The sequence below is a fragment of the Marinobacter shunpengi genome (genome assembly GCF_045449695.1).
In the GTDB taxonomy this organism is placed as follows: Bacteria; Pseudomonadota; Gammaproteobacteria; order Pseudomonadales; family Oleiphilaceae; genus Marinobacter.
Genome location: NZ_JBJJKZ010000011.1, coordinates 1 through 51,923, shown reverse-complemented (window position 1 = coordinate 51,923; position 51,923 = coordinate 1). Strand labels below are relative to the sequence as shown.

Below are 51,923 nucleotides of genomic sequence, written 5' to 3'. Positions count from 1 at the left end.
CTTCACCCTCTCCCCAACCCTCTCCCGTCAAGGGAGAGGGGGCTACATAGAGTCACTGGCGGACCTCCCCTCACCCCTACGAGTGTGAGGGAGCTGCCTCAGCCCTACCCTGAAACTGAAGGAACAGAAGTCCCGCAGACGGCTTTAACATCCTGATTGGTTCTGCAATCATCAACCACTTAACGCACACTGACCTGGTAACGGGAGTCATCCGGATGAAGAACATCGCATTTATCGGCCTTGGCATCATGGGCTATCCGATGGCCGGCCACCTGGCAAAGGCCGGACTGGCCGTGAAAGTCTGGAATCGCAGCCCGGGAAAGGCGGGGCAGTGGGCCAGCGACTATGATGGCGAGGCCTGCACCACCATAGCGGAAGCGGTTGGACAGGCGGACCTGGTACTGACCTGTGTGGGCGCTGACCCGGATCTGAGGGAGGTTTATTACGGACCCGGGGGCATTACTGAAAACGCGCCCCGGGGCGCCGTACTGGTGGATCACACCACCGCATCCGCGGGCGTTGCCGAAGAGCTGTATGAAGCAGCCGCTGCGGCAGGACAGCAATTCATCGATGCGCCTGTCTCCGGCGGCCAGCAAGGGGCCGAGAACGGCCAACTCACGATTATGTGCGGCGGTGATGAACAGGCCTTTAACAGCGTCAGGGAAACTCTGAGCCTCTACTCGAAAGCCCTGAACCTGATGGGCCCGGCCGGCAGTGGCCAGAAGACGAAAATGGTCAACCAGATCGCCATAGCAGGCCTGGTACAGGGACTGTCGGAGGCCATCCATTTCGCGGAGCAGGCGGATCTGGATGTCAGCCGGGTGATTGATGTTATCTCCAAGGGCGCCGCCCAGTCCTGGCAGATGGAGAACCGCTCAGCCACCATGATCGCAGGCGAGTTCGACCATGGCTTTGCGGTGGATTGGATGCGCAAGGATCTGGCGATCTGCCTGGAGGAGGCGCGCAGAAACGGCTCCAAACTACCTGTAGCCGCCCTGGTGGATCAGTTCTATGGGGATGTGCAGGAGATGGGCGGACGACGCTGGGATACGTCATCGCTGGTACAGCGGCTGAGGAAACGGTGAAAGTCTGCCGCCGAGTCTGCGGCAAACAGCCCCTCTCCCCCTGAGAGAGGGGCCTTTAACTACTTCTTCTTGTCCCGCGGCACCCAGCGCCCGTTCTCGTACCAGGCGGACCAGCCCGTCGCCTTGCCATCCTTCTCGGACATGACGTACTGCTCCTTGGACTTGCGGCTGTAGCGGATCACCGTGGGATTGCCCTCTGGGTCCTTCTCAGGCGCCTCCATCAGATAATCGTACTTGGGATCGATTTCCTTGCGATGCGGCTTGATCTCCATGACCAGCGGCGGCCGGGTTTCCCGGTTCTTGGGGAACTTGCTGGCCGCCAGGAACAGGCCGGAGGCGCCATCCCGCAGGACGTAGGTGTCGTCCACCTTCTGGCACGGAAGCTCTGGCATGGGCACCGGGTCCATCTTGGGCGGTGCCGGCTCGCCGTTCTTCAGCAGCTTGCGGGTGTTCTTGCACTCGGTGTTGGTGCAGCCGAAATACTTGCCGAAACGCCCGGTCTTGAGCTGCATTTCAGAGCCACACTTGTCGCACTCCAGGGTCGGACCGTCATAGCCCTTGATGCGGAAGGTGCCCTCCTCCACTTCAAACCCGGGGCAGTCCGGATTGTTACCGCAGATGTGAAGTTTGCGCTTCTCGTCGATCAGGTAGCTGTCCATGGCGGTGCCACACTTGGAGCAGCGGCGCTTCTTGCGGAGCAGCAGGCTCTCGCCCTCGCCTTCCACGTCATCTTCGGCGCTGACCACCTCGTCACCGGAAACCAGGTTCATGGTGGTCTTGCAGCGCTCCTTGGGCGGCAGTGAATAGCCGGAGCACCCCAGGAAGACACCGGTACTGGCCACGCGGATCTGCATATTGCGACCGCAGGAAGGGCATGGAATATCCGTCTCCGTGGGCGTGTTGCTGCGCATGCCGCCCTCGGGCTTCTCCGCCTCCTCGAGCTGGTGGCGGAAACGGGCGTAGAAGTCGTTCAGAACCTTCTTCCAGTCCTCATCACCCTCGGCAATCTCGTCCAGCTCGTCTTCCATGCGGGCGGTGAAATCATAGTCCATCAGGTTCGGGAAGGACTCCGACAGGCGTTCGGTGACGATATCACCCATCTTCTCCGCGTAGAACCGGCGGTTCTGCAGACGGACATAACCCCGGTCCTGGATGGTGGAGATGATGGAGGCGTAGGTGGAGGGCCGGCCGATGCCCTGTTTCTCCAGCTCCTTGACCAGGCTGGCCTCTGTGTACCGGGGCGCCGGCTTGGTGAAGTGCTGGCTCGGGTCGAGCTTGACCAGGTCCAGCACCTCGTCCACCTGGATGTCCGGCAGGGCCACATCCTCGTCTTTCTTGGCGGACTGGGGCGCGGCCTTCAGGAAACCGTCAAACTTGATGATACGGCCACGGGTGCGTAGCTCGTAGTCGCCATTGGCCACCAGGATGGAGGTGCTGAGAAACTCCGCATCGGCCATCTGGCAGGCGATAAACTGGCGCCAGATCAGCTCATACAGCTTCTCAGCATCCTTTTCCAATCCACTGATATCAGAGGCTTTCCTGGTCACCTCAGTTGGGCGGATCGCCTCGTGGGCTTCCTGCGCCCCCTCTTTGCTTCCATAGACACGGGGCTTCTCCGGCAGGTAGCGGTCACCGAACTGTTTGCCAATGTAACCCCGTACACTGGTGACGGCGTCCTGGCTCAGGTTAGTGGAATCCGTCCGCATATAGGTGATGAAGCCCGCCTCATAGAGGCGCTGGGCGAGCATCATGGTCTTCTTGACGCTGAAGCCCATGCGGTTGCTGGCTGCCTGCTGGAGCGTGGAGGTGATGAACGGCGCCGACGGACGGGAGCGGGTGGGCTTGTCTTCCCGCTTGGCGACGCGGAACTCGCCCTGTTTCAGGCGCTCAACATGTTCGGTGCTCTGTTTCTCGTTGACCGGGCGGTAGGCCTTGTCCTGGTAGCGGGTCACCTCGAAGCGGACCGGAGAGGCCTGTTGCTTGAGGTCTGCATGGAGCTGCCAGTATTCCTCCGGCACGAAGCGGCGGATTTCCTTCTCCCGCTCGACGATCAGACGGACCGCTACCGACTGCACACGGCCGGCGGAGAGCCCCCGGGCGATCTTGGACCACAGCAGCGGCGACACCATATAGCCGACCACCCGGTCCAGGAAACGACGGGCCTGCTGGGCGTTGACCCGATTGGTATCCACACTACCCGGATCCTCGAAGGCCGCCTGGATAGCGCGCTTGGTGATTTCGTTGAACACCACACGGCGATACTTGTCGGACTCGCCGCCAATGGTTTCCCGCAGGTGCCAGGCGATGGCCTCCCCTTCACGGTCCAGATCCGTCGCGAGATAGACATGGTCGGCGGACTTGGCCAGGCGCTTGAGTTCACTGACCACCTTTTCCTTGCCGGGCAGGATCTCATAGCGGGCCTGCCAGTCCTGGTCCGGATCCACGCCCATCCGGGCAATCAGCTGATCCCGGGCCTTGCGCTTCTTGTAGGCGGCCTTTTCCTCCGGATTCATCTTCCGGGTCTGGGCCGCCTGCCGGGCACGCTCCTTGGGGTCGGAGGTAGAACCACTGCCACTGACGGGAAGATCGCGAATATGACCAACACTGGATTTTACGATGTAGTCGTTACCCAGATACTTGTTGATGGTCTTCGCTTTGGCTGGCGACTCGACGATAACGAGACTTTTACCCATATCAGAGACATTACCCCTGGAAACAGTTCAATAAACAGCCTTCCCCAAACCGCAAGAAAAATCAGCCAACTGGAACAGTACGGGGGCAGGCCGGATCGCATAGGTGCACTGTTTTACAGTGTCAGCTATTTCAAGACAACCCATTCTTTGATTTTTGGTATAGCTATAGCACAACCGTCAACAGGACAAGGCAATCTTTTATTACCTATCCATGTTCAGCATTCGTGGATTCCCGTGACGGCAATGAAAAGGCCCGGCACAAGGCCGGGCCTGATCACCTGGACTCCCCGGCCGGCAGAAGAATCCGCCGGCCATCAGGGTATCGGTCTGTCAGGTGGGCATCAGACCCGTTCCCAGACCGTTGCAATGCCCTGGCCGAGTCCGATACACATGGTGGATACTCCCAGATCTCCACCACGAGCCTGCATGATGTTCAGCAGGGTGGTGGAAATCCGGGCGCCGGAGCAGCCCAGGGGATGCCCCAGGGCAATGGCGCCACCATTGAGGTTGACCTTCTTGTCCATCACGTCCAGCAGCTTCAGATCCTTCAGTACCGGCAGGGACTGCCCAGCGAAGGCTTCGTTCAGCTCCCAGAAGTCGATGTCGTCGATGGTCAGACCGGCGCGCTTCAGCGCCTTCTTGGTGGCCGGAACCGGGCCATAGCCCATGATGGCAGGATCCACACCGGCGACCGCCATACCACGGATTTTGGCGATCGGCGTCAGGCCCAGCTCCTCGGCCTTCTCGGCGGACATCATCAGCATGGCGGAAGCGCCGTCGGTCAGCTGTGAGGACGTACCAGCAGTTACCGTACCCTGCTTCGGGTCAAAGGCCGGCTTGAGCTGGCCCAGTGACTCAGCCGTGGTCTCGGGACGGATGGTCTCGTCTTCCTCGATCAGCTTCACGAAGCCGTTCTCGTCATGACCTTCGATGGGCACGATCTCGTTCCTGAAACGGCCTTCCAGGGTCGCCTCGTGGGCCAGACGGTGGGACCGGGCCCCGAACTCGTCCTGCTGCTCACGGCTGATACCGTGCATCTTGGCCAGCATTTCCGCGGTCAGGCCCATCATGTTGGACGCCTTGGCAGAATACTTGGAGGAGGCCGGGTTATGGTCGAAGCCCTCAGTCATGGGTACATGCCCCATGTGCTCCACCCCGCCGATCACAAACACGTCGCCATTGCCAGTCTGGATCGCCTGGGCCGCGGTATGGATGGCGGTCATGGATGAGCCGCAGAGGCGGTTCACGGTCTGCGCGCCCGCCTCGTGAGGCACCCGGGTCAGCAGGGAGATGTGGCGTGCCACGTTAAAACCCTGCTCCTTGGTCTGGTTCACCGCGCCCCAGATGACGTCTTCCACGTCTTTCGGATTCAGCTTGGGGTTGCGGTCCAGCAGCGCATCAATCAACGCGGCGGACAGGTTCTCTGCGCGAACGTTGCGGAAGCAGCCGTTCTTGGCACGACCCATCGGAGTCCGCACGCAATCCACTACGACAACGTCTCTCGGATTAAGGCTCATAGATCTTTCTCCGTTCGGAAATCTCGTTCAGATACCCCTGAAACCGCGCCAGCCAAAGACTGGCGCTCAGAGGCCTCCATGGGTTCAGCCGAAGAACGTCTCGCCGTTCTTCGCCATTTCACGCAGCTTGTCGGTCGGGTGGTACAACGGACCCAGGTCTGCATACTTGTCTGCCAGCTCGACGAACTTGTCGACGCCCATGTCATCGATGTAGCGCAGTGCGCCACCGCGGAACGGAGGGAAGCCGATACCGTAGATCAGGCCCATATCGGCATCCGCCGGCTCCTCGACAATGCCATCTTCCAGGCAGCGAACGGTTTCCATGCACAGGGGAATCATCATGCGGGCGATGATGTCCTCGTCGGTCAGGTCTTTCTTGTCCTTGACCACAGGTTCAAGCAGTTTATAGGTTTCTTCGTCTACCACCTTCTTCTGCTTGCCTTTCTTGTCTTCCTCGTAGGCATAAAAGCCCTTGCCGTTCTTCTGGCCGTAGCGGTCGTTCTCGTACATCACATCAATGCCGGACTTCCAGTCGGTCTTCATGCGATCCGGGAAACCATCCGCCATAACTTCATTGGCGTGCTTGCCGGTGTCCATGCCAACCACGTCCAGCAGGTAGGCCGGACCCATGGGCCAGCCGAAGCTCTCCATCACCTTGTCCACGCGCTGGAAATCGGCACCGTCGCGCACCAGGCCGGCAAAGCCGCCAAAGTACGGGAACAGCACACGGTTCACCAGGAAGCCCGGGCAATTGTTGACCACGATCGGGGTCTTGCCCATGGCCTTGGCGTAGGCCACGGTGGTGGCGATGGCGCGGTCGCTGGTCTTTTCACCACGGATCACCTCAACCAGCGGCATCATCGGTACCGGGTTGAAGAAGTGCATGCCGCAGAAGTTCTCGGGACGCTTGAGGTTGGTCGCCAGGGTGTCAATGGAAATCGTGGAGGTGTTGGAAGTGATGATCGTGTCTTCGGAGACCTGATCTTCCACTTCCCGCAGCACGGAGTCCTTCACCTTCACGTTTTCGACCACGGCTTCAACCACGATATCCACGTTGCCGAAGTCGCCATAGGTCAGGGTCGGACGGATATTGTTGAGGGCGTCGGCCATCTGCTCGGGCTTCATCTTGCCCTTGGCGACACGCTTGCTCAGCAGCTTCTTGGCCTCTTTCAGACCCAGGGCAATGCCATCCTCGTTGATGTCCTTCATCAGGATCGGGGTGCCCTTGTACGCGGACTGGTAGGCAATACCGCCGCCCATGATCCCGGCACCGAGAACCGCGGCCTGTTTGACGTCAGCGGCTTCCTTCTCCCACTGCTTGGCCTTGGCCTTGAGCTTCTGGTCGTTCAGGAACAGTCCCACCAGGCAGGCCGCCACGTTGGTCTTGGCCATCTTGGCGAAGCCCTTGGCCTCCACTTCGATCGCCTTGTCGCGGGTCAGGCTGGCGTGTTTCTGCATGACCTTGATGGCTTCCACCGGGGCCGGATAGTTCTTGCCCGCCTGGCCGGCGACGAAACCCTTGGAGGTTTCGAAGGCCATCATGCTTTCCATGTTGTTGAGCTGGATCTTGCCCTTCTTCTCTTCACGACGGGCCTGGTAGTCGAGCTTGCCGTCGTTGCACTGCTCGATAATGGCCAGGGCGGCATCCATCAGCCTGTCGGCTTCCACTACGGCATCCACCGCGCCGGTCTTCAGGGCCTTGTCCGCACGGTTCTCGGAGCCCATGCAGATCCATTCGATGGCGTAGTCAACACCGATCAGGCGTGACAGGCGAACCGTACCGCCAAAGCCCGGAAAGATACCCAGTTTGACTTCCGGCAGGCCAACTTTCGCCTTGCTGTCCATTACCCGGTAATCGGTGGCCAGGCCCATTTCAAAGCCGCCACCCAGGGCCATGCCGTTAATGCAGGTCACGGTCGGGAAAGGCAGGTCTTCAATATCGTTGAATACAGCGTTGGCAGTGAGGTTGTTGTTGATCAGGTCTTCCTCAGGCCCGGCAAACAGGTCGGTAAACTCAGTGATGTCCGCGCCGACAATAAAACTGTCCTTGCCGCTGGTTACCACCAGCCCCCTGAGGTTGGTCTGTGCCTTCAGTTTGTCGGTGGCGGCCCTCAGTTCCTCGATGGTGAGGCGGTTGAACTTGTTCACTGACTCGCCCTGCAAGTCAAAGTTCAACTGGGCAATTCCGCCTTCGATCTCTTTTACCGTGATGGCTTTACCTTCGTAAATCATCAACTGATCTCCAGTCTGTGTTGATTGCTGTGCCCTGCTCCGACGACGCCGGGGCCGGCATTACAGCGGATTCTCGGTCACTGCCTCAAGCGCACCGTCTGGCTCGCTCGCTGACCGACTGCGTGACGATGCCCTTGCGCTCGGATCAAAATTCATACGGTCGTTTGAATCCAGAGGGGCACACCTTGTGAAAAAACATCGATCTTGTCAACGAATTTGTGACATCAGGTTAATAACGACTGCAAACTGCGCGTTAAAATGGCCGCCTAAGCTCACGGCGGAACTGCAAAATCGGGTAAAATCTCGGAACCGGGTCGCAATCTGTAACAAAGCGCTTGATTGGCTGTAGCGCTTAATTTAGCTTTGTGAACCGAGTCCCGTCCATTCGAATAAGAAAGCGCATCGCTTATGGAGTACCGCCCCAATGAATGACTCTCGCCTCCGAATCCATACTGTACTGGCAGCGATGGCTCTGTTGCTGGTCAGCTCTCTCTCGGCCCGGGCTGATGAAGGGGCTGCATTCCTGCGTGAACTTCATGAGTTCCGTCTCAACAACTTCATGGCGCTCTCTACCTATTATCGATATAGCGCCACCAGCGACACCGCCGCGGAAGGCAGTATCAAGGAGTTGATGGGTGAAGCCACCCGTAACCTGCAGGCGGTTTCCGAGAGCGGCGCCAACGTCCTTACCAGTGACCAGCTTGCCTCCCTGCGCACTGAGTTCAACACCTTCAGCCAACTGATGGCCCAGAACGTCAGCGACGTTACCGAAATCGGCTACCCGGACCTGCGCCTGGTGGGCGAAATGGCTAACCAGGCGGTCAAGCTGAGCAACGTCGCCCAGGAACTCTACACCCAGGCACGGGAAAGCTCCCAGACCGCCATCAAGCCGCAAGTGGAAACCGCACGCTCTGCCTCGGTGCTGATGGCCCAGATGCTGTCCCGCTATGCTGCCCGCTCCTACAGCCCGGTTACCCAGACCTTCCAGGGCGCCTCGGGCCTTGCACCGCTGGATGAGCAGGCCAGGGAGCTGGATGCCCTGATCACCGAATTCGTAACCGCTGCCGGCGATGGCTCACTGCAGGACACTGCGGTTGAAATCCAGACCAAGTGGGGCTTCATCCGGGACTCTTACATCAACTATAACAAGCAGAACGTGGTCTTTGTGATCGAACGCTACTCCCGCGCTATCCTTGAGGAGCTGAACCTGGCGGTAGACTCCCTCCAGAATGCCTGATTTTCCGGGCGTCCGACCTTTTTAAGGGCCACCTCCTGGTGGCCCTTTTCCGTTTATTTGACCACCGTCAGTTTACAGCACTGCGAATTGACCTAAAGTAAGGATTAAGGAGCCTCTGAATAACTCCTTGATGCCCTGTCCCACTTTGGAAAGGAGTGGCGTATCCATGTCTGTATACAACAAGATTCTGGTGGCTATCGATCTTACGGAAGAAGCCCCGCAAGTTCTCAAGAAAGCAATCGATATTGGTCGGCAACACAATGCCCGGGTGCTGCTGGCCCATGTGGTGGAGCCCGTGGGCTACGCCTACGGAGGTGACATCCCCATGGACCTGAGCGAACTCCAGGACCAGCTGGACAAGGCCGCCCGGGAGCAACTGACGGCCTATGGCAAGGAATACGATATTCCGGAGGAAGACCAGATCGTGACCGTGGGGCGGCCGGAATCGGAAATCCACCACCTCTGCGAAGACAAGGCCGTTGACCTGGTGGTGGTCGGCAGCCATGGCCGTAGCGGTATCCAGCTCCTGCTGGGCTCCACCGCCAACGGCGTACTCCATGGCTCCAAGTGTGATGTGCTGGCGGTCAGAATCCACTAATCGGGGCAGGACCGGGGGGCCTCAGCCCTGGCCTCCCGCCTGCTCCTCCAGCTCCAGCCACCGGTCCATGGCGGACTCCAGACGACCTTCGGTTTGCGACAGTTCCTGCAGGACACGATTAACCGTTTCCGTATCCTGCTGATAGAAATCCGGTGCCGACACCTGTTCATTCAGTGCCGCCACCTCTGTCTCCAGCTCCTCGATCTGCCCGGGAAGCTGTTCCAGTTCCCGCTTCAGCTTGTAGCTCAGTTTGACCGGACGGTCCGGACTGGCCTTGTCAGCCTTCGTCCCCGTATCAGCCGGACTGGACCTGGCAATGTCCGCTACCTGCTTCCTGCTGCCTCCCCGGGGGCGTTCCGCATCCAGCTCCGAGGGGAACCGGCCACCCTGGCGACGCCAGTCGGAATAGCCGCCCACGTACTGCCTGACCTGGCCGGAACCATCCAGGAACAGGGTATCCGTCGCGATGTTGTCCAGGAACTCCCGGTCGTGACTGATCACGATCACGGTACCGGCGAACTCCACCAGCCGGGCCTCCAGCAGCTCCAGGGTTTCCACATCCAGGTCGTTGGTGGGTTCGTCCAGAACCAGGATATTCGCGGGCTTGCTGAACAGTTTGGCCAGCAACAGCCGCGCCCGTTCACCGCCGGAAAACACCCGGACCGGAGACCGGGCCCGTTCCGGGGTGAACAGGAATTCCTGCAGGTACCCCAGGACATGCTTCTGCTGGCCGTTGATCTCGATGAACTCACGGCCTTCGGACAGGTTATCCAGGGCGTTCCGCTCCAGGTCCAGTTCGCCCCTGAGCTGGTCGAAATAGGCCACCTGCCGGTTGGTGCCCAGGCGGATGCGACCATCGGAGGGCTCCAGGTCGCCCAGGAGCAGGCGCACCAGGGTGGTCTTGCCGGTGCCGTTCTCCCCCACCAGACCAATCTTGTCGCCGCGGAGAACCGTCAGCGTGAGGTCCCGGATCACTTCTTTGCCGTCGGGATAGTGGAAGCCGGCGTCCAGCGCATCCACCACCAGCTTGCCGGACCGTGACGCATCCTCCACCGAGAAGCTGGCGGTTCCGACCCGCTCCCGCCGCTGCCGGTGCTCTTCCCTCATGGCCTTGAGCGCTCTGACCCGGCCCATGTTACGGGTACGCCGGGCCTTGATACCCTGTCGTATCCAGGCCTCTTCCTGCTTCAATCTCTTGTCGAACAGGGCGTTCTGACGCTCTTCCTCTTCCAGCGCCTTTTCCTTGAGCTCCAGATAGCGGTCGTAGGTGGCAGCGAAGCTCACCAGGTGCCCGCGGTCCAGCTCCACCACCCGGGTCGCCATACGGCGGATGAATGCCCGGTCATGGGAGACGAAGATAATGGCTCCACGGAACTGGGCCAGGGCGTCCTCCAGCCAGGCGATGGCCGGCACATCCAGGTGGTTGGTGGGCTCATCCAGCAACAGGATATCGGGGTCCGCCACCAGGGCCCTGGCGAGCAGGACGCGGCGCTGCCAGCCGCCGGACAGGGTATTCAGGGTCTGATCCGGGTCGATCCGGTACTGTTCCAGGATGGCATTCACCCGCTGGTCCAGACGCCAGCCATCCAGGGCTTCCAGGCGCTCCTGCACCTTCATCATACGATCAAGACTGGCCTCGTCGGCCTGATGGGACAGGCGGTGGAACTCCGCCAGCAACTGCCCGGTCTCCGGGAAGGCATCGGAAACCACCTCGTAGGCGGTACGGGCATCATCGGAGGGAAGCATCTGTGGCAGCACGGCCAGCTTCGCCCCGGAATCCAGCCGGACGATTCCGCCGTCGGGAACCACTTCCCCCGCAATGATCTTCAGCAATGTCGACTTGCCCTCGCCGTTGCGACCCAGCAGGCATACCCTCTCACCTGGTTCCACCACGAGGGAGGCATGGTCCAGCAAGGGCTGCATACCATAGGCCAGGGAAATATCTTCAAGGGTCAGCAGTGGCATGTAGGAAACGACTCCTTTGTCTTCTGAACAGTTACCGGATCCCCGACGCGCAGGGTTCCGGCCTCAAGATGTACGCCGTTGGCGCCGAAGATGACGCCTTTGTCAGTACGGCGGAAGGTGGCCAGGGTTTTCAGCGGATTGCCATCTGACGAACGCTCGCCGGTGTCCGGATCCACAGTCGTCATGATGCAACGGCTGCAGGGCTTGACCAGCCGTACCGGCACGGCGCCAAGCATGACCTGTTCCCACAGGTCTTCTTCCCAGGGCTGTGCCGCCCCCTCCACCACCACATTGGGGCGGAACCGCCGCATCTCGGCGTCCCAGGGCATCCGCCGATTCAGGTCATCCAGGGAGGCCTGGCTGGTGACCAGGAACGGGAAGCCATCGGCAAAACTGACCGGGTAAACCGAGGCCAGGTTCTCATGACGTGCCGGGCGGGTGACCGACTCCGGCATATGGACCAGGGAAACCCGTTTCCCGAGGAATCCGGACAGGGCCTCGGAGGCCTCCGGGGTGGCATTGAGGACACCCTCGATCTCATCCCTCCAGACGCTGACCCGTCTGGACTGGTCACTGACATCGACCTGAATCCTGTCCTGGCCGGGAATATCCAGGAACAGCCCGCCATCAACCAGGTGCGGCTGGATCCTGGCCAATGCCGGATGTTTCCGCTGGGTAACGAACCGACCGTCCCCATCCACCAGCATCCAGCGACGGTCTCCGGCGGGGCCGAAGCGGTCCAGACGCAGTTCATCCAGGGCGACACCGGCCAGGGACTTGACCGGATAGTAGTAGAGCGATTTGATCTTCATGGCACATCCCGGGCCTTTGCATGGGAACCGCGCCAGTATACTGAAGTTCAAGGGTCCTGAGGCCCCGGAGACGAAAAAAACCAGCCCTTGGGCTGGTTTGGATCATCCCCTCCCTGCCGGGGGGCTGTGACTGGATACCGCCCGGCTCAGGTCTCCATGGACGCCTGGTACTCTCCCTGCATGGCCACGCAGTTGAGCCTCGCCCGTTCCAGGAATGCCCCCTGGGCCACCGGCACCATGGCCGGATCACCACGCCAGGCCGACATGGCGGGCTCCTGAAGCGCACGGGCGAAGGAGAACCCCAGCTGCCAGGGCGCCTTGTCGCGGACCTGGTTGAGGGCGTTGAGGTTGGCGGTGGCCTCTTCGGGGCTCTGCCCCCCGGACAGGAAGTTAATGCCGGGAACCGCAGCGGGGACCGTCCGCCGAAGGGTCTTCAGGGTCATTTCCGCCACCTGCGCCGGTGTCGCCCTGGCGGCCGACTTCCCCGGAGTCACCATGCTCGGCTTGAGGATCATGTGCTCAAGCAGGACACCGTGCTGATGGAGCGCATGGAACACCGAGTGCCAGACCTGTTCATTGACCGTGGCACTGCGCTCCATGCTGTGGTCGCCATCAATCAGTACCTCAGGCTCGACAATGGGCACCACCCCCACGGACTGGCACACCGCCGCATACCGGGCCAGCATCTCGGCATTGGCGTCCAGACCGAGCCGGGTCGGGTTGTGGTCGGTAATCGGATAGACTTCCCGCCACTTGGTGAAGCGCGCGCCCCGGGCCTTGTAGGTCTCCAGCCGTTCCGCAAGCCCGTCCAGCCCATAGGTGATCATGTCGCCGGGTGCGCCCGGTAAAGGCCCTTTCCCCTTGTCGACCTTGATGCCAGGTATAATGCCCCGGGCCGCGGCCAGTTCCGGCAGCGGGGTGCCATCATCCGTGGCCTGGCCGAGGGTTTCCTCATAGAGGATGACCCCGGCAATGGCGTCGCCGGCCCCTTCCGCTGACAGCAACAGCGTCCGATAGGCCCGGCGATTCTCCTCCGTGGACTCAATGCCAGCGTCGGCAAAACGCTTGGCGATCGTACCCGTGCTCTCATCAGCCGCCAGGATGCCACGGCGGTAATCGATGAGCTGGTCAATGGTATCTTGCATCTCTGTGATGACAGACATTGTCTCCTCCTCCTGCGCTTCCCTGATCTAGTGACCTTAGCATTTACCGATAACCCTACAACATGCCGCCAAAGGTCCCTGAAGCAGTCCAGCGTGGTGCCCCCTCGGTCATGGGCAATAGATGTAGTGGCACTCCCGGAATAATAGGACATCCCCCGGGGTCAGGCTGGACATGGGAGAACAAATGGGAAAGCAGAGCCGGGTGAGGACACCGGCGGCGGAAACCAGGGGAGCAAAAACGAAAAAACCCGGCCTTTCGGGCCGGGTTTTCTGGAATCTGGAGCGGGAAACGAGATTCGAACTCGCGACCCCAACCTTGGCAAGGTTGTGCTCTACCAACTGAGCTATTCCCGCTGGTTGCTGAGGGGCGTTGCCCTTCAACGGCTGCGTATTCTACCGATAGGGCCGACGCCGTCAACCGTTTTTATGAAATTTTCTTTGCATGGCCAACAACCGAATACGTCGCCTGCCAAGCCATGCGATGTGTCGCTCATGCCTGCCCATAGGTACTGGCTCCGGCCCCCAGGTAATCCCGCTCCTCCGGTGTCGATGGCCGCTTTAGTGCCCCATTTCGATGGGGAAAGCGACCAAACCGCTCGATCACAGCGCGATGCTCTCGGGCGGACTCCAGGAAGCTGCCGAGGAACGTACCCAGCGGTCCATCCGTGGAAGCGGCCAACTGGTCATACAGCGCCACCGAGCGATCCTGGTGGGTCAGCTTTTCGGAATGCTGTAACGGCATGTACAGGAACGCCCGCTGGATGGGTACCAGCCGGACATCGGCCCCTGCCTCCAGCCCTTCCAGACACAGGCGAATGGCCTGAGCATCGTTGGAGAACGCCATGGCGCCGCCACGGTGGATGTTCCGGGTAAACTGATCCAGCAGGATGATCTCCGCCAGCCGTCCCCCGGGCTCGGTCCGCCACTGTTCCAGGCCATTCTCGGAGGCAAACAGGACCATGGACAGGAAACGCCGGCGGATTTCCTGATCAAAGGCCCGTGACGAACGGAACCAGCGCTCCCGATGCTCCCGGTCCGGCAGCCCATGTTCATCCAATGGGCCAAACCAGAAATCCAGAAGTTCATGCCATGCGAACATAACTCCTCCGGTTACTGTTGAAATTCGCAGTCGTAATCCCGCAGTTATACACTGGTTGAGGTCGTATCCAAAGGAGCAGATCACCTATGACGGCACCCACACGGATCCTGTTACTGGCCCATGGCAGCAGCGACCAGCGCTGGTGCGAGACATTTGAAGCCCTGGCCGCCCCCACCCTGGCGTCCCTGCCCGAGGCCCGCGTGGCCTATATGGAACTGGCGGAGCCATCGCTGGAGACCGAAATCCGAGAGGCCGTGGCCGACGGCGTCACCAGCGTCCGGGTGGTTCCCCTGTTCCTGGCGGCCGGTCGTCATCTGCGCAAGGATGTGCCCGCCATGCTGGAGGACTACCGCCAGCGTTACGGCGTGGACGTCACCCTGCTCCCCCCCATCGGAGAAGATCCCCGCCTCGGCCTTGCCCTGAGGGACATCGTCCAGGGGACCCTGGAGGAAGCCAATGCCTGACAGACACATACTGGTCACCGGCGGCACAGGCTTTATCGGTCGTGTGCTCTGCCCCGAACTGCTCAATGCCGGCTACCAGGTGGATGTACTGAGCCGACAGTCGCCGGAGAACGTGCGAGCGATCTGCGGCCAGGTAACCCCGATAGGGAACCTGACGGATATTGGCGAAGGATCCGGCTATGACGCCGTCGTCAACCTGGCGGGCGAGGGCATTGCCGAAAAACGCTGGACCGAGCATCGCAAACAGGTGCTGCGGGACAGCCGGATCGCCCTGACCCGGGAACTGGTTTCCGCCCTGCTACGCTGCGACCGGCTGCCTGAGGTCATGGTATCCGGCTCGGCCGTGGGGTACTACGGCGCCCAGGGCGATACCACGGTGAACGAGGACGCCGTCCCCAATGACGAGTTCAGCCACCGGCTGTGCGCCGACTGGGAGAAAGCCGCAGCAGTGCTGGCCGATAAGGGAGTACGGATGTGCTATTCGCGGACCGGGCTTGTGGTCGGCCCCGATGGCGGTTTTCTGGAGCGGATGGTATTGCCATTCAGGCTCGGTCTGGGCGGACGCATCGGTGATGGACAGCAGTATATGCCCTGGGTTCACCGCTGTGACGTGGTCAACGCCATCCTGTGGATGCTGGCCACGGAAAGCGCCAGTGGTGCCTATAATGTGGTCAGCCCGAATCCGGTGACCAACAGCGGCTTCACCAGGACCCTGGCGAAGGTGCTCTCCCGCCCGGCGGTATTCCCGGTGCCGTCGGTGGTGCTGAAGCTGGCCCTGGGAGAGATGTCACGGCTGTTGCTTACCGGCCAGAGAGCCGTTCCCGAACGTCTGGAACAATCGGGCTTCCGGTTCACCTACCCGGAACTGGAGCCCGCCCTGAAGCATGCCCTGGGTAAGTAATAGCCGTGGCCAGGAGCCTGCGCGGCAGAAAGTCGCACCGCTGCGACCGCCCCACTTTGGCCCCTTTTGAGCGCTCATTTTCGTTACATAGAACCACTATGCGCCTCAAATGACCGTCAAAATGGCCTCAAAGTGGGACGCTCTCGCCTGGCGCGATTTCTACCGCGCAGACTCCCAGGCAAAAAAACTGGCATTTTTCGGCACCAACCGTTGACAGCCGCAGGGCGCATTCTTAATATACGCGCCACCTCGACGAGGCAAGGTTTTTGAGGAATGCGTCCCCTTCGTCTAGTGGCCCAGGACTCCGCCCTTTCACGGCGGCAACAGGGGTTCGAACCCCCTAGGGGACGCCACTCATTTCCTGCTAACGATCGCGAGACTTGTGCTTTACCCCGGCTTTTATCCTCGCATCCCGCACCACAAACCACCCCACGGCCGCCATAAAGCCGACCATCAGAAGTACCGTTCCCATTCCGGCAATAACCACGGCATCCCAATACATCGTATTACTCCTCTGTAGCCCGCCATAATCCCCGATACCTGCAGGATCCTGTTACGAGTTCAGGTTACGCTGGCCTGGATAGTCCGGTATTGACCTGTATCAACCGGGATAAAACGCCTTTTCGCGCTGTTCCCGGCACATTTTCCCGATGGACGGGACAAGGCCGATGCCCGACTGCTATATTTTCCAGAGGTTACATAATAATAACCTGCCGTGGCCGGAACTGACGCCTGGCCCACAATAAGGGGTCGTCAAGGAGTCAGAGCCCTGGCCTGCCACATCGCATACGGGAAGACATTCAGACAAACGGGATGCTCAGACTTATTTCGCGCCTTCAGCAGTTCCGCCGCGGCTCGCCCCTGTCGTTCCGTCTGCTGGCCTATATCCTGCTGTTCAGTTCCGCATTCACGCTGATTGCCTCCGGTTTACAGATCTACAGTGACTTCAAGAAGGATGTGGCTGCTATCGAGGAACGCTTCGAGGTGGTGGAAAGCGGCTATCGCTCCAGCCTTTCCCGCAGCCTGTGGGCCCTGGACCGCAACCTGCTGGAGGTACAGATGGAAGGCATTCTCTCCCTGCCCGATATCATCCACCTGCGCCTTCGCATCTATCCGGACTCGGAACTCGTCATGGGAGAAAGCCCGGACCGCGAGGCCTCCACCCGGGAACACCGCTTCATCATCTCCCATAACGGCGCCCTGCAGACCGAGCTGGGCGAACTGACCGTCACCGCGTCCCTGGAGCGCACCTACCGGGAACTGGAACAGAAGATCTGGATCACTCTGGCCACCCAGTTCATCAAGACGTTCCTGACAGCCATCCTGATCGTGTGGATCTTCCGCCAGATGGTGACCCGCCACCTCAGTCATATGGCCCGGTACGCCCGGAATTTCTCGCTGGACAACCTGGACCAGCCACTGCGCCTGGAGCGCTCCGACCGAAAACGGCACCGCACCGATGAACTGGCCCAGGTCACCGATGCTTTCAACCAGATGCGGGAACGTCTGGGGGAAGACCTGGATCGACGAAAAAGGGACGAGACAGAAATACGCAAGCTGTCCATGGCCGTGGAGCAGAGCCCGTCTTCGGTGATGATCTGTGATCGGCAGTGGCGTATCGAGTTCGTTAACCACAAGTTCACCCAGCTCACCGGCTACCCGGCCGACCAGGTGCTCGGACATCGCCCCGGTGAGCTTTCCCTGGGTGCTCATGCCCATCGGGACAGCCAGAGCCTATGGCAGACCATCCGCGTCCAGGTCCAGCGGGTCGGCGTCTGGCAGGGGGAAGTCAACAGTGTCCGCCGCAACGGTGACCGCTACTGGGAACAAATCGTGGTATCACCGATCAAGGACGACGGCGGGCGCATCAGCCACTTCCTGGTGATTGGCGAGGACATCAGCATTCGCAAGCGCTATGAACAGCAATTGCTGCGGCAGGCCAACTACGACATCCTCACCGGGCTGCCCAACCGGATGCTGGCCCTGGACCGCCTCAAACTCGCCGTGGCCCAGGCCCAGCGTGAATATAGCCTGGTCGGGATCATGTTCCTGGATCTGGACAACTTCAAGCACATCAACGACACCATGGGGCACGACGCTGGCGACAACCTGCTGGTGGAGGCGTCACGACGGATTTCCTCCTGCCTGCGGGGCACCAGTACCGTGGCTCGTCTCGGCGGAGACGAGTTCCTGGTGCTACTGCCGGGGCTGAAGGACGCCAACGGCGCCGAGCAGGTGGCGGAGCGTATCCTCGGCGGATTCGGCTCACCCTTTGTGCTGGGGGGACAGGAAGTGTTCGTCACCACCAGCATCGGCATCGCCATCTACCCATCGGATTCCGATAACACCGGCACCCTGCTCCAGAATGCCGATGCCGCCATGTACGAGGCCAAGCACAAGGGCAAGAGCGCCTGGGAACGCTTCGCCCCGGAAATGAAGGAACTGTCCCACGAACGCCTGCAGATGGAGTCGCGAATGCGGCGGGCACTGGAACTGGATGAATTCGAACTCTGGTTCCAGCCGATTGTCGATACGGTCTCCGGCGAGGTGACCGGTGCCGAGGCGCTGCTGCGCTGGAACAATCCTGTGATGGGCATGGTCATGCCCGACCGTTTTATCCCCCTTGCCGAGGAGACCGGCATGATCATCCCCATTGGTCGCTGGGTGCTGGAGCAGGCCTGCGCTGCCAATCGGCGCTGGCAGGAGGCTACCGGTAAGGAACTGACCATTGCTGTGAACGTCTCTCCACGCCAGTTCCGGGACCCGGAATTCGTCAGCTGCACGCTGCAGGCTCTGAACGACAGCAAGATGCCGCCGGAACGGGTGGCACTGGAGATCACCGAGCGCCTGCTGCTGGACAACAGCATTGAGACGGCGGCCATTCTCCACGAACTGGACAAGGCAGGGCTCCGGCTGTCGGTGGACGATTTCGGCACCGGCTTTTCGGCGTTAAGCTACCTCAAGAGCTACCCGTTCGACATCCTGAAGATCGACAAGTCCTTTATTGGCGACGTGCAGGTATCCGGTGACAATTCCGCCCTGGTGCGGGCCATCATCACCATGGCCCACAGCCTCAGCCTCACCGTGGTGGCCGAGGGCGTGGAGGAAGAGGCACAGACCGATTTCCTGAAGACCCACAACTGTGACTTTGCCCAGGGGTACTTCTACAGCCGGCCCCTGCCCGAGGCCGAATTCCTGGCCTGGATGCGTACCCGATAGCGCCTGCCCTTCCTGCCAACGCTGTTCAAGTCGATCCGGCGCCGGTAAGCTATCCTGGCTCCAGTCATCGTGTATACATGAATCAAATCAAGGATATCGACAGCATGGATGATCAGGTTCTGGTCATAAACTGCGGCAGTTCCTCCGTCAAGATTGCGCTGTTCGACCGCAATGGCGAGCTCCGGGTGTCCGCCCTGGCGGAGCGGATTGGCCAGCAAGGGGCCCGGCTGGTACCGGAGGGGCACGACCCCATCCACTTGCCTGAAGGCGCGGACCACCGTCAGGCCCTGACCGACAGCATCCGCTGGTTGCAGCAACAGGGGCACCTGGGCAAGGCGCCACTGGCCATCGGCCATCGCGTGGTCCATGGCGGCGAGGCCTTCCACCGTGCCGCGCTGCTGGATGACGACGTCATCCGGGCCATTGAGGATTGCGCCAGCCTGGCCCCGCTCCATAACCCGGTGAATCTCGCCGGCATCGAAGCGGCCCGGGAGCTTTTCCCCCGGGTGCCGCAGGTCGCCGTGTTCGATACCGCCTTTCACCAGACCCTGCCGCGCCACGCCTGGCTCTACCCGGTTCCACGGCGTTTCTACGAGGACTGGGGTGTACGCCGCTATGGCTTTCACGGCACCAGCCACCAGTACATGGCCGAGGAATCCGCCCGACGACTGGACAAGACAACCGACAACACGTCCATTATTTCCGCCCACCTGGGTAACGGTTGCAGCATCACCGCCATCCGTGACGGCCGCAGCGTGGACACCAGCATGGGTCTGACGCCCCTGGAAGGCCTGGTCATGGGCACCCGCAGTGGCGATGTGGATCCTGGCCTGTTTGATTTCCTGGCCGACAAGGGGATCGAGCCGGAGGAAACCCACCGTATCCTCAACCGGGAGAGCGGACTGCTGGGGCTCTCCGGCAGCACCAGCGACATGCGCAACCTCCTGAAGGCAGCCAACGAGGGCGATGACCATTGCCGGGATGCCTTCGAGGTGTTCTGTTTCCGGCTGGCCCGCTACATTGGTGCCATGATGGTGTCCCTTGACCGTCTGGACGCCCTGGTGTTTACCGGAGGCATCGGCGAGAACAGCGCCGAGGTGCGTGCCCGGACCGTAGAGCACCTTACCCTGGCCGGTTTCCGGCTGGATGCCGACAGCAACCGAGACCATGGCCGGGCTCGGAACGGTCGGATATCCGCCGATGACAGCCGCTTCCCGGTACTGGTCATTCCCACCCGGGAAGAAGCCATGATTGCCCGGGAAGCCCTCGCCCTGGCGTCCGACGAGCACCAGCCCACGACCGCCCCAAACCACTGACTGAAGGAACACCGCTGCCATGGCAAAAAGTCTGTTTATCGCCCCCACGGAACTTAACAGCGGCCTCACCTCCGTGTGTCTGGGCCTGCTCCGGGCCCTGGACCGGGTCGGGGTCCGGGTCGGGTTCTACAAGCCGGTGAGCCAGCCGGCCCGGTCCTCCGGCGACCAGTCAGGGGAGGATTTCTCCGTTCCCTTCGTCAGGGCCCGCTCCGACCTGGATCCCCCCAACCCGATTTCCCTCAAGGAGGCCCAGAACCTGTTGAACCGGGGCAAGGCCGATGAGTTCATGGAGGGCATGGTCGGGCGGTTCCAGAACGTGGCCAGGGATGTGGACGTAGTTATCGTGGAGGGACTCGTGCCCGACCGCAGCGAGGCCTACACTGCCCGCATGAATGTGGAGATGGCGCGCAATCTTGGCTCCGAGGTGATCCTGGTCTGCTCTCCCGATGGCCGGGACTGCCGGGAACTCGACGAATGGCTGGATTTCTCCGCGCGGCTGTTCGCCGATCCCGGAGATCCGGATGTGATTGGCGTGGTCCTCAACAAACTGGGCAAACCCGAACAGACCGGCATGCTCCCTTCCTTCAACCGCCGGGAGCCGGTGGAGACGCCGGATTACGACACTGACTGCGAGATCTTCCGTTCCGGTCGCCTGCGACTGCTGGCCGGCATCCCCTGGCAGCCGGAGCTACTGGCACCGCGCATGTCGGACATCGCCAGGGACCTTGGCGCTGACATCCTCCACGAAGGGGAAATGGGCACCCGCCGGGTACAGAAGGTATCGGTATGTGCCCGCACCATTCCGAACATGGTGGACACCCTGCGGCCGGGCGCCTTGATCGTTACCCCGGGCGACCGGGAGGACATCCTGCTGGCCACCGCCGTGGCCGCCCTTAACGGGGTGCCCCTGGCGGGTCTGCTGCTCACAGGCGGACTGATGCCGGACCAGCGGACCATCGACCTCTGCCGTCGCGGGCTGGCCACCGGCCTGCCCGTCCTCAGGACGGACACCAATACCTATGAAACCGCCCACCAGCTTGCCAACCTGCCCGGCGTGGTTCCGGCAGACGATCCGGACCGGATCGAAAAAGTCATGGAAGCTGTAGCATCGCGGCTGGACGCCGACTGGCTGCAGCAGCACCTGAAGGTTGAGAGGTTACGCCGGCTGTCGCCGCCGGCCTTCCGCCACCAGCTCTCCCAGTTGGCCCGACAGGCCGGCAAACGTATTGTATTGCCGGAAGGCAACGAACCGAGGACCGTGCAGGCCGCCATTATCTGTACCCAGCGGGAGCTGGCCCACTGTATCCTGCTGGGCGAAAGGGAAGACATCGAGGCGGTGGCGGAATCCCAGGGCCTGCCGTTGCCGGAGGGCCTGGAGATCATAAATCCCGCCGACGTACGCCAGCAGTATGTGGCCCCCATGGTGCAACTCCGCAAACACAAGGGCCTGGCACCGGATATGGCGGAAGCCATGCTGGAGGACAATGTGGTGCTGGGTACCATGATGGTGGCCCAGAACGAGGCCGACGGCCTGGTGTCCGGTGCCGTACACACCACCGCCAATACCGTTCGCCCTGCCCTGCAACTGATCAAGACGGCGGACAATGCCGAGGTGGTGTCCTCCGTCTTCTTCATGCTGCTGCCCGAACAGGTACTGGTTTACGGCGACTGTGCCATCAACCCGGACCCGAATGCCGAGGAACTGGCGGATATCGCCATCCAGAGCGCGGATTCCGCCAAGGCCTTTGGTGTGCAACCGGTGGTCGCCATGATCAGCTACAGCACCGGTAGCTCCGGCAGTGGTGCGGATGTGGACAAGGTTCGGGAAGCCACGGAAATCGCCCGGAAGCGGCGCCCGGACCTGGTGATCGACGGACCGCTCCAGTACGACGCGGCGGCCATTGCCGACGTGGGCAGGAGCAAGGCGCCGGACAGCCCCGTCGCGGGCAAGGCTACCGTCTTCATCTTCCCGGACCTGAACACCGGCAACACCACCTACAAGGCGGTTCAGCGCAGCGCTAACGTGGTGAGTATCGGCCCCATGCTCCAGGGCCTCAGGAAGCCGGTGAACGACCTGTCCCGGGGTGCCCTGGTGGACGATATCGTGTTCACCATCGCCCTGACCGGTGTGCAGGCCGCCCAGGCGGAAGCCGCCGCCGACAGCTGAGCCCCCACGAAAAAGGCCAGGCCCATTCATTGAGGGTGCCTGGCCTTTTTGCTCCGGCTGCTTCTGACGCCGCTTACTTCTTCTTGCTTTTCATCCTTGGCTTCTTGACCCGCCGCCCCTGCTTGAGGTCGTTGTCCCGCTTCACCTTCTGCCTCGGAGTCAGGCGATCCACCTTGTTGGCATAGGGATTCTCGCCGGAACGGAACTCGAAACGGATGGGCGAGCCATTCACCTTGAGCACCTTGCGGAAGGTATTCTCCAGGTAGCGCTTGTAGGACCCCGGCAAGGCATCGGTCTGGTTGCCGTGGACCACCACCACCGGTGGATTGGAGCCACCCTGGTGCGCATAACGCAGCTTGATCCGGCGTCCCTGGACCATCGGAGGCTGGTGTTGTGACACGGCGTCCTGCAGGATCTCGGTCAGGCGGTTGGTGGGCCACTTGGCCATGGCTGACTCGTAGCAGTCGCCAATGGAGTCGTACAGCAGGCCCACGCCGGAGCCGTGCAGGGCCGAGATGTAATGCTTGTCGGCATAATCGAGGAAATCAAGGCGACGTCTTACCTGCTCCTTTACCCGGCTGCGCTCGTCGGGCTCCATGCCATCCCACTTGTTGACGGCAATTACCAGCGAGCGGCCCGCGTCCAGCACGAAGCCGATCAGGTGCAGGTCCTGGTCCACCAGCCCTTCCCGGGCATCGATCACCAGGATCACCACATGGGCATCCTCGATCGCCTTGAGGGTCTTGATGATGGAGAACTTCTCCACCACCTCGCGGACGTTCTTGCGCCGCCTCACACCGGCGGTGTCGATCAGGGTGTATTCCTCGCCCTGGCGTTCGTAGGGAATGTAGATGCTGTCCCGGGTGGTGCCAGGCATGTCGTAGACCACCACCCGTTCCTCCCCCAAGAGGCGGTTTACCAGGGTGGACTTGCCCACGTTGGGCCGGCCCACGACACCGATGCGAATGCCCGGATACTTGTCGGCACTGTCTTCCTCGGCCTCATCCAGCTCACCCAGCAACAGCTCCAGCATGGAGCGGATGCCCCGGTTGTGGGCCGCCGCAATCAGATAGACGGATTCGAATCCCAGGGTGTAGAAGTCGGACGCGGCCACATCCGGGTCCTGGCCGTCGGTCTTGTTCACCACCAGGTGGGCCGGCTTGCCGGTGCGGCGCAGATGCTCGGCGATCATTTCATCACCGGCGGTCAGTCCGGCACGTCCATCCACAAGGAAGAGCACGATGTCGGCCTCTTCCACCGCCTGCATGGACTGGCGGGCCATCTCCGCGTCCAGGCCTGCCTCGTCGCCGGTAAGGCCGCCGGTATCAATGACAATGAAGCGATGACCCTCGTAGTTGCCGTCGCCGTACTTGCGGTCACGGGTCAGGCCCGGGAAATCCGCCACCAGCGCATCGCGGGATCGGGTCATCTGGTTGAACAGGGTGGACTTGCCCACATTGGGGCGGCCCACCAGAGCGATTACCGGTGTCATTCAGTGCCTGCCTGGATAGTGAGGGGACTCAGTCCCGATCCTCAAGGGTGAACACCGCCAGTCGACCGCCATTGCCATAGACAATCAGGCGGTCCTCCCAGCGCAGCATGGGTGAGCGGATGCCTTCGTCATCAAACTCGAGCTGGCCCTGCAACTGGCCATTGTCCTGGGACAGGATGTGCAGGTAACCCTCGAAGTCTCCCACCACCAGCATGTCGCCAATCGTGGCCGGCTCCGACAACCGCCGCCAGGACAGGGCATCCTGCACCCAGACCTCTTCCAGGGTGCTGGCATCCAGGCCCACCACATCGCCATTGGCCTTGGCGATAAAGACCTTCTGGGGCCCCAGAGCAGGACTGTGGAAGGTGGAGGTGGCACGGCTCCAGATTTCCTGGCCGTTGCGAATCTCCACCAGTGCCAGCTTGCCCTGGTAGCCGGCCAGCAGTGCGGCACCCTCGACGATCACCGGCTTGGCGGTGACATCCACCAGTCGTTCAAGCTCGGTACGCCCGCTCGGCTCGCCCACCGTATACTGCCAGATGGGCTGGCCATTGGCGGTGGACAGGGCCACCACATGGCCATTGGCGAGCGTGACAAGGGCCAGTTCCCCGCCAACCACCGGTGCTCCGGTATCCCGGACCGACAGTGCCGGCGCCGGGGAGTCATATTGCCAGAGACGCTTGCCGCTGGCGGCGTCCGCCGCCACCACCTTGCCGTCGATGGTCTGTGTCAGCACCAGGTTACCGTTGGACTGGGGCGGCGCCAGAACCTCGTTGGGCATACGCAGCCGCCAGACCTCATCGCCGCTGTCACGGTCCAGGGCCAGCAGTTCCGCATCACCGGTGACCAGGTAAAGATGGCGACTGTCGCCACCCACGCCCGCCATGATGGTCCGCTCCAGCTCACGGCGCCAGCGTACGTCGCCGGTGGCCGGACCGACGGCAAGCAGTTCGCCATCGGAGGACACCGCATAGAGACTGCCCCCGATGATGGTTGGCTCCAGGTGGAGGTACTGCCCGTCATGCCCATCACCAACCGTCAGTGACCACTTGGTTTCGAGAGTCACCGTCGACACCACTTCGGGCACCGGGTCCGGCTCCTCGAAATTCTCCGTGGAACTGCACCCCACCAGCAGCGATGCCACAACGGTCAGTACCAGCAGCGGATTCATCACAGGATTCAGGAACTTCATGGGCATCAGGCGTCGCTCCCTATACCCAGGCTGTCCAGCTTGCGCTGCAACAGTCCAATACCGGCCTCGCCACCGGCATCACGGGCCCGGATATAGGCGTCCCTGGCGGCATCGGTATTGCCACTGGCAATCAGGATATCCCCTTCCAGCTCCGCCAGAATGCCTTCGAATGCGCCGGTATCGTCAGCGCCGCGCACCGTTGCCAGGGCTTCGTCGTACTGGCCGGCGCCATACTGTGCCCGGGCCAGCCGTGTCCGCACCACCAGTGACAGGGCTTCACCATTACCGGTCTGATCCAGTGCCCATTGCAGGGTCTCCGCCGCCGCGGCCGGGTCACCGTCCGCCATCATCTGCTGGTTCGCCAGGATCAGCATGGCGTAGACCGCGTAGGTGGTGCCATCGTGTTCCTCGCGAACCTGGTTGGCCAGATAGGCAATGGATTCCCGGTCCTCCTCAGTGTCGCCGCCCTGCTGGGCCTGCCGCATAAGCTCGGCAAAATCGGCGGCAGCCTCGGCCTGCACGTTGGCCTGGTGGTTCTGCCACGCCTGCCAGCCAAACACGATGGCCAGGGCCAGGCCGACCCCGATCAGCAGCGAACTGCCATTCTTCTTCCACCATTGCTTGATGGCTTCAATCTGTTCTTCTTCGGTCCGCATTTCGGCCATGGTGACTCCTATGAGTGTCCTTTCCTGTTGTGCTTATGATCTTGAGAGCGCTTATGATCCTGGCCCGTCGGTTATGACGGCTTTCAGGCCAATCCCAGCCGGCTGGCCAGGTGGCTGGCGGCCTGGTCACGGGGTACCTGCTCCTGTTCGCCTTCCTCCCTGAGGTACTTGAGGCCGACGATACCCTCGTTGATCTCATTCTCGCCAATAATGACCGCCACCCGGGCGCCGCTGCGATCGGCCTTCTTCATCTGGCTCTTGAAACTGCCGCCGCCACAATGGGTCACCACGGTGCGCCCCGGCAGTTCGGAGCGCAGCATCTCGCTGACCCGGAAGGCCTCAGTAGTTGCAACGTCTCCCATGGCGGTCACATAGATATCGGCGTCGGCATTGACCTCCTCCGGCACCAGTTCAAGGGTCTCCAGCAACAGGATCAGGCGCTCGATGCCCATGGCAAAACCGACGGCAGCCGTAGGCCGACCACCCAGTTGCTCCACCAGGCCGTCGTAGCGCCCCCCGGCGCAGATGGTGCCCTGGGACCCAAGACTGTCGGTCACCCACTCGAACACGGTCTTGCCGTAATAGTCGAGCCCCCGGACCAGCCGGTTGTTTACCGTATAGGGCACGCCGGCCGCGTCCAGTAGCGCGGTCAGCTGTTCAAAGTGCTCACGGGATTCATCGTCCAGGTAATCGTCCAGTACCGGTGCATTCTCCAGGATCCGCTGGGTTTCCGTGTTCTTGGAATCCAGGATGCGCAGAGGATTGACCAGTAACCGGCGTTGGCTGTCCGGATCCAGGTCGGAACGATAGTCTCCCAGGTAATCCACCAGTGCCTGGCGGTACTCGGCCCGGGCCTCGGACGTGCCGATGCTGTTGATCTCCAGACGGGCATGATCCGCCAGTCCCAGGGACTGCCACAGTCGTGCGGTGAGGATCAGGAGTTCCGCATCGATATCCGGACCATCCATACCAAAGCATTCCACGCCAACCTGGTGGAACTGGCGGTAGCGGCCCTTCTGCGGGCGTTCATGACGGAACATGGGACCGGTGTACCAAAGGCGCCGGCTCTGGTTGAACAGCAGGCCATGCTCCTCCGCGGCGCGCACGCAGCCAGCGGTGCCCTCGGGCCGAAGCGTCAGGCTGTCCCCGTTGCGATCGTCGAAGGTATACATCTCCTTCTCGACGATGTCCGTCACCTCGCCAATGGAACGCCGGAAAAGCTCGGTGTGTTCCACCACCGGCATACGGATTTCCTGGTAGCCATAGGAACCGAGTACGTCCCTCACCCTGGATTCGAGAAACTGCCACACCGGGGTCTGCTCGGGCAGGATATCGTTCATCCCGCGAATTGCCTGAATCTTAGCCAAAGTAAAACCTTATTCGTGTTTATGACGCCGGCCAGGCCCTGGCTACTGGCCGGATTTCGCGATAATCGAGTCTTCCTGTTCCTTGCGGCGCGCCACCTCTTCGCGGATCAGCCGTTCCAGGTCGTCGGTCAGGGTGGCATTGTCCAGTTTCTGGTTGGGTTTACCAGCGGCATAGAACAGGTTTTTCGGTGAGCCACCGGTCAGGCCCAGGTCCGCCACCTTGGCTTCGCCCGGTCCATTGACAATGCAGCCAATAATAGCCACGTCCAGGGACTCGTTGACGTCCTCAAGGCGAGCTTCCAGATCGTTCATGGTCTGGATCACATCGAAGTTCTGGCGGGAACAACTCGGGCAGGCCACGAAATTGATGCCATGGCTACGCAGGCGCAGACTCTTGAGGATGTCGAAACCGACCTTGATTTCCTGAACCGGGTCTGCCGCCAGGGATACCCGGATGGTATCGCCGATACCGTCCATCAGCAGCATCCCCAGGCCCACCGACGATTTGACCGTACCGGACCGGAAGCCGCCTGCCTCGGTAATACCCAGATGCAGGGGCTGTTCAATCTGACCGGCAATCTTGCGGTAGGCATCCACCGTCATAAAGACTTCTGACGCCTTCAGGCTCACCTTGAAATCCTGGAAGTCATACCTGTCCAGGATATCGACATGGCGCATGGCCGATTCCACCAGCGCATCCGCCGTCGGCTCACCATACTTACGCTGCAGGTCTTTGCCCAGGGAGCCGGCGTTGACGCCTATGCGCATGGGAATGCCACGGTCACGGCACGCCTGGATAACGGCACTGACCCTGTCCTCACGGCCGATATTGCCCGGGTTGATGCGCAGGCAGTCAACGCCGAGCTCCGCCACCCGCAGGGCGATCTTGTGGTCAAAGTGGATATCGGCGACCAGCGGAAGCGACACCCGCTGCCGGATTTTTCCGAACGCCTCAGCAGCGTCCATGGAGGGCACCGACACCCGTACAATGTCGGCACCAGCCAGTTGCAGGGCTTCGATCTGGGCCACGGTGGCATCAACGTCGCAGGTTTCCGTATTGGTCATGCTCTGTACCGCGATGGGGGCATCGCCACCCACGGGCACATTACCCACCATGATCTGCCGTGACTTGCGTCTTTTAATGGGAGATTCGAGCTTCATAAACGGTCAAACCGATGTGAAAGTAATGAAAGAGTCGCCATGCTCCAGGCTACCCGGTTACGGGGTCACCTGTATGACGGTCAGTCCGACAGGTTCAGCACCAGCCGGTCGTTCCGGGGCCGCTGACTGGCCAGGTCCACGGTTTCGCCGCTGTAACGGAGGTCGGACACGGCACTGACCGCCCCGATCACCACCCTTAACGGCGACTCACCGTTAACGTCAAGGGTTTCACCGGCCCTGCGCAACTCGGCGACCAGGGTACGCCCGGTGCTATCCTGGACTTCGACCCAGCAATCCCCCGAAAATTCCATCACCAGTCGCCCCTCACTGTCGACAGGGGGGGCGGGGTCCGTCTCGGGCAGGGGTGCCGAGGTTACGAGCGGTGCCGAACCGGTATCCTCTGCCGCTTCAGGGTCGCTGGCCGATTCAGCCGATACCGTCGACGGGGGTTCCGTACCCGGAGCCCGGCCTATCGTTTCGCCAGCCAATGAGGACTCCGACCCGGTACCATCTAAGGCGTCGGCGGCGGACGGTTCATCGCCCTCCGGGATTTCCTCCCGGCTTATGGCGTTACCATTGCTGAGGCTGTCGTCACTGCCTGCCCCGATGGATGAGGTTTCCGAATCCACATCATTCGTCGACGGCACAGCCGTCTCTTCACTGGTGTCACCGGACAACGCCGCTGACTCTGAGACGTCATTGTCGGATCCGGCCATGGACTCATCCGCCTCGTCCACTGTCGCAGGACCGGCCATATCACCGTCCGCCAGGTACAGGGAGCCAGCGTAGAACACCACTACCGCCGCCACCAGCAGAAGCACCACCTTGGCGATCCGGCGCTTGCGGCGCTTACGCCGCTCGATATCGACCAGGGGGCTGGCTTCAACCCGGGCCTTCTGCTCCTGCCTCAGGGGTTCCAGCTCCTTGTCCAGTTGCCGAATCACACTCTCCGGGTCAATGCCCACATGGGTCGCGTAGGCACGCACATAGCCCTTGAGGAACAGTTCGCTATCGATCCGGCCATAGTCGCCACTTTCGATAGCACTGATAATAGCGGGCCTGAGATGTTGTTTGTTCGCCACTTCAGCCACGGACAGCCCGGCGACTTCCCGAGCTTGCCGGAGTCGCTCGCCTACCGTTGGCTGCCGGGCATCCTGGCTGGCGTTATCCGTTGTCATCGGCCGTTAGTACCTTGTATTGTCTGTATTGCTCTGAATCCGGGAAACGGTTTCGCAGCAACAGCGCCAGGCTGGATTCCTGGTCATAGTTGCCGGAGTGCCGGGCAATCCGGATCCCTACCAGCAGGCTTTCCGGAGTATGCTCAAGCCTGGGGTTGCGCTCCATCATGCTCAGCAGGCGGCCGTAGTAACGGGATGCCGCCGCGTAGTCGCCATTGGCCACCAGGGAACGGGACAACGCCAGCGTCCAGCGTGGATCCCCTCGGCCCAGTTCCAGAGCGCGGCGATAGGCCTCAACGGCACTGTCTGTATCACCCATCTGTTCACTGGCCCGGCCCAGGTTGTAGAACACCGAGGCGCGATCATCATAGCCGGTATCCCGGCTGGCCAGTTGGAACTGCTCCTGGGCTTCCTCAAAACGGTCATTGCCATACAGGAAGGCCCCGTAGAAGACGCGTCCGCGAGTATAGCCGGAATCACTTCGCAAGGCCTTCCTGTAGGCTTCTTCCGCCAGTTCCGGTTCACCTTCGGTCTGGTAAAGCAGCCCCTGGGTGGCCAGTGCCGCTGCATTGTCCGGCTGCAGTTCGAGGGCACGCTCCAGGTGCCGGCGCGATCGGTCGTAGTTGCCCCGGGACAGGTAGGCCGTTGCCAGCTGCACATAGCTGTCCACCGCCTTGTCTTCGTCCTCTTCACGGGCAAACCGACTGTCGGATACCGTAACACAGCCGGCAAGCAGGCTGATCAGCACCAACACGCACACAGACGGGAACGTTCGGAATCGACCGGATAATCCTTGGGACAACAACTCTGTGGGCATGGTGTTTTCCTGAAACCTGAACAAGTATTAGGGAGTCATCTGCTGAACCGGAATATAGCGCTGACTGCGCCGGGTCCGATCTTCCACGCGACCAACAAGCTGGCCGCAGGCGGCGTCAATATCATCGCCTCTTGTGGTGCGAATGGTTGTGATGTAGCCCGCTTCGTTGAGAATTTTCTGGAAACGACGGGTGGCATTCATGCTCGGGCGACGGAAATCGCTCTCCGGGAACGGGTTGAAGGGAATCAGGTTGATCTTGCACGGCAGGCCGCGCAGTACCTTGGCCAGCTCCCGGGCATGCTCGGGCTGGTCGTTCATATTCTCGATCACCGTATACTCGATAGTGGCCTTGCGCTTGTCGGGCAAACCGCTCAGATACCGGCGGGTAGCCGCCAGGAGATCGGCAATCGGATATTTCTTGTTGAGCGGCACCAGTTGGTTGCGCAGCTCATCGTTGGGGGCGTGCAGCGAAATAGCCAGGGATACATCACTGACCTCGCCCAGGCGGTCCAGTGCCGGGATAACGCCTGACGTACTCACCGTCACCCTACGCTTGGAGATACCATAGGCCAGGTCCTCCATCATCAGGTTCATCGCATCAACCACATTGTCGAAATTGAGCAGCGGTTCTCCCATGCCCATCATGACCACGTTGGTAATGGGCCGGTCAGCGTTGGGATCAAAGGGCATGAAGGCCTTGCGCGCCACCCATACCTGGCCGATGATCTCAGCGGCGGTCAGGTTGCGGTTGAAGCCCCGCTTGCCGGTGGAACAGAAGGTGCAATCCAGGCTGCAGCCAATCTGGGACGAGACGCAAAGGGTGCCCCGTTCACCATCGGGAATCAGCACCGTCTCCACGCTGTTGCCGGAATCCATGCGCATGACCCATTTACGGGTACCGTCCTTCGAGGTTTCGTCGTAGACCACTTCCGGCCCACGAATCTCCGCCACGACCTTGAGCTTTTCCCGCAGGGCCTTGCTCATATTGGTCATCTGATCGAAGTCATCCGCACCACGCTGATGAATCCACTGCAGTACCTGGGTGGCGCGGAAACGCTTCTCCCCCATGGACTCGAAGAATGCCTCCAGCTTGGCCTTGGGCATTCCCAACAGGTTGGTCTTTTCTACAGCAGCAGTCATGGTCAGTCTCGATCGGATAACAGGCGGGGCGACCGGAGTCGCCCCGGACAGCATCAGCCGCGCGGGCAGATCTCGCTGTCGTTGAAGAAATAGGCAATCTCGCGCTCGGCAGAGGCCGCGGAATCAGAGCCGTGAACCGCGTTGGCGTCGATGGACTCCGCAAAATCCGCACGGATGGTGCCGGCTTCCGCTTCCTTCGGGTTGGTGGCACCCATGAGATCACGGTTCTTGGCGATGGCGCCGTCGCCTTCCAGTACCTGAACCACAACCGGACCAGAGGTCATGAAGGCCACCAGATCCGGGAAGAACGGGCGCTCCTTGTGTTCCGCATAGAAGCCTTCGGCCTGCTCCTGGGACAGGTGCATCATCTTGGCTGCGACAATTTTCAGGCCGGCTTTCTCGAAGCGGGTATAGATCTCGCCGATGACGTTCTTGGCAACCGCATCCGGCTTGACGATAGAGAGCGTGCGCTCATTGGACATAATGTTTGCTCCAGTTGGGTTTCAGGACAAAATTCCGGCCTGAGATTATACGCAGTAAGGGGCCGGCTGCCTACCGACAGCGGGCCCCTGACAGAATACTGGATACACCTGCACCCGTGATCAGGCAGAGGCGCGGCGGCGCTCCCTCAAACGGCTGACCACGGTGTTGATCTGCTCGAGGGCATAGTCCACCTCCTCCGCCGTGGTGAACCGGCCCATGGAGAACCGCAGGCCGGCGTGCGCCTCCCCATCGCTGAGCCCGATACCGGTCAGCACGTAGGACGGTTCCATGGTGGCGGAAGCGCAGGCGGAGCCGGAGGACACGGCAAGTTCACGAAGCCCCAGCATCAGCGACTCCGCCTCGACACCCTCGAATCCCAGGTTCAGTATGCCGGGCACCCGCCTGTCGCGGTGTCCGTGCAACCGTACGCCCGGCAGCGGCTCGACACCTTCCAGGAAGCGGGTGCGCAGAGACTCCAGATGGGCCGCCTCCTCTTCCAGCCCAGCGCCGGCCAGCTCAAAGGCCTTGCCCATACCGGCAACCTGGTGGGTGGGCAGGGTTCCGGAGCGCATGCCGCGCTCATGGCCGCCGCCATGGATCTGCGCGTCGATGCGCACGTCCGGTGAGCGGCGAACATACAACGCACCGATACCCTTGGGCGCATAGACTTTATGACCGGACAGGGCGACCAGGTCCGCTCCCAGTTCAACCACATCCACCGGCATTTTGCCGGCCGCCTGGGCCGCGTCCACATGGAACAGGACACCCCGCTCCCGCAGCATGGCACCGATGGGCGCCAGGTCATTGATCGTTCCCAGCTCATTGTTGACCAGCATCAGGCTGACCAGCAGGGTCTCGGGTCGCAGCGCCGCTTCCACCTGGCCGGACGAAATGACACCCGTGGCATCCGGCGTCAGGCGAGTGACATCACAACCCTGCCCTTCCAGCCAGGAGCAGGTATCCAGTACCGCCTTGTGCTCAATAACGGAGGTGATGATATGGGGCCGCACACCTTCCTTCCGGTTGGCGGATACCGCGCCCTTGATAGCCAGGTTGTCCGACTCGGTGGCACCGGATGTCCAGACAATCTCACGGGGATCGGCGCCGATAAGCTGGGCTACCTGACGGCGGGCATTCTCCACGGCAGCCTCCGCCTGCCAGCCAAAACCATGGGAACGGCTGGCGGGATTACCGAATACGCCGTCCAGTGTCAGGTGGCCGGCCATAACCTCTGCAACAGCAGGGTCCACAGGCGTCGTCGCTGCGTAATCAAGGTAGATGGGTGTCTTCATGGTCCTGTCGGTGTCAGGCGGGCGCCCTGTTTTCCAGGCGCTCGGTATTGATGGTATCCGCCGCGCTCTCTGGCTCCGGTTTGCCATCCTGGCGGCTGGCGACGGCCTGGATCTCGCGCTTGTTCATCAGGTCCGCGAGGCTGATCCGGCTGAGGAACTGGTGGATCTGCTCACTGAGATCCGACCACAGATGGTGGGTCAGGCACATCTCGCCGTTCTGGCAGTCGCCCTTGTGGTTGCAGCGGGTGGTGTCCAGCGACTCATTGACCGCATCCACCACATCGGCAATGAATACCTGGTCGTTGGTCCTGCTCAGGCGGTAACCGCCTCCGGGACCACGCACGCTGATGACCAGCTTTTCCCGACGCAGGCGGGCAAAGAGCTGTTCCAGGTATGACAGGGAAATGCCCTGGCGCCGCGAGATGTCCGCCAGGCTGACCGGGCCCTCGTCACCATGCAGAGCAAGATCCAGCATGGCGGTTACGGCGTAGCGGCCCTTGGTTGTCAGTCGCATAACGGCAGCCCCGGCTGAGAATATTCAGGAGATAACACTGGATGAGTATGAATTGACCTACTGTTTTGGTCAAGTATTCGTCGCAGTGCACTCCCCGGCACCCGCGTCAGCTCAGCGGCTCTCCGCCGGCTCGTCGGAATCATCCCGGACACAATCGAATTCCTCCGCGTCCAGTGGCGGCAAGCGACCGTTGTCCACATAATCCTGGTTGACCTTCTGGATGGCCGTGCACATCTTCTCGATACGCTCGTCGACGGCATGCATGTGATCCAGCAGGCTGCGCATGGCCCGGGCCACCGGATCCGGCATTTCCTCGGTCACACCGTAGGCATCGAATCCCATGCGTTCCTCCATCTGCTTGCGGCGACCATCATCCTTGCTCTTGACCACCACACGGCCGGGAATGCCGACCACAGTGGCGCCAGCCGGCACCGCCTTGGTCACCACCGAATTGGAGCCCACCTTGGCGCCTTCCCCCACCTCGAATGGGCCCAGGATCTTGGCACCGGCACCTACCACAACGCCATTGCCGATGGTGGGATGACGCTTACCCTTGTTCCAACTGGTACCACCCAGGGTGACGCCCTGGTAGAGGGTGACATCATCGCCAATCACGGTGGTTTCCCCGATGACGACTCCCATGCCGTGATCAATGAAAAACCGGCGCCCGATGGTGGCGCCGGGATGAATCTCAATACCGGTCAGCCAGCGGGAAAAGGTGGAAATACTTCGTGCCAGCCACTTGAAATCCGCTTTCCAGATGCGGTGCGCCAGCCGGTGGAACAGAAGTGCATGCAGCCCCGGATAGTTGGTCAGAACCTCGAAGGTATTCCTGGCGGCGGGATCACGGCCGAATACACTGCCAACATCTTCTTTGATTCGCTCAAACATCTGTCTGGTCCTGTTGTCGTGAGCCGGCACCCACCGACTGGCCGGATGCCGATTTCTGTACCGCGGTCAGGATGCCCCGGAGGATATTGATTTCCATCTGATCCGGCCGTGCGCGCTGGTAAAGGCGACGCAGCCGGGTCATCAGTTGACGGGGATTATCCCGTCGATGGAACTCGATCTCCGCCAGGGTGGACTCCAGATGATCAAAGAAGCCTTCGAGCTCTGCCACGGTGGCCGGCGGTACATCCCAGCCCGGATCCTCCGGTGAGTTAATAGCCTTGAGTTGTGGATTATTCTCGCTGTTTTCAAGACCCCGCAGGCATTCCATGCGAATTTCGTAGCACATCACCTGCACCGCCATGGCGACATTCAGGGAACTGTAGTCCGGGTTCGTGGGAATGTGTATGTGCACATGGCAACGTTGTAACTCCTCATTGCTGAGGCCATTATTCTCCCGTCCGAACACCAGGGCCACCTCTCCCCTGCCGTGGTATTCACCCACCTGGCGGGCGGCATCCGTTGGTGACATCACCGGCCAGGGCACCTTGCGCCCACGGGCACTGGTGCCCATCACAAGGACGCAGTCCTCAATGGCCTCATCCAGCGAGGGAACCACCCGGGCGTGATCCAGCACATCGGACGCACCAGCGGAACGGGCGTAGGATGTCTCGTCCGGGAAGGAGGTGGGATTGACCAGCCACAGGTTGCCCAGCCCCATATTCTTCATGGCCCGGGCCACCGCGCCGATATTCCCGGAGTGGGAGGTTTCCACCATAACCACACGGACATAGTCCCGGGCCGGCAGGTCAAAGGTACTTGGGAGGGCGGGCTTGTGCATGGCTATCTGTGTCCGGCATTAACATCGCGAATAGTGGAAAGGCCACATATGTTACCAGAACACGCTGATATTTGGGCCCCGGTTTCTACGGATAAAGCCCCGCCAGGCCAGCGAAAATGCCCGCCATGCGGGTCTTTACGGAGCCGAAAAACGTTTAAGGCCCCCCCGCGATTTGCTATGATCGCGCCTTTGATCACTCCAGATACTGAAGAGTCCGATGCAACCAGCCATTAAAATGGCCCTGCGCGTTGCGCGCCAGGGTGCCGATTACCTGAAAGCCCACTTCGAACGCCAGGACATCGCCGGCAACGACCCCGGTGATCGCCAGCGCCAGCTGGATCGGGTGACCGGCAAGATCTACGAGAACTTCGCCGAGCAGCTCCAGAAGGCCTACAAGGACCATTACATCGCCCCCGCAGACGACAGCAGCGCCGATGGTCACACGCTGAGCTGGCATATCTTCCCGGTGCTGGGTGCGGAGAACCTGCTGCGGGGCATTCCGGAGTTCGTGGTGGCACTGGTCCAGAAGAAGGACAACCGGACCGAGAATCTGTTGCTGATCAACCCCGTCACCGGCGAGGAATACTCCGCCAGTCGCGGTCGTGGTGCAGCTCTCAACAGCCGTCGCATGCGCGCCAGCGAGATCAAGCACCTCAGCGAGGCGGTGGTTACCTCGAACCTGCTGGATCAGGCCCGTGGCGCCGAGGACCCGCTGATCTGGGGCGAACTGTCGGCCACGCTGGCCAGCCAGTCAGGCCAGCTCCGCAGCGCCGGCTGCAGCGTCCTGGACATCGCACGGGTGGCGGCGGGCCACCTGGATGCCGTGGTGCTGTTCCGCCCCACCCCGGAAGACCGGGACATCGGCCTGGCCCTGGCCAATGAGGCTGGCGTACTCAGCAGCGACTTTTCCGGCAACCCCGCCAGCACCGACTCCCGCCAGCTGGCTATTGCCAACCCCAAGCTGATGCGGGAAGTGCTGCGCACCCTTCACCCCTTCCAGGCGCGACTGCCCCGCTGAAACGGGGATCACGACAGATTGATTCCGCAAACATGAAAAAAGCCGGGCTGATGTTACCAGACCCGGCTTTTTTGTGCCCATAAGCAGCGACATGTCACATCCGGTTAAGCCACTCGGGGGGCTCCTCTTCCTCCGGCTGCTCACCAGCAACCCCCTCCTTCGGCGGCACGACCATATCCGTGCGGGTAACGCCAAGGGCTACCAGCAGGTTCGCCGACACGTAGATGGACGAGTAGGTACCCACAATGACACCGATCGCCAGGGTGATGGCAAAGTTGTTGATGGCTGCCCCGCCCAGGAAATACAGGGCCATGAGCACCAGCAAGGTGGTCAACGAGGTATTGATGGTCCGGTTGATGGTTTCGTGGATTGACCGGTTCACGGTTTCCTCGGGGTCATCAATCCGCAGCTTACGGAAATTCTCCCGGATACGGTCCATGATCACGATGGTATCGTTCAGGGAGTAACCGATAACCGCCAGCAACGCAGCCAGCACCGTCAGGTCGAAGGTCCACTGGAACAGCGCGAACAGGCCCAGCACGATAATCACGTCGTGGGCCAGCGGAATCACCGAGGCAATACCGAATTTGAACTGGAAGCGCATACCCACGTAGATGAGCACCACCGCCAGGGCCAGTAACATACCCAGGCCACTGTTCTCCTTCAGTTCGTCCCCCACCTGGGAGCCAACGAATTCCGAACTGACCAGTGTGACGTTGCTGTCGGTCCGCTCCTGGATGTCCGCCAGGATACGCAGACCGAGCTCGTCGTCCCCTGCCTCCTGCATCCGGATCAGCACCAGGGTGTCGGAACCAAAATTCTGCACCACGTAGTCGGTGTAACCGGCATCGGACAGGGCGGAGCGGACATCATCCAGCTCCGGCGCCTGGGCGTATTCCAGCTCCACCGAGGTACCGCCGGTGAAATCCAGGCCGAAGTTCAGGCCCCGCACACCCAGCAGCACTGCAGACGCGATAACCAGCAGTATGGAGACTGTCGCAAATACCTTGCGCAGGCTCATGAAATCGAACTTATCGGTACGGGTATCAGACATTGGCCAGTTTGCCTCCGATCGAGAGCTTTTCGACCTTCCGGCCTCCGTGAAGTACATTGATCATCGCCCGGCTCACCACCAGCGCGGTAAACAGCGAGGTGACGATGCCGATGCTCAGGGTCACCGCGAAGCCCTTGACCGGGCCGGAGCCCATGGCGAACAGGATAATGGCTACCAGGAAGGTGGTGATGTTGGCATCCACGATGGACACGAACGCGCGGGAGTAGCCGGCATTGATGGCCAACTGGGGCGCGACGCCCTCCCTCAGCTCTTCCCGTATTCGCTCGAAGATCAGCACATTGGCGTCCACCGCCATACCCACGGTCAGCACGATACCGGCGATGCCGGGCAGTGTCAGGGTGGCCGAGATGATCGACATGCATGCCAGCAGCAGCATCAGGTTCAGGGTCAGCGCCACATTCGCCACCAGCCCGAACAGGCGGTAGAACACCGCCATGAACACCAGCACCAGGATAAAGCCGACCACCACCGACATGAACCCGGCGTCGATGTTCTGCTGCCCCAGGCTGGGGCCGATGGTGCGTTCCTGCACGAAGTACATGGGCGCCGCCAGGGCACCGGCCCTCAGCAACAGGGCCAGCTCCGAGGCCTCATGGATGGAATCCAGGCCAGTGATACGGAAGCTGGCCCCCAGCGTGGACTGGATGGTCGCCAGGGAGATGATGCTGCGCTCTTCCACACGCTCTTCCGTGGTGACCACCTCGCCGCCCACAACCTCCTGCTCGGTTTCAGTACGGAACTCAATGAACAGCACCGCCATGCTGCGCTGGACGGCATTGCGGGTGGTACGTGTCATCAGGTCTCCACCAACACCGTCGAGGGTGATGTTGACCTGGGGCATACCGTTCTCGTCAAAACCCTGACTGGCATTGGCCACATTCTCACCGGTGACGATCACATCACGTTCCAGGCGGGCGGTCCGGCCCGGCTCGTCACGGAAGGGATAGGTTTCGGTGGCGGACGCCGGTGCGTCCTGCCGCGCCGCCAGCCGGAATTCCAGGTTGGCGGTGGCACCCAGCACCCGTTTGGCCTGGGCGGTATCCTGAACCCCGGGCAGCTCCACGATAATACGGTCGGCGCCCTGGCGCTGGACCAGCGGCTCCGCCACACCCAGCTCGTTGACCCGGTTGCGGATGGTGGTCAGGTTCTGCTCGATGGCATAGTCCTGAATCTGCTGGACCTCCTGCTCGGAGAGGCTCAGGTCCAGCAGGTACTCATCGCCTTCGGTACGCTCATCCAGCAGGAACTCGTTATAGTTACCCCGGACCAGATCAAAGGCCTCCTCCCGATCCGCTTCATTTCGGAAGGAGAGCTGGATACGGTTGTCGTCGGACACCTCGCCGCCGCGATAACGGATACGCTCCTCGCGCAGCTCCCGCTTGATCTGGCTTGCCGTGGCCTCCAGTCGCTGGGTAACCGCCGTCTCCATATCCACCTCCAACAGGAAGTGAACACCGCCACGGAGGTCCAGACCCAGTTTCATCGGCCCTGCCCCCACGGCCTTGAGCCAGTCCGGCGTGGACTCGGCCATATTGAGGGCAACCAGGTAGTCATCACCCAGGGCCTGCTGAACAATCGGCCGCGCCTGAAGCTGGTCATCGGAACTGTTGACGCGAATCAGCGCACTGCGCTCTTCCCGATCAACCCCCTTGATGGCAATTCCTGCCTCCTCAAGGGCGCCGGTTGCCCGCTCCACGGTGGCCTGACTGATCTCGGTGCCACTGCGGGCGCCGGTAATCTGGATCGCGTAGTCATCGGGGAAAACGTTCGGCAAGGCGTAGACAAACCCGATCGCCAGCACGACCAGGATCAGCAGATTTTTCCAAAGCGGATACTTGTTCAGCATAGGAGCCCTTTCTTGACCGCCTTCGGGCCGCCTGCACGGCGGCCTCCCTGGTCAGTAAGTTCAGATGTCTTTCAGAGTGCCTTTGGGCAGGGCCGCGCCAACGGCAACCTTCTGGATTTTCACTTCCACATTGTCGGCAACTTCCAGCACGATAAAGTCATCAGTCACGCGGGAGATCCGACCGGCCATGCCACCGGAGGTCACAATTTCGTCGCCCTTGTTAAGGCCGGACATCAGCGCCTTGTGCTCCTTGGCACGCTTGGACTGGGGGCGCCAGATCAGCAGGTAGAAAATAAGGATGAAACCGCCAAAGAAGATGACCTGGCCCATCACACCCATGCCCTGACCGGCGTCCTGGGCAAGGGCGACGCCAGGTGTGGCGGCGGCCAGAAGGGTGGCCAACATGGCTTTTACTGCTTTCATAGGATGTCTCCGTCAATAAAGTGTTGTTCAGGAAAAACGGTCGCCGGGACCCGGTTCATGCCAGAGGCGGTACCGGCTGGCCCCTCTTGGCGTAGAAGGATTCCACAAAGTCGGACAATGTACCTGCTTCAATAGCCCCACGCAATCCAGCCATCAGCTTCTGGTAGTGATGAAGGTTGTGGATGGTGTTCAACTGAGAGCCAAGCATTTCACCACACTTATCAAGATGATGTAGATAACTTCTCGAAAAGTGTGAACAGGTGTAGCAATCACATTCCGCATCCAGGGGGCCGGTGTCATGACGGTTGCCGGCGTTACGGATCTTGACGATACCAGTGGATGTGAACAGGTAGCCATTACGGGCGTTGCGGGTGGGCATGACGCAATCGAACATGTCCACACCACGGCGCACCGCCTCGACGATATCCTCCGGGCGCCCTACCCCCATCAGGTAGCGGGGCCGGTTTTCCGGCATCCGTACGGGCAGGTAATCCAGTACCGCCAGCATGTCCTCCTTGGGCTCGCCAACGGACAGGCCGCCAATGGCATAGCCGTCGAAACCGATATCCATCAGGCCGTCCAGGGACTGCTGGCGCAGATCGTTGTACATGCCCCCCTGGATAATACCAAACAGGGCCGACGGACTGTCACCGTGGGCGATTTTGCTGCGGGCAGCCCAGCGCAGGGACATCTCCATGGACTCCCGGGCCTGCTTCTCAGTGGCGGGATACGGCGTGCACTCGTCAAAGATCATCACGATATCCGAGCCCAGGTCCCGCTGCACCCGCATCGCAATCTCGGGATTCAGTTCCACCACCGATCCGTCCACCGGCGAGCGGAAGCTGACCCCTTCCTCGGTGATCTTGCGCATTTCCCCGAGACTGAACACCTGGAAACCACCGGAGTCCGTCAGGATCGGGCCCTGCCACTGGGTGAAATCATGCAGGTCACCGTGGGCGCGGATCACTTCGGTACCCGGGCGCAGCATCAGGTGAAAGGTGTTGCCCAGGATGATCTGGGCGCCGGTGGCCTCGATATCCCGGGGCGTCATACCCTTGACCGTGCCATAGGTACCCACGGGCATGAAGGCCGGGGTTTCCACCACCCCGCGGGGGAAGGTCAGGCGACCACGGCGGGCCTTGCCGTCCTCTCCCAGCTTCTCGAAAGACATGAAACAGTGATCAGACATGACTGGCTCCTGGGTCGGCCAACGCGCCCAGGCTGGGCTCCTGACCGGTAATGAACATGGCATCGCCATAGCTGAAGAAACGGTAGCGCTCGGCCACCGCCTCCCGGTAGGCGGCCATGGTGTTGTGGTAGCCGGCAAAGGCGCTCACCAGCATGATCAGGGTGGATTCCGGCAGGTGGAAATTGGTGATCATGGCGTCCACCGTCTGGAATCGGTACCCCGGCGTGATAAAGATATCCGTCTCCCCCCGCATGGGCCGGACCACACCGCCGCGGCTGGCGGACTCCAGGGACCGTACCGATGTGGTTCCTACGGCAATTACACGTCCTCCCCTGGCCCGGGTCCGGCGGATGGCATCCACCGTGGCCTCGGGTACCGTGGCCACTTCACTGTGCATGACATGGTCTTCCACCCGATCCACCCGTACCGGCTGGAAGGTGCCGGCGCCCACATGGAGGGTGACAAAGGCGGTTTCCACACCCCGCTCGGCAAGACGATCAAAGACCGGCTGGTCAAAATGAAGTCCGGCGGTGGGTGCCGCAACTGCACCGGCCTCGCGGGCGTAGACGGTCTGGTAGCGCTCCCGGTCCGCACCCTCGTCCGGCCGGTCAACATAAGGGGGCAGCGGCATGTGACCAGCCCTTTCCAGAAGCTCGAGAATCGGCCCGCCATTCGCTGTTTTCAGGCGGAACAGCGCCTCTTCCCGGTCCAGCATAACCAGTTGTGAGCCGTCCTCCAGAAGCACCGCCTGACCGGGTTTAAGGGCCTTTGAAGCCCGCACATGGGCCAGCACCGTGTCATCGGCCACCACCCGTTCCACCAGCACTTCCAGCTTGCCGCCGGTTTCCTTGGTGCCAAACAGGCGGGCGGGAATCACCCGGGTGTCGTTGAACACCAGCAGGTCGTCGGGTTCCAGCAGCTCCGGCAGCTCCCGGAACTGCCGATGCGCCACCGCCCCGGACACGCCGTCCAGCGACAGCATTCGCGAGGCACTGCGCTCGGCCATGGGATACCGGGCGATCAGCTCGTCGGGCAGGTCGAAATGGAAATCGGAAACGTTCATGGACAGGACTGCGTCATGGCCCCTTGGGGGCGATCGTCGGAAAGCGTTGTGGAAAGCGCGGATTATACAGTCTCGGGATCAGGGGTCCAATTCATGGGGCGCTGAGATGGTAGGACGTGTACGAAAAAAGGACCGACATCCAACGATGCCGGTCCCGGGATAGGACAGGAATACCCGGAATCAACCGTTCTCCGGGACCCAGACACTCCCCGCGTCACAGGTATCAAAACCCTGTGAGTCACTGTCGTTCAAGGTCACCAGTACCGCATCGCCGGTGCCGGTGCTCAGGCCGAACCTGACTTCCACAGAGCCATCGGCCTCCAGTCTCACGGCGCCTTCAGCAGGACAGGTCGTATTGATATTCCCCGCCACCGCTACCGGTGTCGACACCGTCAGATAACCATCGATAGCAGAGCTGACCAGAGTAGCCGCCATTTCCATGACGAAACTGTCTCCGTCCACGCTTACCGCAATCCTGGTATCCTCCAGGGCGACGTAGTCGTCCTCGAGCAGGTATTCCAGTCGATCGGTGGCGACCGTCAACGAACCCGCATCGCTCCCCGTCTGAACCATACGCGCTGTTTCCTGGCCCTGAATGCTAACGGGCCCCCCGGTATCAAGGTTCTCGCCACGAATGCTGTACTGGATCACTATCGTCTGGTCGGTGTCGTTGCCACTGACATCCTGTGAATAGCTTCCATCCAGCAGGAGATTGGGAATACTGGTGGTGCTCAGCTCGCAGTTATCGAAGACCACCCGGGTACTGCTGTCGCTGGTGGTAACATCAACCGTACCCCCCTCGTTTTCGCACGATTCTGTCGCGGCTTCCCGCACCACCGGATCACCAACGGACAAAGTCCCGGCCACACCCAGCGTACTCTCGACCTCACTCACCAGTTGATCGATCTTCCCGGTGTCCTCGTAGGCCTGGGCCGCCGCCTCATAGTCTGTCTGGGTGCGGATCTGGGCCTGGCGCTCTCCATAACCGTCCGGATCGAGCTGTAGCTGTGATGAGCTGTCGCCACCGCCACTATCACTACTGCCACCTCCACCGCCGCCCCCACAGGCGCCAAGCAATACCGTGGTGGCAACGACGGCTGCCAGACCCGACTTCGAAAACTGCTTTTCCATGGTCTTCTCCCTGTTTGATTACATCCGCCATCCGGCGACTTTTCCGTGGGAAAATACTCCCACCAAGCAAGACCCGGTGTGGTCTTGCAGATTTCCACTAGTCGGGTCGAGTACACGATTCCCTGTTAGCGGAGCATCCTTAACAACTTGTAACCCGATGATAAAGTATTGGATCGACAGCGGAATGCAAGACTGCATCGGTGACTGAAAGCAAGAATGGGAGCCAGGTCACTTCAAGAGGAAACGAACCAGAGAGGGCAATAACAGGATTCAAGGGAGGTGGTAGCGGCGGGCGGACTCGAACCGCCACGGGTTTTACCCCAACGGATTTTGAATCCGTCGTGTCTACCAATTTCACCACGCCGCCAAAAGAATGCCTCCCGAGGCCGGGAGGAGCCAGGGATTATAATGACGAGCCGCCTGAAAGCAACCGCCGTGGCCGCCGGTTTCCTTACAGGCGGTCAAACAGCGATAGCTGCGAGGTCTGTGCAAAGGACTGCTGGGCCGCCTGTAGCACAAAGCTCTGGAACGACAGGTTGCTGATCGCCTCGGCGTAGTCAACATCCTGTAGCTGGGAACGGATATCCTTGGCGTACAGTGAGGCATTGTCCAGGAACTCGCCGGTAGACTCGAGCTGGTTAAGCCGACCGCCAATCTCTGTCTGGGTTTTCAGGATGTTGTCCTGGGCACTATCCAGGTTGGTCAGCGAGTCGGCCACCATCTGGTCGTAGGCGGCCTGGGAACTGAGGAAGCGGGCCGTATTGGAGGCGCCAGCATCCACGGCACCAGCAGTAATGCCAATATCATCGAAACGTGCACCGGCTATCTGCAGGTCACCGCTCCAGCCGGAGGCATCAATGCTGACTTCGTCTGACGACGACAGGATCTTCAGTTCCCCACCCTCGACCCTGGCTTCCACCCCCGCCAACGCTTCGTCACCGCTGTTGTTGATGGCGTTCGCCAGGTCATCGAGGGTATCCCCGGCGCTGAAATCCAGGGCCACGCCGTTGACCGTCAGGGTATCGGTGGCGGGAGCCACCGCCGCCGGAGAGAAGCTGGAGACAGTGGCGGCTTCAGGTTGCTTGTTCAGGTTGTTGAGGCCATAGATCAGTTTCTCGATGGAACCGAATACGGACTGTTTATCGCTGGTATTGACCTCGAACTGGTCTCCCGCCGAGGCACCGGTGATTTCAAACTGCATGCCCTCGAACTGGATACTCTCGCCGCTGGTGTAGGTGCCGGTGGCCAGGTCCTTGGAGGTGTCGGAAAAGTCGTAACCGTCCTTGTCCTGGATCACGTACTCGTCCGGCGTCCCGGCCCGGATGCCCACGACAATATCCGTAGGTGAGAACGAGGACACCAGTTCCGGGTCAAGGACTGCCCCGGTGCTGATACGGGCACCGGAGGAATTGTCCGGATGGGATTCTGTGAAGAAGGTTGGACCCGCACTGGGAATATTGACGAAGAGATCCTTGCCGTGGTCACTGATGGCCACGTTCACACCGTCATCGATTTCCAGGTTACGTTGCCCCTCGTCCCCCTGGTAGACCCACTTGCCGTCAACGCTCTTGGCGAAGGCCGGAGACTCCCCCTGGAAACCGCTGAAGATGTATGAACCGGAACTGTCCTGGGTGTTTGCCTGGGCGGCCAGTTCTTCCAGGCGCTGTTCCAGTTCAGCGGAGAGGGACTGGCGGTCCTGGGCCGACAGCGAGCCGTTACCCGCCTGGACAGTCAACTCCCGCACCCGCTGGATAATATCAATCATGCTGCTCAGGGAGCTCTCTTCCTGCTGCAGCCGGTTCTCCGCCAGGCCCACATTGCGCTGGTAGGTCTCGATGCGCCCCACTTCCTGGTCCAGCTTCAGGATACGGGCAGCGGCCACCGGGTCGTCGGACGGGTTGTTGACCCGCTTGCCGGTGGAGATCTGCTCCTGGGTCTGATTCAGGTTGACATTCAGGTCCTGCAGGCGGCTGACGCCACCGGAAAAGATCTGCTGTGAAGATATTCTGATCATCTCAAATCACCTCAACCGGCCTATCGGAAGGTGGTAAGCAGGGTGGCAAACAGCTCCTGGGCCACCCCCATCACCTTGGCAGACGCATTGTAGGCAGCCTGGTACTGGATCAGGCGCCCCGCCTCTTCGTCCAGGTTGACGCCGGACACGGATTCCCGCTGGTTGGTGGATTGCTCCAGCAGGGTCTTGCCGGACTCGCTGTCGAGCTGCGCCTGCCGGGTTTTCACCCCCACCTGCTCCACCAGGCCGGCATAGCCCTCGGTAAAGCTCTGGGAGCCACCATTCATGGTGTTCTTGGTGGCCAGCCCGGCCATGATCTCGGCGTTACGGTTGTCTGACGAACCGTCGGTGTTGTAGCCAATGGAGAAACTGTCTCCGGCCTGGGGGTTGCCGCTGATCTCGAACTGGAATCCCCGGTAGTTCGGGTCCGAGGGATCCTCGGTAAACAGCTTGTTGCTGATGCCGGACTGGTAGGTGCCGGTCTCGAGCACATTGCCGTCCGGGTCCCGGATCTCGTACTGATCGTCTGCGGTGAAGTACACCTCCAGGGGCGGATTCAGCTCACCCTTGACGGAGAACTCCGATAGCGGCGCATTGGTATTCGGGTTGCGGACATCGAACATGACGCCCTGGTTGATGGTGGCGTCGCCACTGTTACCACTGTCGGCCTCGGCACGCACCGGGCTGGCAAAGGCCAGATCCTCTTCCCGTTCCACTTCCAGGGAAATATTGGCGGCTTCCATACGGGTGGGCTGGATCAGGAACCGGTCGCCCTCGCTGAAGGTGCCGTCTTCCAAACGGACATTGAAGCCCGGCATGTTGATTTCCGCAGGCAGGTCCGCCGGCAGTCGTCCCTGGTTGACCACCTTGCCGGTTTCCTCATCCACCAGTTCGTAGCTGCGACCGTCTTCACTGGTAATGTTCAACGCCCAGGAGCCTGCCGGCAGACTGGAGGTATCGGTAATATCCACCGCCACCACACCGTCCCCGGGCGGCGCGTTATTGCCGCTGGCCACGACCCGGGCCAGCTGCTTTTCCCGGGAATTGATCTCGCTGAAGAACAACCCGCCAAGGTCGCCCTCCAGGTCCATACCGATCTGGTGCTGGTGGTTCATGGTGTCCTGCAGGGCAACGGCCACCCGGCCCAGCTCGTCGAACGCCGGCATCAGGGCTTCGCTCTCGAAACGCCTCAACCCGCCCAGCTTGCCACCGGTAATCTGTTCGTCGATGACCTGGGTACGATTGCCGTCGGAGAGGGTGAATTCGAGCCGTGAGGGATCATCCGCGTTACGGCGAGTGCCCAACTGGACGGCATCCGAGCCCACCACCAGGGCCTGGCCATTGGCCAGGGAGACGTTCACCTGACCAGCGCCGGAGTCCGACACCCGTACATTGACGATTTCGGACAGTTTCCGGATCGCCTCGTCCCGTTTGTCGAGCAGATCATTGGGCGGGTTACCCTGTGCCAGTCCCGGCGACTCCGAAATCGCCAGGTTCAGCTCGGCAATGTTCTTGATCAGGGTGTTGGCATCCGCCACGTTCTCGGTCATCTGGGTCTTGACCAGCTCCCGCTGCTGGATGAATTCCTGCTGCAGGGCCTGGAAGCGGTTCACCACGCTCTGGGCTTCACTGAGCACCAACTGACGCTGGGGCAGCGAGCCTGGATCTTCCGCCGCATTCTGCATGGCCGCGAAGAAGTTGTTCAGGGACTGGGACAGCCCCGTGTCTTCGCCGCCGAGCAGGTCATCAAGACGGGACAGCTCGTTGCGCAGGGTCTCCTGCTCGTTGTACAGGGAGGTGTCCGAGCGCACCTGGTCCACCAGGTACTTGTCCGCCAGCCGGCGGATATTGGCGATGTCGACCCCGGTCCCCACATATCCGTTGGTGGTATAGCGGCTGCTGCTGGACTCGAACTGGACTTCCTGGCGGCTGTAACCCGGCGTATTGGCATTGCTAATATTATTGCCGGTGGTGTTGAGGGCGTTCTGGTGCCCCAGCACCCCACTCAGGCCAATGTTGATCAGACCTGCCATGGCGATTACTCCTCAGAAACCCGGGACAGGGTTTGGAAACGGTCCAGGGCAGCCTCGAACGGCTCCCCCTCCATGATGTTACGAATCTTGCGCCCGTAGGCCGGGTCGGTGGCGTAACCGGCTTCCTGCAGTCGCTCGGCGAAGACCTCCGGCTGGTCGGCCACTTCCCACACATCCCGGTAACGGGGATTGTCCTGCAGGAAGGTCACGTAATCCCGGAAGCTCTCCCGGTAATCCGGATAGCGACGGAAATCCGCCCGCTCCTTCATGGCCACGCCCTCGCGGAACTCGGTGGTGGCGATATTCACCGACTCACCCTGCCAGCGGCTGTCCGCCTTGATACCGAACAGGTTGAAGCTGTGGCTGCCGTCATTTCCGCGGATCATGTGCCGGCCCCAGCCGGTTTCCAGAGCGGCCTGGGCCACCATCAGGCGGGGATCAATGCCGGACTCTTCCGCCACATCCTCCGCCAGCGGCAGCAGGGTACGAACGAAGTGTTCCGGGCTGTCGAACCGTTCCGGCATGGCAGCGGTGTCTTCCACCGGAGCAGTACCGGTGACACCTGCCGTCGGTGCCTCGTTGTCACCGGATTCCCCGGACTCCGCCAGCGCCTTCACCTCGTCCACCCGTTCAGGCAGTTTCGGCGACAGCGGCGGCATGCTGCGGTCGTAATCCGCCAGGGTCCGGCGGGCACCGGCCAGGGCATCGCCCTCCCCGTCCATACCGGGAATCTGGCGGCTCAGTTGGCGCACCAGCGCCTCGCTCAGCCCCATCCCCTGACCTCGACTCATGGAAAGGCTGAGCTGGCTGTCGAACATATCCTGGTAGAAGTCGGACTCGTTGCTGTTCAGGTAGTTACCCTCGGCCAGTACATCATTCACGGAGCGCATGCTCTTGAGCATCTCGGACAGGAACAGGCTTTCGAACTGACGTGCGACTTCCTCAAGGGCGGCCTTGCGGTCGGTCTTCGCCTGGGCCTTGAGGGCGTTCAGGCCGTCGAATTCGGTGTAGTACTGTGCCTGGTCCATTCCGGAACTCTGCATGGCGTCACCTAGATAACAATCAGCTCGGCCCGGAGGGCGCCAGCCTGCTTGAGGGCTTCCAGTACTGCCATCACATCACCGGGGGCGGCGCCCACCTGGTTGACCGCCTGCACGATCTCGTTGAGGGTGGTGGCGGGTCCGAACTGGAACATCCGCGCCGGATCCTCGGTCACGGCAATCTGGGAGTTCTGGGTGACCACGGTTTCACCCTGGGCAAACGGGTTGGGCTGGTCCACCTCCGGATTCTCCTGGATGGTGACGGTCAGGTTGCCATGGGTAACCGCCGCCGGGCTGACCTGTACGTTCTGCCCCACCACAATCGTGCCGGTACGGCTGTTGATGACCACCTTGGCGGCCTCCTCCGCCGGGTCCACCTCCATGTTCTCCAGGATCGACAGGAAGCTCACGCGCTGGGACGGATCCCGCGGCGCCTTCACGGACACGGACGTGGCATCGTGGGCATAGGCCATGCCCTCTCCCAACTCACCGTTGATGGTTTCCACTACCCGGCGGGCGGTAGTGAAATCCGCCCGCAGCAGGTTCAGGGTGATGGTATCGCCCTCGGTGAACGGGCTATTCACCTCACGCTCGATGGTCGCACCGTTGGGAATCCGCCCCACACTGGGTACGTTGACGGTGATACGGGAACCATCCTGCCCCTGGGCGCCAAAGCCGCCCACCACCAGGCTGCCCTGGGCCATGGCGTAGACCTGATCGTCCACGCCTTTGAGCGGCGTCATCAGGAGCGTGCCGCCCCTCAGGCTGTCCGCGTTACCCAGTGAGGACACCGTGATATCCAGCGCCTGGCCGTTCTTGGCGAACGGTGGCAGGGTGGCGTGCACGCTGACCGCAGCCACGTTGTCGGCACTGGGGTTAACCCCCTCGGGAATGGTGATGCCGAAGCGGTTCATCATGTTGCGATAAGTCTGGTCGGTGGCCGGGCTCGAGTCACCGGTGCCATCGAGGCCCACCACCAGGCCGTAGCCCACCAGTTGGTTGTCCCGAACACCCTGTACGCGGGTAAGGTCCTTCAGGCGGTCAGCCATCACCGGGCCGGCAGCCATCAGCAGGCCAAGTCCGAATACCATTGCTCTTGCGACAGTCACAGCGGCCACCATTCACTGTTGAAGAATCGGGTCAGCCATCCAGGCTGGTTAGCCTGGTCAAAGTCGCCTGTGCCCCCATAGGCGAAACGGGCATCGGCTATACGCTGGGACGACACCGTGTTGTCCGGGGAAATGTCCTCCGGGCGCACCAGGCCAGTCAGGCGGATATACTCGTCGCCATTGGTCAGCGACAGCCATTTCTCACCGCGGATATGAAGGACGCCATTGGGCAGCACTTCGATCACGGTTACCGTGATGCTGCCGGCCAGGCTGTTGCTCTGGTCCGCTTCCGCCTCACCCTCGAAATCCCGTTCCATGTTGGCGCTGCCACCGAGTTTGTCGAAGGTGCGACCAAAGAAGCTCGGTGTCCCCATTCCAATCTCATTATCCTTGGTGATGCTGCTTTCGGCGCTCTTGCTGGCGGTGGTGGACTCCTGCAGCGTCACGGTCAGTATGTCCCCCACATTCAGGGCGGTGCTGTCACCGTAGAGGCTATAGTTCCGGGACTTGCGATAGATGCCCCCGGTGTGCTCATCCTGCGCGGTCATCGACGGCGCACGAACGGGCGCATAGGCCGGATCATTGGGTTTCGGACGCTCCCTCGTCATGGACTGGCAGCCTTGCAGCAGTGCCAGGCCGCACACCAGCGCCAGGGTGAACCCCCGGCGGTGGAGTGTGGCAGGACGTGTGGGGTTGAGGCGCATCATGGCAGTCACCTTGCTGACCGTTTAACCGATATTGTTGGTGATGAACTGGAGCATCTGGTCGGATGCGGACACCACCTTGGAGTTCATCTCGTAGGCGCGCTGGGTGGTGATCATGTTCACCATTTCCTCGACCACCTCGACGTTGGAGGCCTCTGTCGAGCCCTGCTCGATGGTGCCGAAGCCGCCTATGCCGGCCTCACCTTCCTGGGGATCACCACTGGCGGCGGTTTCCCGGAACAGGTTATTCCCCATCGCCTGCAGACCCTGGGGATTGATGAAGTCCACCAGCGGGATCTCGCCCAGGTTCACCGGGTCAGCCTGGTTCTCAACCATCGCTGACACGGTGCCGTCCTTGCCGATGGTGACGCTGGTGGCGTTCTCGGGAATGTTGATGTTGGGCTCAAGCAGGTAGCCGTCCGGTGTCACCATGTCCCCATCGGAGTTGAGCTGGAACTGGCCATCCCGGGTATAGGCAACCTCACCGTCGGGCATCTGGATTTGAAAGAATCCGCGGCCGTTGACGGCGACATCCAGCGGCTGCTCGGTCACCTGCAGGTTGCCCTGGGTAAACTGCTTGGTGGTGCCCACCACACGGACCCCCGTACCCAGTTGCAGGCCGGACGGTAGTTCGGCGTTCTGGGTGTTGAGACCACCTGGCTGGCGTTCAATCTGGTACAGCAGGTCCTGGAACACCGCCCGGTCTTTCTTGAAACCGGTGGTATTCACGTTCGCCAGGTTGTTGGAGATGGTGGTCATCTTCGTGTCCTGGGCGCTGAGGCCGGTCTTACTGACCCAAAGTGCTGGATGCATGTCTGGACTCCTCTATGGCTGCCACCCAGCGGCGAGGTTTTGCCGCTTTCCGGGTGGTCAGGCCGGTAATCGTGTCGTTATCAGAGGTTTTGCAACAGTCGTGCCGTTGACTCGGCGTTCTGATCGGCGCGCTGCATAACCTTCACCTGCATTTCGAACTGCCGTGACAGCTCCAGGTTGGCAATCATTTCCTCGACGGCGTTGACGTTGGAGCTCTCCAGGTAGCCGGACACCACCCGGGCGTCGGCATCGGGGGCTTCCGGGCCATCCAGCGCCTCACCGGGCTTGCGGCGGATAAAACCGTCATCGCCTTTCATAAGGGCGTCCTGGGGCGGGTTGACCAACTTCAGCCGGTCCACTTCCACCAACTGGTCCGCCGGGCCGCCAACGGGCTTGATGGAGATGGTGCCGTCAGCCCCGACCAGCAGCCGTTCGTATGGCGGCAGCGCCACGGGCCCGCCATTGCCGAGGACCGGTTCACCGGAAGTAAGACGAACGATGCCGTTCACGTCCACCTGGAGGCTGCCGGAGCGCGTCAGCACTTCCTCACCCTGCTGGTTCTGGACTGCGAGCCAGCCTTCACCTTTAACGGCCACGTCAAGGTCGCGGCCGGTCTGCTGCAGCGACCCCGGCGCAAAATCGGTGCCGGGCCTTTCGGTCATGGCGTAGGCCCGCGTCGGATGGTGTTCGCCGAACACGGGCATGCTGCGAGCCTGGGCAAAGTCTTTCTTGAAGCCGGTGGTGTTGACGTTGGCAAGGTTGTTGGCGTGTGCCTGCTGGGCCAGCATGTTCTGTTTGGCACCGGACATACCGATGTAGAGGGACTTGTCCATGGGAAAACTCCTGCCGGATATCTGACGTTTTTACGTCGTTTTCGGGGTTCTTGCAGGAGTTGTGCCAGATGCATGGCCAAGCTTTGTTTTCAGGTAGGCATTCTGGTTGCGGGGGCTGGAGCCGGGGCACGGGA

At 61.3% G+C, this 51,923-nt stretch carries 43 protein-coding genes and 3 tRNA genes; 10 read left to right on the top strand and 36 right to left on the bottom strand.

The features are described from left to right. Nucleotides 1–215 precede the first annotated feature (215 nt). Nucleotides 216–1,085, top strand: a complete 870-nt coding sequence (locus tag ACJO2E_RS06610) for an NAD(P)-dependent oxidoreductase (RefSeq protein ID WP_406963006.1) — start codon at nucleotides 216–218, stop codon at nucleotides 1,083–1,085. Nucleotides 1,086–1,144: 59 nt separating this feature from the next. On the opposite strand, the gene topA is transcribed toward ACJO2E_RS06610, so the two are convergent. The 3 genes from topA to fadB all read right to left on the bottom strand — a co-directional run bounded on the left by topA (nucleotide 1,145) and on the right by fadB (nucleotide 7,527). Then, nucleotides 1,145–3,778: a type I DNA topoisomerase gene (topA, locus tag ACJO2E_RS06605; protein ID WP_406963005.1), complete on the bottom strand. Its 2,634-nt coding sequence runs from the start codon at nucleotides 3,776–3,778 to the stop codon at nucleotides 1,145–1,147. Between the two features lie 341 nt (nucleotides 3,779–4,119). Beyond that, nucleotides 4,120–5,295, bottom strand: coding sequence for an acetyl-CoA C-acyltransferase FadA (gene fadA / locus ACJO2E_RS06600; RefSeq protein ID WP_406963003.1), 1,176 nt, complete (start codon nucleotides 5,293–5,295; stop codon nucleotides 4,120–4,122). Nucleotides 5,296–5,379: 84 nt separating this feature from the next. Continuing rightward, entirely contained in the window at nucleotides 5,380–7,527 is a 2,148-nt protein-coding gene (fadB, locus tag ACJO2E_RS06595) for a fatty acid oxidation complex subunit alpha FadB (protein WP_406963001.1), read from the bottom strand. 424 nt (nucleotides 7,528–7,951) lie between these two features. Here fadB and ACJO2E_RS06590 point away from each other — a divergent pair, with 424 nt between their 5' ends. Continuing rightward, the gene (locus ACJO2E_RS06590; RefSeq protein WP_406962999.1) at nucleotides 7,952–8,764 is read left to right on the top strand and encodes a hypothetical protein; all 813 of its coding nucleotides are present in this window, start codon (nucleotides 7,952–7,954) and stop codon (nucleotides 8,762–8,764) included. A 166-nt stretch (nucleotides 8,765–8,930) separates the two neighbouring features. Then, nucleotides 8,931–9,362, top strand: a complete 432-nt coding sequence (locus ACJO2E_RS06585; RefSeq protein WP_406962997.1) for a universal stress protein — start codon at nucleotides 8,931–8,933, stop codon at nucleotides 9,360–9,362. A gap of 21 nt (nucleotides 9,363–9,383) precedes the next feature. On the opposite strand, the gene ACJO2E_RS06580 is transcribed toward ACJO2E_RS06585, so the two are convergent. From ACJO2E_RS06580 to ACJO2E_RS06560, 5 genes are all read right to left on the bottom strand, one after another. Continuing rightward, complete coding sequence (locus ACJO2E_RS06580) at nucleotides 9,384–11,327, bottom strand: ATP-binding cassette domain-containing protein (RefSeq protein ID WP_406962996.1); 1,944 nt, start codon at nucleotides 11,325–11,327, stop codon at nucleotides 9,384–9,386. Beyond that, nucleotides 11,315–12,139, bottom strand: a complete 825-nt coding sequence (locus ACJO2E_RS06575; RefSeq protein WP_406962994.1) for an MOSC domain-containing protein — start codon at nucleotides 12,137–12,139, stop codon at nucleotides 11,315–11,317. The genes ACJO2E_RS06580 and ACJO2E_RS06575 overlap by 13 nt, the downstream gene beginning before the upstream one ends. A gap of 146 nt (nucleotides 12,140–12,285) precedes the next feature. After that, a complete protein-coding gene (locus ACJO2E_RS06570) occupies nucleotides 12,286–13,302 on the bottom strand; it encodes a class I fructose-bisphosphate aldolase (protein ID WP_406962992.1) in 1,017 nt (338 codons plus the stop codon). A gap of 278 nt (nucleotides 13,303–13,580) precedes the next feature. Continuing rightward, nucleotides 13,581–13,656, bottom strand: a tRNA-Gly gene (locus tag ACJO2E_RS06565). 136 nt (nucleotides 13,657–13,792) lie between these two features. Next, entirely contained in the window at nucleotides 13,793–14,401 is a 609-nt protein-coding gene (locus ACJO2E_RS06560; protein ID WP_406962990.1) for a DUF924 family protein, read from the bottom strand. An 86-nt stretch (nucleotides 14,402–14,487) separates the two neighbouring features. Between ACJO2E_RS06560 and ACJO2E_RS06555 the strand changes: the two genes are divergently transcribed. The 3 genes from ACJO2E_RS06555 to ACJO2E_RS06545 all read left to right on the top strand — a co-directional run bounded on the left by ACJO2E_RS06555 (nucleotide 14,488) and on the right by ACJO2E_RS06545 (nucleotide 16,119). After that, nucleotides 14,488–14,865: a sirohydrochlorin chelatase gene (locus ACJO2E_RS06555; RefSeq protein ID WP_406962989.1), complete on the top strand. Its 378-nt coding sequence runs from the start codon at nucleotides 14,488–14,490 to the stop codon at nucleotides 14,863–14,865. After that, nucleotides 14,858–15,766 carry a TIGR01777 family oxidoreductase gene (locus ACJO2E_RS06550; RefSeq protein ID WP_406962987.1) on the top strand — a complete coding sequence of 303 codons (909 nt, stop codon included), beginning with the start codon at nucleotides 14,858–14,860 and terminating at the stop codon, nucleotides 15,764–15,766. Before ACJO2E_RS06555 ends, ACJO2E_RS06550 begins: the two co-directional genes overlap by 8 nt. Before the next feature lie 277 nt (nucleotides 15,767–16,043). Then, nucleotides 16,044–16,119: transfer RNA gene (locus tag ACJO2E_RS06545), tRNA-Glu, on the top strand. Between the two features lie 11 nt (nucleotides 16,120–16,130). Here the strand turns inward: ACJO2E_RS06545 and ccoM are convergent. Next, complete coding sequence (gene ccoM / locus ACJO2E_RS06540; protein ID WP_406962985.1) at nucleotides 16,131–16,268, bottom strand: cytochrome c oxidase subunit CcoM; 138 nt, start codon at nucleotides 16,266–16,268, stop codon at nucleotides 16,131–16,133. A gap of 311 nt (nucleotides 16,269–16,579) precedes the next feature. Between ccoM and ACJO2E_RS06535 the strand changes: the two genes are divergently transcribed. The 3 genes from ACJO2E_RS06535 to pta all read left to right on the top strand — a co-directional run bounded on the left by ACJO2E_RS06535 (nucleotide 16,580) and on the right by pta (nucleotide 22,468). Further along, the gene (locus ACJO2E_RS06535; protein ID WP_406962983.1) at nucleotides 16,580–18,985 is read left to right on the top strand and encodes a bifunctional diguanylate cyclase/phosphodiesterase; all 2,406 of its coding nucleotides are present in this window, start codon (nucleotides 16,580–16,582) and stop codon (nucleotides 18,983–18,985) included. A 104-nt stretch (nucleotides 18,986–19,089) separates the two neighbouring features. After that, nucleotides 19,090–20,301 (top strand): acetate/propionate family kinase, encoded by a 1,212-nt coding sequence (locus ACJO2E_RS06530; RefSeq protein ID WP_406962981.1) that lies wholly within the window; start codon nucleotides 19,090–19,092, stop codon nucleotides 20,299–20,301. A 19-nt stretch (nucleotides 20,302–20,320) separates the two neighbouring features. Further along, a complete protein-coding gene (pta, locus tag ACJO2E_RS06525; RefSeq protein WP_406962979.1) occupies nucleotides 20,321–22,468 on the top strand; it encodes a phosphate acetyltransferase in 2,148 nt (715 codons plus the stop codon). A 73-nt stretch (nucleotides 22,469–22,541) separates the two neighbouring features. Here pta and der read toward each other — a convergent pair whose 3' ends face one another. The 13 genes from der to trmJ form a co-directional block, all read right to left on the bottom strand. Continuing rightward, the gene (gene der, locus ACJO2E_RS06520) at nucleotides 22,542–23,960 is read right to left on the bottom strand and encodes a ribosome biogenesis GTPase Der (RefSeq protein ID WP_406962977.1); all 1,419 of its coding nucleotides are present in this window, start codon (nucleotides 23,958–23,960) and stop codon (nucleotides 22,542–22,544) included. Between the two features lie 28 nt (nucleotides 23,961–23,988). Next, the gene (bamB, locus tag ACJO2E_RS06515) at nucleotides 23,989–25,158 is read right to left on the bottom strand and encodes an outer membrane protein assembly factor BamB (RefSeq protein ID WP_406962975.1); all 1,170 of its coding nucleotides are present in this window, start codon (nucleotides 25,156–25,158) and stop codon (nucleotides 23,989–23,991) included. Beyond that, complete coding sequence (locus ACJO2E_RS06510; RefSeq protein ID WP_406962973.1) at nucleotides 25,158–25,817, bottom strand: YfgM family protein; 660 nt, start codon at nucleotides 25,815–25,817, stop codon at nucleotides 25,158–25,160. Before ACJO2E_RS06510 ends, bamB begins: the two co-directional genes overlap by 1 nt. Before the next feature lie 83 nt (nucleotides 25,818–25,900). Next, a complete protein-coding gene (gene hisS / locus ACJO2E_RS06505) occupies nucleotides 25,901–27,184 on the bottom strand; it encodes a histidine--tRNA ligase (protein ID WP_406962971.1) in 1,284 nt (427 codons plus the stop codon). Between the two features lie 42 nt (nucleotides 27,185–27,226). Further along, nucleotides 27,227–28,345 (bottom strand): flavodoxin-dependent (E)-4-hydroxy-3-methylbut-2-enyl-diphosphate synthase, encoded by a 1,119-nt coding sequence (ispG, locus tag ACJO2E_RS06500; protein WP_406962969.1) that lies wholly within the window; start codon nucleotides 28,343–28,345, stop codon nucleotides 27,227–27,229. An 80-nt stretch (nucleotides 28,346–28,425) separates the two neighbouring features. After that, entirely contained in the window at nucleotides 28,426–29,523 is a 1,098-nt protein-coding gene (locus tag ACJO2E_RS06495; RefSeq protein ID WP_406962967.1) for a RodZ domain-containing protein, read from the bottom strand. Further along, nucleotides 29,510–30,340: a type IV pilus biogenesis/stability protein PilW gene (pilW, locus tag ACJO2E_RS06490; protein WP_406962966.1), complete on the bottom strand. Its 831-nt coding sequence runs from the start codon at nucleotides 30,338–30,340 to the stop codon at nucleotides 29,510–29,512. Before pilW ends, ACJO2E_RS06495 begins: the two co-directional genes overlap by 14 nt. A gap of 27 nt (nucleotides 30,341–30,367) precedes the next feature. Continuing rightward, nucleotides 30,368–31,480: a dual-specificity RNA methyltransferase RlmN gene (gene rlmN / locus ACJO2E_RS06485; RefSeq protein WP_406962965.1), complete on the bottom strand. Its 1,113-nt coding sequence runs from the start codon at nucleotides 31,478–31,480 to the stop codon at nucleotides 30,368–30,370. A gap of 53 nt (nucleotides 31,481–31,533) precedes the next feature. Beyond that, a complete protein-coding gene (ndk, locus tag ACJO2E_RS06480) occupies nucleotides 31,534–31,962 on the bottom strand; it encodes a nucleoside-diphosphate kinase (RefSeq protein ID WP_328186832.1) in 429 nt (142 codons plus the stop codon). A gap of 120 nt (nucleotides 31,963–32,082) precedes the next feature. Further along, entirely contained in the window at nucleotides 32,083–33,255 is a 1,173-nt protein-coding gene (locus ACJO2E_RS06475) for an IscS subfamily cysteine desulfurase (RefSeq protein ID WP_406962963.1), read from the bottom strand. 13 nt (nucleotides 33,256–33,268) lie between these two features. Then, nucleotides 33,269–33,769 carry a Fe-S cluster assembly transcriptional regulator IscR gene (iscR, locus tag ACJO2E_RS06470; RefSeq protein WP_406962962.1) on the bottom strand — a complete coding sequence of 167 codons (501 nt, stop codon included), beginning with the start codon at nucleotides 33,767–33,769 and terminating at the stop codon, nucleotides 33,269–33,271. Nucleotides 33,770–33,880: 111 nt separating this feature from the next. Beyond that, nucleotides 33,881–34,660 carry a serine O-acetyltransferase gene (cysE, locus tag ACJO2E_RS06465; protein WP_406962961.1) on the bottom strand — a complete coding sequence of 260 codons (780 nt, stop codon included), beginning with the start codon at nucleotides 34,658–34,660 and terminating at the stop codon, nucleotides 33,881–33,883. Beyond that, a complete protein-coding gene (trmJ, locus tag ACJO2E_RS06460; RefSeq protein WP_406962960.1) occupies nucleotides 34,653–35,498 on the bottom strand; it encodes a tRNA (cytosine(32)/uridine(32)-2'-O)-methyltransferase TrmJ in 846 nt (281 codons plus the stop codon). Before trmJ ends, cysE begins: the two co-directional genes overlap by 8 nt. A gap of 217 nt (nucleotides 35,499–35,715) precedes the next feature. Between trmJ and ACJO2E_RS06455 the strand changes: the two genes are divergently transcribed. Beyond that, complete coding sequence (locus ACJO2E_RS06455) at nucleotides 35,716–36,516, top strand: inositol monophosphatase family protein (RefSeq protein ID WP_406962958.1); 801 nt, start codon at nucleotides 35,716–35,718, stop codon at nucleotides 36,514–36,516. A gap of 94 nt (nucleotides 36,517–36,610) precedes the next feature. On the opposite strand, the gene secF is transcribed toward ACJO2E_RS06455, so the two are convergent. The 14 genes from secF to ACJO2E_RS06385 form a co-directional block, all read right to left on the bottom strand. Continuing rightward, nucleotides 36,611–37,570: a protein translocase subunit SecF gene (gene secF, locus ACJO2E_RS06450; protein WP_406962956.1), complete on the bottom strand. Its 960-nt coding sequence runs from the start codon at nucleotides 37,568–37,570 to the stop codon at nucleotides 36,611–36,613. Then, on the bottom strand, nucleotides 37,563–39,437 hold the full coding sequence (gene secD, locus ACJO2E_RS06445) for a protein translocase subunit SecD (protein WP_406962954.1): 1,875 nt from the start codon (nucleotides 39,435–39,437) through the stop codon (nucleotides 37,563–37,565). Before secD ends, secF begins: the two co-directional genes overlap by 8 nt. Nucleotides 39,438–39,497: 60 nt before the next feature. Next, nucleotides 39,498–39,860, bottom strand: a complete 363-nt coding sequence (gene yajC / locus ACJO2E_RS06440) for a preprotein translocase subunit YajC (protein ID WP_406962952.1) — start codon at nucleotides 39,858–39,860, stop codon at nucleotides 39,498–39,500. Nucleotides 39,861–39,915: 55 nt separating this feature from the next. Next, the gene (gene tgt, locus ACJO2E_RS06435) at nucleotides 39,916–41,031 is read right to left on the bottom strand and encodes a tRNA guanosine(34) transglycosylase Tgt (RefSeq protein WP_406963010.1); all 1,116 of its coding nucleotides are present in this window, start codon (nucleotides 41,029–41,031) and stop codon (nucleotides 39,916–39,918) included. A 10-nt stretch (nucleotides 41,032–41,041) separates the two neighbouring features. Then, entirely contained in the window at nucleotides 41,042–42,112 is a 1,071-nt protein-coding gene (gene queA / locus ACJO2E_RS06430; RefSeq protein WP_406962950.1) for a tRNA preQ1(34) S-adenosylmethionine ribosyltransferase-isomerase QueA, read from the bottom strand. A gap of 180 nt (nucleotides 42,113–42,292) precedes the next feature. Continuing rightward, nucleotides 42,293–43,243 carry a hypothetical protein gene (locus ACJO2E_RS06425; protein ID WP_406962948.1) on the bottom strand — a complete coding sequence of 317 codons (951 nt, stop codon included), beginning with the start codon at nucleotides 43,241–43,243 and terminating at the stop codon, nucleotides 42,293–42,295. A 280-nt stretch (nucleotides 43,244–43,523) separates the two neighbouring features. Then, nucleotides 43,524–43,610: transfer RNA gene (locus tag ACJO2E_RS06420), tRNA-Leu, on the bottom strand. 84 nt (nucleotides 43,611–43,694) lie between these two features. Further along, on the bottom strand, nucleotides 43,695–45,257 hold the full coding sequence (flgL, locus tag ACJO2E_RS06415) for a flagellar hook-associated protein FlgL (RefSeq protein ID WP_406962946.1): 1,563 nt from the start codon (nucleotides 45,255–45,257) through the stop codon (nucleotides 43,695–43,697). Nucleotides 45,258–45,277: 20 nt separating this feature from the next. Continuing rightward, nucleotides 45,278–47,290: a flagellar hook-associated protein FlgK gene (gene flgK, locus ACJO2E_RS06410; RefSeq protein WP_406962944.1), complete on the bottom strand. Its 2,013-nt coding sequence runs from the start codon at nucleotides 47,288–47,290 to the stop codon at nucleotides 45,278–45,280. Between the two features lie 5 nt (nucleotides 47,291–47,295). After that, nucleotides 47,296–48,333: a flagellar assembly peptidoglycan hydrolase FlgJ gene (flgJ, locus tag ACJO2E_RS06405; protein WP_406962942.1), complete on the bottom strand. Its 1,038-nt coding sequence runs from the start codon at nucleotides 48,331–48,333 to the stop codon at nucleotides 47,296–47,298. 8 nt (nucleotides 48,334–48,341) lie between these two features. Next, nucleotides 48,342–49,421: a flagellar basal body P-ring protein FlgI gene (locus ACJO2E_RS06400; protein ID WP_406963008.1), complete on the bottom strand. Its 1,080-nt coding sequence runs from the start codon at nucleotides 49,419–49,421 to the stop codon at nucleotides 48,342–48,344. A 14-nt stretch (nucleotides 49,422–49,435) separates the two neighbouring features. Next, nucleotides 49,436–50,146: a flagellar basal body L-ring protein FlgH gene (gene flgH, locus ACJO2E_RS06395; protein ID WP_406962940.1), complete on the bottom strand. Its 711-nt coding sequence runs from the start codon at nucleotides 50,144–50,146 to the stop codon at nucleotides 49,436–49,438. A gap of 21 nt (nucleotides 50,147–50,167) precedes the next feature. Then, complete coding sequence (gene flgG / locus ACJO2E_RS06390) at nucleotides 50,168–50,956, bottom strand: flagellar basal-body rod protein FlgG (RefSeq protein WP_406962938.1); 789 nt, start codon at nucleotides 50,954–50,956, stop codon at nucleotides 50,168–50,170. An 80-nt stretch (nucleotides 50,957–51,036) separates the two neighbouring features. Then, the gene (locus ACJO2E_RS06385) at nucleotides 51,037–51,789 is read right to left on the bottom strand and encodes a flagellar basal body rod protein FlgF (protein ID WP_406962936.1); all 753 of its coding nucleotides are present in this window, start codon (nucleotides 51,787–51,789) and stop codon (nucleotides 51,037–51,039) included. Nucleotides 51,790–51,923 lie beyond the last annotated feature (134 nt).

Bases quoted from the DNA above. Each gene is read 5' to 3' on its own strand.
- fadB (WP_406963001.1), bottom strand. From the start codon at position 7,527: ATGATTTACGAAGGTAAAGCCATCACGGTAAAAGAGATCGAAGGCGGA.
- fadA (WP_406963003.1), bottom strand. From the start codon at position 5,295: ATGAGCCTTAATCCGAGAGACGTTGTCGTAGTGGATTGCGTGCGGACT.
- ACJO2E_RS06535 (WP_406962983.1), top strand. From the start codon at position 16,580: ATGCTCAGACTTATTTCGCGCCTTCAGCAGTTCCGCCGCGGCTCGCCC.
- ACJO2E_RS06530 (WP_406962981.1), top strand. From the start codon at position 19,090: ATGGATGATCAGGTTCTGGTCATAAACTGCGGCAGTTCCTCCGTCAAG.
- yajC (WP_406962952.1), bottom strand. From the start codon at position 39,860: ATGAAAGCAGTAAAAGCCATGTTGGCCACCCTTCTGGCCGCCGCCACA.
- flgK (WP_406962944.1), bottom strand. From the start codon at position 47,290: ATGGCAGGTCTGATCAACATTGGCCTGAGTGGGGTGCTGGGGCACCAG.
- cysE (WP_406962961.1), bottom strand. From the start codon at position 34,660: ATGTTTGAGCGAATCAAAGAAGATGTTGGCAGTGTATTCGGCCGTGAT.
- queA (WP_406962950.1), bottom strand. From the start codon at position 42,112: ATGAACGTTTCCGATTTCCATTTCGACCTGCCCGACGAGCTGATCGCC.
- ACJO2E_RS06550 (WP_406962987.1), top strand. From the start codon at position 14,858: ATGCCTGACAGACACATACTGGTCACCGGCGGCACAGGCTTTATCGGT.
- secD (WP_406962954.1), bottom strand. From the start codon at position 39,437: ATGCTGAACAAGTATCCGCTTTGGAAAAATCTGCTGATCCTGGTCGTG.
- ACJO2E_RS06570 (WP_406962992.1), bottom strand. From the start codon at position 13,302: ATGTCTGTCATCACAGAGATGCAAGATACCATTGACCAGCTCATCGAT.
- rlmN (WP_406962965.1), bottom strand. From the start codon at position 31,480: ATGACTGCTGCTGTAGAAAAGACCAACCTGTTGGGAATGCCCAAGGCC.
- ACJO2E_RS06425 (WP_406962948.1), bottom strand. From the start codon at position 43,243: ATGGAAAAGCAGTTTTCGAAGTCGGGTCTGGCAGCCGTCGTTGCCACC.
- ACJO2E_RS06400 (WP_406963008.1), bottom strand. From the start codon at position 49,421: ATGGTATTCGGACTTGGCCTGCTGATGGCTGCCGGCCCGGTGATGGCT.
- ACJO2E_RS06385 (WP_406962936.1), bottom strand. From the start codon at position 51,789: ATGGACAAGTCCCTCTACATCGGTATGTCCGGTGCCAAACAGAACATG.
- ACJO2E_RS06590 (WP_406962999.1), top strand. From the start codon at position 7,952: ATGAATGACTCTCGCCTCCGAATCCATACTGTACTGGCAGCGATGGCT.
- ccoM (WP_406962985.1), bottom strand. From the start codon at position 16,268: ATGTATTGGGATGCCGTGGTTATTGCCGGAATGGGAACGGTACTTCTG.
- ACJO2E_RS06510 (WP_406962973.1), bottom strand. From the start codon at position 25,817: ATGGCCGAAATGCGGACCGAAGAAGAACAGATTGAAGCCATCAAGCAA.
- ACJO2E_RS06455 (WP_406962958.1), top strand. From the start codon at position 35,716: ATGCAACCAGCCATTAAAATGGCCCTGCGCGTTGCGCGCCAGGGTGCC.
- flgJ (WP_406962942.1), bottom strand. From the start codon at position 48,333: ATGCAGAGTTCCGGAATGGACCAGGCACAGTACTACACCGAATTCGAC.
- ACJO2E_RS06560 (WP_406962990.1), bottom strand. From the start codon at position 14,401: ATGTTCGCATGGCATGAACTTCTGGATTTCTGGTTTGGCCCATTGGAT.
- ACJO2E_RS06585 (WP_406962997.1), top strand. From the start codon at position 8,931: ATGTCTGTATACAACAAGATTCTGGTGGCTATCGATCTTACGGAAGAA.
- ispG (WP_406962969.1), bottom strand. From the start codon at position 28,345: ATGAAGCTCGAATCTCCCATTAAAAGACGCAAGTCACGGCAGATCATG.
- ACJO2E_RS06610 (WP_406963006.1), top strand. From the start codon at position 216: ATGAAGAACATCGCATTTATCGGCCTTGGCATCATGGGCTATCCGATG.
- pta (WP_406962979.1), top strand. From the start codon at position 20,321: ATGGCAAAAAGTCTGTTTATCGCCCCCACGGAACTTAACAGCGGCCTC.
- topA (WP_406963005.1), bottom strand. From the start codon at position 3,778: ATGGGTAAAAGTCTCGTTATCGTCGAGTCGCCAGCCAAAGCGAAGACC.
- iscR (WP_406962962.1), bottom strand. From the start codon at position 33,769: ATGCGACTGACAACCAAGGGCCGCTACGCCGTAACCGCCATGCTGGAT.
- pilW (WP_406962966.1), bottom strand. From the start codon at position 30,340: ATGCCCACAGAGTTGTTGTCCCAAGGATTATCCGGTCGATTCCGAACG.
- trmJ (WP_406962960.1), bottom strand. From the start codon at position 35,498: ATGCACAAGCCCGCCCTCCCAAGTACCTTTGACCTGCCGGCCCGGGAC.
- secF (WP_406962956.1), bottom strand. From the start codon at position 37,570: ATGTCTGATACCCGTACCGATAAGTTCGATTTCATGAGCCTGCGCAAG.
- der (WP_406962977.1), bottom strand. From the start codon at position 23,960: ATGACACCGGTAATCGCTCTGGTGGGCCGCCCCAATGTGGGCAAGTCC.
- bamB (WP_406962975.1), bottom strand. From the start codon at position 25,158: ATGCCCATGAAGTTCCTGAATCCTGTGATGAATCCGCTGCTGGTACTG.
- ACJO2E_RS06475 (WP_406962963.1), bottom strand. From the start codon at position 33,255: ATGAAGACACCCATCTACCTTGATTACGCAGCGACGACGCCTGTGGAC.
- ACJO2E_RS06575 (WP_406962994.1), bottom strand. From the start codon at position 12,139: ATGAAGATCAAATCGCTCTACTACTATCCGGTCAAGTCCCTGGCCGGT.
- ndk (WP_328186832.1), bottom strand. From the start codon at position 31,962: ATGTCCAATGAGCGCACGCTCTCTATCGTCAAGCCGGATGCGGTTGCC.
- flgL (WP_406962946.1), bottom strand. From the start codon at position 45,257: ATGATCAGAATATCTTCACAGCAGATCTTTTCCGGTGGCGTCAGCCGC.
- ACJO2E_RS06555 (WP_406962989.1), top strand. From the start codon at position 14,488: ATGACGGCACCCACACGGATCCTGTTACTGGCCCATGGCAGCAGCGAC.
- flgG (WP_406962938.1), bottom strand. From the start codon at position 50,956: ATGCATCCAGCACTTTGGGTCAGTAAGACCGGCCTCAGCGCCCAGGAC.
- ACJO2E_RS06495 (WP_406962967.1), bottom strand. From the start codon at position 29,523: ATGACAACGGATAACGCCAGCCAGGATGCCCGGCAGCCAACGGTAGGC.
- tgt (WP_406963010.1), bottom strand. From the start codon at position 41,031: ATGTCTTTCGAGAAGCTGGGAGAGGACGGCAAGGCCCGCCGTGGTCGC.
- flgH (WP_406962940.1), bottom strand. From the start codon at position 50,146: ATGATGCGCCTCAACCCCACACGTCCTGCCACACTCCACCGCCGGGGG.
- ACJO2E_RS06580 (WP_406962996.1), bottom strand. From the start codon at position 11,327: ATGCCACTGCTGACCCTTGAAGATATTTCCCTGGCCTATGGTATGCAG.